General features: G+C 67.9%; 57 protein-coding genes and 1 pseudogene (1 of these 58 cut by a window edge). 23 read left to right on the forward strand and 35 right to left on the reverse strand.

Annotated elements, in window-relative coordinates:
* From flhF to AC3A6X_RS30215, 4 genes are all read right to left on the reverse strand, one after another.
* Positions 1-1,684: the 5' portion of a flagellar biosynthesis GTPase FlhF gene (flhF, locus tag AC3A6X_RS30200; protein ID WP_487845627.1), read on the reverse strand. Its footprint begins 818 nt before the window's first position; only the first 1,684 of its 2,502 coding nucleotides appear in the window; the start codon lies at positions 1,682-1,684; its stop codon lies off the left edge, out of view.
* Positions 1,681-3,777 (reverse strand): flagellar biosynthesis protein FlhA, encoded by a 2,097-nt coding sequence (gene flhA, locus AC3A6X_RS30205; protein ID WP_487845628.1) that lies wholly within the window; start codon positions 3,775-3,777, stop codon positions 1,681-1,683. Before flhA ends, flhF begins: the two co-directional genes overlap by 4 nt.
* Complete coding sequence (gene flhB, locus AC3A6X_RS30210; RefSeq protein ID WP_487845629.1) at positions 3,774-4,913, reverse strand: flagellar biosynthesis protein FlhB; 1,140 nt, start codon at positions 4,911-4,913, stop codon at positions 3,774-3,776. The genes flhA and flhB overlap by 4 nt, the downstream gene beginning before the upstream one ends.
* A 163-nt stretch (positions 4,914-5,076) precedes the next feature.
* A complete protein-coding gene (locus AC3A6X_RS30215) occupies positions 5,077-5,394 on the reverse strand; it encodes a hypothetical protein (protein ID WP_487845630.1) in 318 nt (105 codons plus the stop codon).
* Positions 5,395-5,400: 6 nt separating this feature from the next.
* Here AC3A6X_RS30215 and AC3A6X_RS30220 point away from each other — a divergent pair, with 6 nt between their 5' ends.
* Positions 5,401-5,823 (forward strand): hypothetical protein, encoded by a 423-nt coding sequence (locus AC3A6X_RS30220; RefSeq protein WP_487845631.1) that lies wholly within the window; start codon positions 5,401-5,403, stop codon positions 5,821-5,823.
* Between the two features lie 8 nt (positions 5,824-5,831).
* On the forward strand, positions 5,832-7,226 hold the full coding sequence (locus tag AC3A6X_RS30225; RefSeq protein WP_487845632.1) for a hypothetical protein: 1,395 nt from the start codon (positions 5,832-5,834) through the stop codon (positions 7,224-7,226).
* A gap of 125 nt (positions 7,227-7,351) precedes the next feature.
* On the opposite strand, the gene cheZ is transcribed toward AC3A6X_RS30225, so the two are convergent.
* The 19 genes from cheZ to fliE form a co-directional block, all read right to left on the reverse strand.
* Positions 7,352-7,990, reverse strand: a complete 639-nt coding sequence (gene cheZ, locus AC3A6X_RS30230) for a protein phosphatase CheZ (RefSeq protein ID WP_487845633.1) — start codon at positions 7,988-7,990, stop codon at positions 7,352-7,354.
* A gap of 1 nt (position 7,991) precedes the next feature.
* Positions 7,992-8,390: a chemotaxis response regulator CheY gene (cheY, locus tag AC3A6X_RS30235; RefSeq protein ID WP_487845634.1), complete on the reverse strand. Its 399-nt coding sequence runs from the start codon at positions 8,388-8,390 to the stop codon at positions 7,992-7,994.
* Positions 8,391-8,429: 39 nt separating this feature from the next.
* Entirely contained in the window at positions 8,430-9,506 is a 1,077-nt protein-coding gene (locus tag AC3A6X_RS30240) for a protein-glutamate methylesterase/protein-glutamine glutaminase (protein ID WP_487845635.1), read from the reverse strand.
* Positions 9,503-10,117, reverse strand: a complete 615-nt coding sequence (gene cheD, locus AC3A6X_RS30245) for a chemoreceptor glutamine deamidase CheD (protein WP_487845636.1) — start codon at positions 10,115-10,117, stop codon at positions 9,503-9,505. Before cheD ends, AC3A6X_RS30240 begins: the two co-directional genes overlap by 4 nt.
* 184 nt (positions 10,118-10,301) lie before the next feature.
* Positions 10,302-11,159 (reverse strand): CheR family methyltransferase, encoded by an 858-nt coding sequence (locus tag AC3A6X_RS30250; RefSeq protein ID WP_487845637.1) that lies wholly within the window; start codon positions 11,157-11,159, stop codon positions 10,302-10,304.
* Between the two features lie 60 nt (positions 11,160-11,219).
* A complete protein-coding gene (locus tag AC3A6X_RS30255) occupies positions 11,220-12,527 on the reverse strand; it encodes an EAL and HDOD domain-containing protein (RefSeq protein ID WP_487845638.1) in 1,308 nt (435 codons plus the stop codon).
* An 18-nt stretch (positions 12,528-12,545) separates the two neighbouring features.
* Positions 12,546-14,579 carry a chemotaxis protein CheA gene (cheA, locus tag AC3A6X_RS30260; RefSeq protein WP_487845639.1) on the reverse strand — a complete coding sequence of 678 codons (2,034 nt, stop codon included), beginning with the start codon at positions 14,577-14,579 and terminating at the stop codon, positions 12,546-12,548.
* A gap of 32 nt (positions 14,580-14,611) precedes the next feature.
* Positions 14,612-15,553: a flagellar motor protein MotB gene (gene motB, locus AC3A6X_RS30265; RefSeq protein WP_487845640.1), complete on the reverse strand. Its 942-nt coding sequence runs from the start codon at positions 15,551-15,553 to the stop codon at positions 14,612-14,614.
* Between the two features lie 18 nt (positions 15,554-15,571).
* Entirely contained in the window at positions 15,572-16,432 is an 861-nt protein-coding gene (gene motA, locus AC3A6X_RS30270) for a flagellar motor stator protein MotA (protein WP_487845641.1), read from the reverse strand.
* Positions 16,433-16,477: 45 nt separating this feature from the next.
* Positions 16,478-17,146, reverse strand: coding sequence for a flagellar transcriptional regulator FlhC (flhC, locus tag AC3A6X_RS30275; RefSeq protein ID WP_487845703.1), 669 nt, complete (start codon positions 17,144-17,146; stop codon positions 16,478-16,480).
* A 92-nt stretch (positions 17,147-17,238) separates the two neighbouring features.
* A complete protein-coding gene (gene flhD, locus AC3A6X_RS30280) occupies positions 17,239-17,577 on the reverse strand; it encodes a flagellar transcriptional regulator FlhD (protein ID WP_239142878.1) in 339 nt (112 codons plus the stop codon).
* Positions 17,578-17,852: 275 nt separating this feature from the next.
* Positions 17,853-18,146: an EscU/YscU/HrcU family type III secretion system export apparatus switch protein gene (locus AC3A6X_RS30285; RefSeq protein ID WP_487845642.1), complete on the reverse strand. Its 294-nt coding sequence runs from the start codon at positions 18,144-18,146 to the stop codon at positions 17,853-17,855.
* The gene (fliK, locus tag AC3A6X_RS30290; RefSeq protein ID WP_487845643.1) at positions 18,143-19,447 is read right to left on the reverse strand and encodes a flagellar hook-length control protein FliK; all 1,305 of its coding nucleotides are present in this window, start codon (positions 19,445-19,447) and stop codon (positions 18,143-18,145) included. Before fliK ends, AC3A6X_RS30285 begins: the two co-directional genes overlap by 4 nt.
* Before the next feature lie 16 nt (positions 19,448-19,463).
* Positions 19,464-19,796: a flagellar protein FliT gene (locus tag AC3A6X_RS30295; RefSeq protein WP_487845644.1), complete on the reverse strand. Its 333-nt coding sequence runs from the start codon at positions 19,794-19,796 to the stop codon at positions 19,464-19,466.
* Positions 19,797-19,816: 20 nt separating this feature from the next.
* Positions 19,817-20,239, reverse strand: coding sequence for a flagellar export chaperone FliS (fliS, locus tag AC3A6X_RS30300; protein WP_309972295.1), 423 nt, complete (start codon positions 20,237-20,239; stop codon positions 19,817-19,819).
* 26 nt (positions 20,240-20,265) lie between these two features.
* Positions 20,266-21,708: a flagellar filament capping protein FliD gene (fliD, locus tag AC3A6X_RS30305; RefSeq protein WP_487845645.1), complete on the reverse strand. Its 1,443-nt coding sequence runs from the start codon at positions 21,706-21,708 to the stop codon at positions 20,266-20,268.
* 60 nt (positions 21,709-21,768) lie between these two features.
* A complete protein-coding gene (locus AC3A6X_RS30310) occupies positions 21,769-22,113 on the reverse strand; it encodes a flagellar protein FlaG (RefSeq protein WP_487845646.1) in 345 nt (114 codons plus the stop codon).
* A gap of 119 nt (positions 22,114-22,232) precedes the next feature.
* The gene (locus AC3A6X_RS30315) at positions 22,233-23,558 is read right to left on the reverse strand and encodes a FliC/FljB family flagellin (RefSeq protein ID WP_487845647.1); all 1,326 of its coding nucleotides are present in this window, start codon (positions 23,556-23,558) and stop codon (positions 22,233-22,235) included.
* 177 nt (positions 23,559-23,735) lie between these two features.
* Positions 23,736-24,059 carry a flagellar hook-basal body complex protein FliE gene (gene fliE, locus AC3A6X_RS30320; RefSeq protein WP_309972287.1) on the reverse strand — a complete coding sequence of 108 codons (324 nt, stop codon included), beginning with the start codon at positions 24,057-24,059 and terminating at the stop codon, positions 23,736-23,738.
* A gap of 339 nt (positions 24,060-24,398) precedes the next feature.
* On the opposite strand from fliE, the gene fliF reads away from it, so the two are divergent.
* The 13 genes from fliF (at position 24,399) to fliR (ending at position 35,593) form a co-directional block, all read left to right on the forward strand.
* Positions 24,399-26,111, forward strand: coding sequence for a flagellar basal-body MS-ring/collar protein FliF (gene fliF, locus AC3A6X_RS30325; RefSeq protein ID WP_487845648.1), 1,713 nt, complete (start codon positions 24,399-24,401; stop codon positions 26,109-26,111).
* 91 nt (positions 26,112-26,202) lie between these two features.
* Positions 26,203-27,198, forward strand: coding sequence for a flagellar motor switch protein FliG (gene fliG / locus AC3A6X_RS30330; protein WP_487845649.1), 996 nt, complete (start codon positions 26,203-26,205; stop codon positions 27,196-27,198).
* A 2-nt stretch (positions 27,199-27,200) separates the two neighbouring features.
* Positions 27,201-27,971, forward strand: a complete 771-nt coding sequence (fliH, locus tag AC3A6X_RS30335) for a flagellar assembly protein FliH (RefSeq protein ID WP_487845650.1) — start codon at positions 27,201-27,203, stop codon at positions 27,969-27,971.
* The gene (fliI, locus tag AC3A6X_RS30340) at positions 27,971-29,377 is read left to right on the forward strand and encodes a flagellar protein export ATPase FliI (protein WP_487845651.1); all 1,407 of its coding nucleotides are present in this window, start codon (positions 27,971-27,973) and stop codon (positions 29,375-29,377) included. Before fliH ends, fliI begins: the two co-directional genes overlap by 1 nt.
* Before the next feature lie 20 nt (positions 29,378-29,397).
* Positions 29,398-29,853, forward strand: a complete 456-nt coding sequence (fliJ, locus tag AC3A6X_RS30345; protein ID WP_487845652.1) for a flagellar export protein FliJ — start codon at positions 29,398-29,400, stop codon at positions 29,851-29,853.
* Positions 29,854-29,873: 20 nt separating this feature from the next.
* A complete protein-coding gene (locus AC3A6X_RS30350; protein WP_487845653.1) occupies positions 29,874-31,235 on the forward strand; it encodes a flagellar hook-length control protein FliK in 1,362 nt (453 codons plus the stop codon).
* Between the two features lie 100 nt (positions 31,236-31,335).
* Positions 31,336-31,827 carry a flagellar basal body-associated protein FliL gene (fliL, locus tag AC3A6X_RS30355; protein ID WP_487845654.1) on the forward strand — a complete coding sequence of 164 codons (492 nt, stop codon included), beginning with the start codon at positions 31,336-31,338 and terminating at the stop codon, positions 31,825-31,827.
* A gap of 6 nt (positions 31,828-31,833) precedes the next feature.
* A complete protein-coding gene (fliM, locus tag AC3A6X_RS30360; protein WP_487845655.1) occupies positions 31,834-32,835 on the forward strand; it encodes a flagellar motor switch protein FliM in 1,002 nt (333 codons plus the stop codon).
* Positions 32,828-33,268, forward strand: a complete 441-nt coding sequence (gene fliN / locus AC3A6X_RS30365) for a flagellar motor switch protein FliN (protein WP_487845656.1) — start codon at positions 32,828-32,830, stop codon at positions 33,266-33,268. Before fliM ends, fliN begins: the two co-directional genes overlap by 8 nt.
* Positions 33,265-33,753: a flagellar biosynthetic protein FliO gene (gene fliO, locus AC3A6X_RS30370; RefSeq protein ID WP_487845657.1), complete on the forward strand. Its 489-nt coding sequence runs from the start codon at positions 33,265-33,267 to the stop codon at positions 33,751-33,753. Before fliN ends, fliO begins: the two co-directional genes overlap by 4 nt.
* Positions 33,753-34,508, forward strand: coding sequence for a flagellar type III secretion system pore protein FliP (fliP, locus tag AC3A6X_RS30375; RefSeq protein ID WP_487845658.1), 756 nt, complete (start codon positions 33,753-33,755; stop codon positions 34,506-34,508). Before fliO ends, fliP begins: the two co-directional genes overlap by 1 nt.
* Positions 34,509-34,522: 14 nt before the next feature.
* Positions 34,523-34,792, forward strand: a complete 270-nt coding sequence (fliQ, locus tag AC3A6X_RS30380) for a flagellar biosynthesis protein FliQ (protein WP_106559857.1) — start codon at positions 34,523-34,525, stop codon at positions 34,790-34,792.
* Between the two features lie 3 nt (positions 34,793-34,795).
* Positions 34,796-35,593 (forward strand): flagellar biosynthetic protein FliR, encoded by a 798-nt coding sequence (gene fliR / locus AC3A6X_RS30385; RefSeq protein ID WP_487845659.1) that lies wholly within the window; start codon positions 34,796-34,798, stop codon positions 35,591-35,593.
* Between the two features lie 78 nt (positions 35,594-35,671).
* Here the strand turns inward: fliR and AC3A6X_RS30390 are convergent, their stop codons facing one another.
* Together AC3A6X_RS30390 and AC3A6X_RS30395 are read right to left on the reverse strand one after the other, a co-directional pair.
* Entirely contained in the window at positions 35,672-36,523 is an 852-nt protein-coding gene (locus AC3A6X_RS30390) for a hypothetical protein (protein ID WP_487845660.1), read from the reverse strand.
* A gap of 65 nt (positions 36,524-36,588) precedes the next feature.
* Entirely contained in the window at positions 36,589-37,749 is a 1,161-nt protein-coding gene (locus AC3A6X_RS30395) for a hypothetical protein (protein ID WP_487845661.1), read from the reverse strand.
* 249 nt (positions 37,750-37,998) lie between these two features.
* On the opposite strand from AC3A6X_RS30395, the gene AC3A6X_RS30400 reads away from it, so the two are divergent.
* The 4 genes from AC3A6X_RS30400 to AC3A6X_RS30415 are packed head-to-tail and all read left to right on the forward strand — an operon-like array spanning position 37,999 to position 42,781.
* Positions 37,999-38,745, forward strand: coding sequence for a protein-L-isoaspartate(D-aspartate) O-methyltransferase (locus AC3A6X_RS30400; protein ID WP_487845662.1), 747 nt, complete (start codon positions 37,999-38,001; stop codon positions 38,743-38,745).
* A gap of 7 nt (positions 38,746-38,752) precedes the next feature.
* Positions 38,753-41,158, forward strand: a complete 2,406-nt coding sequence (locus AC3A6X_RS30405) for a spermine/spermidine synthase domain-containing protein (RefSeq protein ID WP_487845663.1) — start codon at positions 38,753-38,755, stop codon at positions 41,156-41,158.
* Positions 41,159-41,188: 30 nt separating this feature from the next.
* Positions 41,189-42,130 (forward strand): aldo/keto reductase, encoded by a 942-nt coding sequence (locus AC3A6X_RS30410; protein ID WP_487845664.1) that lies wholly within the window; start codon positions 41,189-41,191, stop codon positions 42,128-42,130.
* A 3-nt stretch (positions 42,131-42,133) separates the two neighbouring features.
* A complete protein-coding gene (locus AC3A6X_RS30415; RefSeq protein ID WP_487845665.1) occupies positions 42,134-42,781 on the forward strand; it encodes a DUF6064 family protein in 648 nt (215 codons plus the stop codon).
* A 9-nt stretch (positions 42,782-42,790) separates the two neighbouring features.
* Here the strand turns inward: AC3A6X_RS30415 and AC3A6X_RS30420 are convergent, their stop codons facing one another.
* Entirely contained in the window at positions 42,791-43,591 is an 801-nt protein-coding gene (locus AC3A6X_RS30420; RefSeq protein ID WP_487845666.1) for an alpha/beta hydrolase, read from the reverse strand.
* A 220-nt stretch (positions 43,592-43,811) separates the two neighbouring features.
* Between AC3A6X_RS30420 and AC3A6X_RS30425 the strand changes: the two genes are divergently transcribed.
* From AC3A6X_RS30425 to AC3A6X_RS30440, 4 genes and pseudogenes are all read left to right on the forward strand, one after another.
* The gene (locus AC3A6X_RS30425) at positions 43,812-44,111 is read left to right on the forward strand and encodes a helix-turn-helix domain-containing protein (protein WP_487845667.1); all 300 of its coding nucleotides are present in this window, start codon (positions 43,812-43,814) and stop codon (positions 44,109-44,111) included.
* Entirely contained in the window at positions 44,108-45,475 is a 1,368-nt protein-coding gene (locus AC3A6X_RS30430) for a HipA domain-containing protein (protein WP_487845668.1), read from the forward strand. Before AC3A6X_RS30425 ends, AC3A6X_RS30430 begins: the two co-directional genes overlap by 4 nt.
* Positions 45,476-45,621: 146 nt before the next feature.
* Positions 45,622-46,980: an SDR family oxidoreductase gene (locus AC3A6X_RS30435; RefSeq protein WP_487845669.1), complete on the forward strand. Its 1,359-nt coding sequence runs from the start codon at positions 45,622-45,624 to the stop codon at positions 46,978-46,980.
* Positions 46,937-47,212: pseudogene (locus AC3A6X_RS30440) on the forward strand (JAB domain-containing protein); the annotation flags it as partial. The gene AC3A6X_RS30435 and the pseudogene AC3A6X_RS30440, both read left to right, overlap by 44 nt.
* A 7-nt stretch (positions 47,213-47,219) precedes the next feature.
* Here AC3A6X_RS30440 and AC3A6X_RS30445 read toward each other — a convergent pair.
* The 9 genes from AC3A6X_RS30445 to AC3A6X_RS30485 form a co-directional block, all read right to left on the reverse strand.
* Positions 47,220-47,567, reverse strand: coding sequence for a hypothetical protein (locus tag AC3A6X_RS30445; protein ID WP_487845670.1), 348 nt, complete (start codon positions 47,565-47,567; stop codon positions 47,220-47,222).
* Between the two features lie 97 nt (positions 47,568-47,664).
* The gene (locus AC3A6X_RS30450) at positions 47,665-47,979 is read right to left on the reverse strand and encodes a cytochrome C oxidase subunit IV family protein (RefSeq protein WP_487845671.1); all 315 of its coding nucleotides are present in this window, start codon (positions 47,977-47,979) and stop codon (positions 47,665-47,667) included.
* A gap of 12 nt (positions 47,980-47,991) precedes the next feature.
* A complete protein-coding gene (locus AC3A6X_RS30455; RefSeq protein ID WP_309972244.1) occupies positions 47,992-48,699 on the reverse strand; it encodes a heme-copper oxidase subunit III family protein in 708 nt (235 codons plus the stop codon).
* Positions 48,700-48,715: 16 nt separating this feature from the next.
* The gene (locus AC3A6X_RS30460) at positions 48,716-49,348 is read right to left on the reverse strand and encodes a cytochrome c oxidase subunit 3 family protein (RefSeq protein WP_487845672.1); all 633 of its coding nucleotides are present in this window, start codon (positions 49,346-49,348) and stop codon (positions 48,716-48,718) included.
* Positions 49,345-51,120: a cytochrome c oxidase subunit I gene (locus AC3A6X_RS30465; RefSeq protein ID WP_487845673.1), complete on the reverse strand. Its 1,776-nt coding sequence runs from the start codon at positions 51,118-51,120 to the stop codon at positions 49,345-49,347. The genes AC3A6X_RS30460 and AC3A6X_RS30465 overlap by 4 nt, the downstream gene beginning before the upstream one ends.
* Positions 51,121-51,155: 35 nt before the next feature.
* Positions 51,156-52,295 carry a c-type cytochrome gene (locus AC3A6X_RS30470; RefSeq protein ID WP_487845674.1) on the reverse strand — a complete coding sequence of 380 codons (1,140 nt, stop codon included), beginning with the start codon at positions 52,293-52,295 and terminating at the stop codon, positions 51,156-51,158.
* 38 nt (positions 52,296-52,333) lie between these two features.
* The gene (locus tag AC3A6X_RS30475) at positions 52,334-52,849 is read right to left on the reverse strand and encodes a DUF1269 domain-containing protein (RefSeq protein WP_487845675.1); all 516 of its coding nucleotides are present in this window, start codon (positions 52,847-52,849) and stop codon (positions 52,334-52,336) included.
* A gap of 179 nt (positions 52,850-53,028) precedes the next feature.
* Positions 53,029-53,514: a SixA phosphatase family protein gene (locus AC3A6X_RS30480; protein WP_487845676.1), complete on the reverse strand. Its 486-nt coding sequence runs from the start codon at positions 53,512-53,514 to the stop codon at positions 53,029-53,031.
* A gap of 154 nt (positions 53,515-53,668) precedes the next feature.
* Positions 53,669-54,277 (reverse strand): DUF4337 domain-containing protein, encoded by a 609-nt coding sequence (locus AC3A6X_RS30485; protein ID WP_487845677.1) that lies wholly within the window; start codon positions 54,275-54,277, stop codon positions 53,669-53,671.
* Positions 54,278-54,348: the final 71 nt, after the last annotated feature.

Raw genomic sequence — 54,348 nt, forward strand, 5'->3', positions numbered from 1 at the left:
TTTCGCAGGCGTAGGCATCGCCGCCCTCGTTCGACTTGAGGCCGAGCTGCCCGCCGAGCGCCAGCACATGGCGGTCGCAGCCGGTGGCGATCTCGCTCCAGGCATGGGCCTTCAAGGACTGCAGCACGGACTTGTGCAGCACGTTCTCGTCAGCCGCCATGCGCCACAGCTCGCGTGCCGCGTCGAAGCCCAGGTCGGCATCGGCCAGCGCCTTGGCGGCCCAGGCCACCTCCTGCGCGTCGTGGGCCATGGCATGGATCAGCTGCTGGTACTTCAGCCGCAGGCGCTCGGTCTCGGCCTGCGCCTCGGCCACCTGCGATGCACCCTCGGCCGGAGCCGGCCGGTCCTGCAGGTCGCTCTCGCCGGGCACGAAGAGCGCGCTCGGCGCCTTGGCCTGGAACACGCTATCGACCAGCGCGGCGCGATCGGCCGGCGCCAGGTTCTCCGGCACCTTCTGGCCGCTGGAGACGTAGTGCACCGGCAGCCGGTGACGGATCACGGTGTCGATGAGCGCGCCCGGGTGCGTGGCCTCGTCGACCTTGGTGAAGATGCAGCCGGCCAGCGCGTTGTCGCTGCCGCCGTGGCGGTAGGCATGCACCACCTCGTTGAGGGTGTCGCCGTGGCTCGCGGCGTTGAGCAGCAGCAGCCGCTTCACCGGCCGCGGGCTGCTGCCGAGCATGGCGATCTGCTCGGAGACGGCGCGGTCGCGCTGGCTCATGCCCACGGTGTCGATCAGCACCATGTGCTTGTTGCGCAGGTCGTTGAGCACCAGCTGCAGGTCGGTTGCATCCTTCACCGCGTAGACCGGCACGTTGAGGATCTGGCCGTAGATGCGCAGCTGCTCGTAGGCGCCGATCCGGTAGCTGTCGGTGGTCACCAGCGCGAGCTTGTCCGCGCCGAAGCGCATCACGCAGCGCGCGGCGAGCTTGGCGGTGGTGGTGGTCTTGCCGACGCCGGTGGGGCCCATCAGGGCGTAGACGCCGCCCTGGGCCAGCAGCGCATCCTCGTCCTCCATCACGGGCAGGGTGCGGATCAGCTCCGAGCGCACGAAGGCCATGCCCTGGGCGTAGCTCTGGTTGGCCGGTAGGTGCTCCAGCATGGCCTTGGCCAGGCGGGCGCTGAAGCCGGCGCCCAGCAGCGTGCGCAGCAGCCGCCCGCGCATCGGGTCGCGGCGCTGGCGGTCGTTCCAGACCACGGTGGCCAGCTGTTCCTCGATCATGCCGCGCATGGAGTGAAGCTCGCTGAGCACGGGGTCGGCGTGCGGCGCCGCCGCAGCGGGTGCTTCACCCGCCGGCGCGAAGGTCATCGCGGGCGCAGCGGGCATGGCCTGCTGCAGCAAGGGCGTGACGGGCACCGCCGGCCGGTAGGGCACGGACGGCATGAAGGGCATCGGCGGCATCGAGGGCACCGGCATCGGCGCGGGCATCGCGGCGGTGGCCATCGGCAAAGGCGTCGCAGCAGCAGGCGCGGGCGCGGGCAGTGCAACAGCAGGCGCCGCGTACTCCGCGACCTGCTCCATTTCCTCCGGCGCCATGGCGACGATCTCCACGCCCTCGGCGACGACGCGGTTGGTCAGCACCATCGCCTCCGAGCCCAGGGCTTCGCGGGCCAGCCGCAGGGCTTCGCGGCTGGTGGCGGCGACGAACTTGCGTGCGGCGCTGCGCACGTCGGTGATGATGTTCAAACTCTTCCTCCAATGGTGGCGGTGATCTTGATGTGACGGGAATCAGGGATCTCGGCATGCGAGAGCACCTTGAGCTGCGGCAGGCTGCGCCGCAGGAATCGGGAGAGCAGCACGCGCAGCGGGTGCTGCACGACCAGCACCGGCGCCAGGCCCATCTGCTCCTGGCGCGTGATCGCGGCCTGGGTCTGGGTGAGCAGGTTGTCGGCCAGGCCGGGCTCGATGCCGCTGTTGCTGGTCATGGCCTGCTGCAGCATGCCGTCGAGCGTGGCGTCGAGGCCGAGCACCTGCAGTTCCGAGTCGCCCGGGAACAGCTGCTGCACGATGGCACGGCCCAGCGCGAGGCGGGTGAGCGTGGTCAGCTCGGTCGCGTCCTTCACGGTCGGCGCCTGCTCGGCCATCACGTCGAGGATGGTGCGCATGTCGCGGATCGGCACTTCTTCCGCGAGCAGGTTCTGCAGCACCTTGTGCAGCGTGCTGAGCGTGATCACCTTGGGCACCAGGTCCTCGGTGAGCTTGGGCGCGGTCTTGCCGACCTGGTCGAGCAGCTGCTGCACTTCCTGGCGGCCCAGCAGCTCGGCGGCGTGGGTCTGGATCAGGTGGTTGAGGTGCGTGGCCATCACCGTGCAGGCGTCGACCACCGTGTAGCCGAAGGCCTGCGCCTGCTGGCGCTGGCTGGCGTCGATCCACACCGCGGGCAGGCCGAAGGCCGGGTCCTGCGTGGGCGTGCCGGGGAGCGTGCCGGTCACCTGGCCGGGATTGATCGCCATCCACTGGTTGGGGTAGGCCTCGCCGCGGCCGATCGCCACGCCCTTCAGGCTGATGACGTAGCTGTTGGGCTGGATCTCGAGGTTGTCGCGGATGTGGACCACCGGCACCAGGAAGCCCAGCTCCTGCGCGATCTTCTTGCGGATGCTCTTGATGCGGCCCAGCAGCTCGCCCTGCTGCGACTGGTCCACCAGCGGGATCAGGCGGTAGCCGACCTCCATGCCCAGCGGGTCGACCAGGGCCACGTCGTCCCAGGTGGCCTCGGCCGCTTCGGGGGCGGGCACCGCAGCCAGGGCCTTGGCCGCGGCGGCCTGCGCGGCCGCCTTCTGCGGCGCGCGCAGCAGCAGCCGGCGGCCGAACCAGACCAGGCCGCCCGCGATCAGCAGGAAGGCCAGGTTCGGCATGCCGGGGATCATGCCCATCAGGCCGATGATCGCGGCCGTGAGGAAGAGCACCTGCGGGTTGGAGAAGAGCTGGCCGGTGAGCTGGCGCCCCACGTCCTCGTCGGTGGTCACGCGCGAGACGATCACGCCGGCCGCGGTCGAGATCACCAGCGCCGGGATCTGCGCCACCAGGCCGTCGCCGATGGCCAGCAGCGTGTAGGTCTTGCCGGCGGTGGAGAAGTCCAGCCCGTGCTGCACCACGCCCACCACCAGGCCGCCGATGATGTTGATCACCATGATCAGCAGGCCGGCGACGGCATCGCCGCGCACGAACTTGCTGGCGCCGTCCATGGAGCCGTAGAAGTCGGCCTCCTGCGCCACCTCGGTACGGCGCTTGCGCGCCACGTCCTCGCCGATCAGGCCGGCGTTGAGGTCGGCATCGATCGCCATCTGCTTGCCGGGCATGGCGTCGAGCATGAAGCGCGCGCCGACCTCGGCGATGCGGCCCGCGCCCTTGGTGATGACCATGAAGTTGATCAGCACCAGGATGATGAAGACCATCACGCCCACCGCGAAGTTGCCGCCCACCAGGAAGTGGCCGAAGGCCTCGATCACCTTGCCGGCGGCGTCGGGGCCGGTGTGCCCGTGCATCAGCACCACGCGGGTGGAGGCCACGTTCAGCGACAGGCGCAGAAGCGTGGAGAACAGCAGCACCGCCGGGAAGGCCGCGAAGTCCAGCGCCTTCATGGTGTACATGCTGACCAGCAGCACCATCACCGACACCGCGATGTTGAAGGTGAACAGCAGGTCCAGCAGGAAGGGCGGCAGCGGCAGCACCATCATGCTCAGGATCATGATGATGAGGATGGGGCCGGCCAGGCCCTTCATGTTGCCTCCGGAGAGGCTCTGCGGCGGCAGTCGCAGGAAGGTGGCAATCGCGTTCATGCGCTCTGCAGGTTGTATTCAAGGTCCTGGGGAATGGGCAGATCGCCCGGCGTGCGCGGCGCCTCGCCGCCCTCGGTCTGCCAGCGCTTGAGCTGGTAGACCCAGGCCAGCACCTCGGCCACCGCGGTGTAGAGGCCGGCGGGGATCTCGTCGCCCAGGCGGGTGTACTTGTAGAGCGAGCGCGTGAGCGGCGGCGCCTCGAGGATCGCGACCTTGTTCTCTTTCGCGATCTCGCGGATGCGCTCGGCCACGGCGTCGGTGCCCTTGGCCACCACACGCGGCGCGCGCATGCTGTCGACGTACTTCAGGGCCACCGCGAAGTGCGTGGGGTTGGTGACCACGATGTCGGCCTTGGGCACTTCGGACATCATGCGGCGCCTCGCCATCTGCTGCTGCTGGCGGCGGATCTGCGCCTTGATGTGCGGGTCGCCTTCGCTCTCCTTGTGCTCCTGGCGCAGGTCCTCGCGCGACATGCGCAGCTTGCGGTAGTAGCTCCACAGCTGCCAGGGCACGTCCACCAGCGCGATCAACAGCAGCGCGGAGGTGATGAGCGCGCAGTTGCGCGCCACCAGCAGGATCATCTGCGGCAGCGCGGCGCGCTCGGACTGGGCCATCAGCGCGTTGACCTCGTCCATGCCGTCCATGATCACCACCCAGGCCACGCCGCCGATCAGCAGCGACTTGGCCAACGCCTTGAACAGCTCGGCCAGCGACTGGGTGGAGAACAGGCGCTTGATGCCCGCGATGGGGTCGAGCTTGTCGAACTTGGGGCCGATGGCCTGGGTCGAGAACAACCAGCCGCCCAGCATCAGCGGCGCCACCAGCGCGGCCAGCACGAGCATGCCCATCAGCGGCGCCATCGCGACCAGCGCCTGCATCGTCAGCAGGCCGGCCTGCGTCAGCATGAAGGAGGTGTCGAAGGCCGCGGCGCGCTCGAAGCGCAGGCCATGCCCGAGCGATGCACGAAAGTGGCTGCCCAGCGGCCCGGCCATGGCCCACAGGCCGGCGACCGCCGTGCCGAGCAGAACGAAGGTGACCAGCTCGCGCGAGCGGGCCACGTTGCCTTCTTCGCGCGCCTTCTCGAGGCGCCGCGGCGAGGCGGGTTCTGTCTTTTCGAGATCGCTTTCTTCAGCCATTCATGCTCCGGGAGAGCATCGGCGAACATCGCCGAGTCGTGGCTGATTATTGGATTCGGGGGCGCTGGACAATCCCTCGATCAGGGGGCGGATTGCCCTCCAACTCGCGCGTTAGGCCGCGCACACCGTGCGATACGCCCCCGGAGGGAACGCCCAAGAGGAATCAGAAGGAAAACGGTAGGCGCTTGTGGTCCTTGGCCCCCTTCAAGGCGTCGTCGATCGAGGTGCGCTCGACCTCGATCGTTGTCAAAGCCCCCCTTATATCCAACGCGGAAAGCACCTTTTGACAATGCTCACCGGGAAGCAAAAGCGCACCCAAAACAATGGCATTGGCTGATTCTTTTTCAACCAATTGCGTTACCAGAACTCTATGAAGCAATAGGGCGCACCCCACACGTGGATCCGACATGAGCTGCGGAAGCAGGTGCGCCTCATTAAATGCAATCAGAACTGCCGCGCGCTCTTGGTCATCAGCATTCAAAGCGCCATGCGTGCCGTCGCTGCCCGAGCGGAACAAGAACTCGGCGAGATCTGCGGCAAGCTAGTCATGAGCGGTGAGTTGAAACTGTCAAACGACAACATAGCGTCACTCTCCGCAGACCTTGTGGACATGCTGGTCACCAACTTGCCGGGGCTCTCCCAGCAAAACCCTGAGGCCGCACTCGCGCTGTTCAGCCGATGCTCCACCCGCACCCAAGTCGCGATTCTTGCCCAGCAGAAGAGCGACACGTTCGTGCAAGCGATTGCGTCGATTCCCAAACTGAGCAACCGCTGCGCAGCTCAGCTGGTGGCTGCGGCTCGGCAGGCGACGCAACGAGGCAATGTGCAGCTTCTCAAGAAAATCCTGACCTTCTGCCCTCTATTCGCGCGAGATCGCGTCCTGAGGACATTCGAAAGAGCAGGATCGTGAAGCTATGCATGGCCGACAGCATCGACGACGACACCACGGGCGCAGACAACCTGAAGGACGTATTGCTGGCAGTGCTTCCGTCGACGCCCGACTGCCTCGGCGCCGCGGCAGGACTGGGGATCCGGCTGATCCATTTGCCGCGCCCCCCCCGGTCGAGCCAGGATGACGGCATTGGCGACTCGCCGCGCAAGAAGGCCCTCCGCGATCGACTCGAGCAGGGTGGATGGCTGAAGGTGAAGCCCTCCGGCATGCTGGAGCTCGACAATGTGCCTACGCGGTGGGACATCCCGGTCAGGGACATCATCGAGCTCATGACGATGGAGTCCGCGGACAATGCCATGCGGCTCGCGCACCATTTTTTGGCGGGTTTCGTGGGCCCCGTCAAGCGCAGCTTGCACGCCGATTGGACCACTCCGCACGCGATCCAAGCGTTGTGCAAACTCCAGTCACACGTCCGCGACCTCAATGAGACTGGCAATCCAACCGCTGAGCTCGCGAAGGAGTTCAGCGACAAGTTTCAGATGCGGCTAGTGACGGCCTGGGAGCGGCTGAGTCCCGCTGCGCGCGCCGAGTCCGTCTCCACGTTGATCCCCGTCCTTAACGACCGCGAACTGGCCGACTTCAAGGCGCTGCAGCCCGCACCGAACATGTGGATCGCTGACGACATGCTGCATTCGATGTATTCCAAGGATCGGCACCCTGAGACATCGAGGGGGATGTCCGAGCAGCCAACCTCGATCAACCATGAGGACATGGTCCCGCCAACGATACTGCCCTCTCCGACTGAGCAAGGCTCCTGGAAGGAGCAACTGGAAGGTGGCCTTCAAGGGTTGAAGAACGCCACAGAGAAAAAATTGGAGGCGACGAGCCACGTGCAGCAGATCGCGAGTGCCTTGGCATCTGCGCCGTCGGACTACTTTCCCCGTGAGGCAACGCTTGTCATGTACCAGTATTTCTCAGCGCTCGTCGAGGCCAAGGACTGGGCGGCCCTGGGCGCCTGTTGCAGCGCCTTTGCCCCAGCGAAGGAAGGCCATGCGGTTGGCCAGGCCCTTCTGGCAACGGCGCTGGGTGGGTTGGCTACGGATACGTGGTTCAGCGGCCGCACTGCCGAACCGGCGGCGACCATGCTCGCGAGCTTTCTGCGTACCACGCCCATTTCACCGGAGGCGATGAAGCAATTCGCTTACGCCTCGCAGCGCGTCTTCGGAACATTGACTTGCATGGTATTGCTGACCCAATGCAAAAGGCTGCTCGCCGCTGGTAATGGCGACGCTGAGCTCACTAGATGGGTGGACGCCATTGCTGCGCTCGTCAAGGCGAGCCCGGAGGCGACCGAATCGCTGAGTCGCCACCAGTCACGCTGGGAAAAATTCGGCTCCAAGAACACGCCTTTGCCCCAATAAGGTCTGTGCGCATCGAGCAAAGCTCATGCGTGTCCCGCATAGCTCCTTCCATCCGAAGGTCCCTTCCTTGGGGTGGTTGGTGCGGGGCACCGGCCTGTCCACGGAGTCGGCCGATTGACTGCCGCCTAAAACCCCAGGCTCTCCAACAAATCATCCACCTGCGCCTGATCCGTCACCGCCTCCGGATTGTCCGCCTTGATCTGCGGCCCATTCATCAGGCTGTTGACCTGCACGACGGCGAGCTCCGGCCGCTTCTCCATCGGCGAGTTGTCGATCAGCACCTGCAGCAGCTGCGTCTCGACCTCGTTGACCACGTCCATCATCTTCTTGATGACCTGGCCCGTGAGGTCCTGGAAGTCCTGCGCCATCATGATTTCCATCAACTGCGAGTTGATGGCGCTGGCACGCTCGGGCACCTGCTGCAGGTAGCCGCGCGTGTCCATCACCAGTTCGCGCGCCTGGTCCAGCTCGATGGGGTTGGCGAACCATTGATCCCAGCGCCCGCTCAAGCTCTTGGCGCCGTTCGACAGTGCCTCCTGCATCGGCTGCGCAACGTCGATGGCATTGAGCGCGCGGTGCGCCGCCCGCTCGGTCATGGTGGCCACGTAGCTGAGGCGGTCGCGCGCATCGGGGATGGCCTGCGCGGCGCGCTCGACCTGCTTGTCCAGGCCCAGCTCGCGCATGCCCTCGCGCAGCTGGCGCGTGAGGTGGCCGATGCGGCCGAGGAGCTCGTCGTGCGTGTTGCCCTGTGTGTTGGAGCTCATGTCATGCGGCCTCTTTTTGCAGCTTCTCGAAGATCTTGTTGAGCTTCTCTTCGAGCGTGGCAGCCGTGAAGGGCTTGACCACGTAGCCGTTGGCGCCGGCCTGGGCCGCGGCGATGATGTTCTCCTTCTTCGCCTCGGCCGTGACCATCAGCACCGGCAGCTTGGCCAGCTCGGGATCGGCGCGGATGGTCTTCAGCATGGTCAGGCCGTCCATGTTGGGCATGTTCCAGTCCGACACCACGAAGCCGAAGTCGCCGCCGCGCAGCTTCTCGATGCCGGCGGCACCGTCCTCGGCCTCGTCGACGTTGAGGAACTCCAGCTCCTTCAACAGGTTGCGCACGATGCGGCGCATGGTCGGGAAGTCATCCACGACCAAAATCTTGATGCTCTTGTCGATCACGGTTTCTCCAGCTTCAATGGTTCGGATTCAGATCCGGCGTCACACCCGGTTGGTGCGTTCGCCGAAGGTGCGCAGGTGCGCGAGCACGCGGCGGGTCATCTCGTTCAGGGGCGCCACCTCGTCGACGGCGCCGAGCAGCACGGCCTCGCGCGGCATGCCGTAGACCACGCAGCTCGCCTCGTCCTGCGACAGCGTGTGGGCGCCGGCCTGCTTCATGCGCAGCAGGCCCTCGGCGCCGTCGCGGCCCATGCCGGTGAGGATCATCCCGATCGCGTTCTTGCCCGCATGGCGGGCCGCCGAGTCGAACAGCACGTCGATCGAGGGCCGGTGGCGGTTCACCGGCGGCTCCTGGTTGAGCTGGGCCACGTAGTTGGCGCCGCTGCGGGCGAGCGCCAGGTGATAGCCGCCGGGCGCGATGTAGGCATAGCCCGGCAGCACGCGCTCGCCCTGCTCGGCCTCCTTCACGTGGATGCGGCACAGGCCGTCCAGGCGCTGCGCGAAGGAGCGTGTGAAACCGGGCGGCATGTGCTGCGCGATCAGCACCGCCGGCGCGTCGGGCGGCAGCGGCTGCAGCACTTCGCGGATGGCCTCGGTGCCGCCGGTGGAGGCGCCGATGATGATCAGCTTCTCGGTGGACAAGAGCGGGCTGCGCAGCATCGGCTCCTGCGCGCTCTCGGCCGTCGCTCTCGCGCCGGCGGGCCGGGCGGGCAGCAGCCGCGCCTGCGCCGCCGCGCGGATCTTGCCGGCGATGAGCTCGGTGTATTGAATCAGCCCGTCGCGCACGCCCAGCTTCGGCTTGGTGACGAAGTCGATCGCGCCCAGCTCCAGCGCACGCAGCGCGATCTCGGAGCCGCGCTCGGTCAGCGACGACACCATCACCACCGGCATCGGCCGCAGGCGCATCAGCTTCTCGAGGAACTCCAGGCCGTCCATGCGCGGCATCTCGACGTCCAGCGTCAGCACGTCCGGGTTGGTCTGCTTGATGAGGTCGCGCGCCACCAGCGGGTCGGCGGCGGTGCCCACCACCGTCATGTCGCCCTGGCTGTTGATGAGCTCGGTCATCACGCTGCGGATCAGCGCCGAATCGTCCACGCACAAGACCTTGATCTTCTTCATGACAGGCACTTTCCCTTGCTCTTGTTGACGACGGCAAGCCGGCGCAGCAGTTCGCCCTCCTCGCGCTGGACCGACTGCACCTCGCCCTGGGCGCGCAGCTTGCGCACCACGGCCTTGCCGCTGTGCGGCAGCAGGCAGACGCGGCGCGCATGCGCGCCGCGCAGGTCCTGCGCGGCGACGGCGATGCGCTCGGTCTCCAGATAGCGCAGCACGAAGTCGGCGTTGCGGTCGCCGATGTTCAGCGTGGTCATGTTGGCGAGCACGGCGGCGCCGCCGAAGACCTTGGCCTGCAGCCGGTCGCGCCGCGCGCCGGCGCGCAGCAGCTCGCGGATCAGCACGTCCATCGCGTAGGCGCCGTAGCGCATCGACTCGGCCTGGCCGCGCGTGCTGCCCGGCTCGCCGTCCTCCGGCAGCATGAAATGGTTCATGCCCGCCACGCCGGCATCGCGGTCGACCAGGCAGGCCGCCACGCAGGAGCCCAGCACCGTGGTCATCACGGTGTCGGCGGCGGTGACGTAGTACTCCGACGGCAGGAGCTTGACCGCCATGCGGTCGAAGTCGCGGTCGAAGTAGTGGTGGCTGGCGACGGAGCCCGGGACGGCGGCGCTCATGGGGAAGCTTCCTGTCTTGCTCCCTCTCCCCTTGGGGAGAGGGTTGGGGTGAGGGCTTCGGCCTTGGAACAGGCGCACCGCCCTTTCAACCGCCCGGCGCCCTCACCCCAACCCTCTCCCAGAGGGAGAGGGGGCAAGTCAGGGCGCCCGCCCTTTCCCAGAGGGAGGGGGAGCAAGACGGCGCTCATGGCCTGGCCTTTCGATTCACTTCATACACCGTCTGCCCGATCGCCTTGAAGTTCGGGCTGACCAGCGACGCGTTCTCCGAATGCCCGGCGAAGAGCAGCGCGCCGGGCTTGAGCAGCGGCTCGAAGCGGTCGAGGATGCGCTTCTGCGTGGGCTTGTCGAAGTAGATCATCACGTTGCGGCAGAAGATCGCGTCCACCGGCTCCTTCACGGGCCACACCGGGTCCAGCAGGTTGAGGCGCTCGAACTTGATCATGGCCGCGATCTCGGGCCGCACGCGCACCTTGCCGGCGTTGGCGCCCGTGCCCTTGTTGAAGAAGCGCCGCAGCCGCTCGGGCGGCAGGCCCTTGACCTGCTCCAGCGTGAAGACGCCGGCCGAGGCCTTGGCCAGCACCGCCGTGTCGATGTCGGTGGCGATCACGCGGGCCGTGGAGGCGCGCTCGCCGAGGGCCTCGACCAGCGTGATGGCGATCGAGTACGGCTCTTCGCCGGTGGAAGCCGCGGCGCACCAGATGGTGACCGGCTGCTTGCTGCGCTTCGCATGCTCGGCCAGCACCGGGAAATGGTGCGCCTCGCGGAAGAAGGAGGTCAGGTTGGTGGTCAGCGAATTGATGAAGGCCTGCCACTCCTCGCCGTCGTGGCTGGATTCCAGCATCTCGAGGTAGCGCGAGAACTCGGGCATGCGCAGCTCCCGCAGGCGGCGCGACAGCCGGCTGTAGACCATCTGGCGCTTTTGCTCGCCCAGGGCGATGCCCGCGCGGCGATGGATCAGCGTGCGGATCTTCGCGAAGTCGTGGTCGGTGAAGTGGAATTCGGAGTTCACGGTCGCAGCCGATGCCTGGCTTTCAATGTACATAGCGCTCGCCTTTTCCAATGCCTCGATCAAGTGCGCAAAAGCCTTGCATCTCGTACCCCCTCAGGCGGCCTCGGCGGGGCCGAGGTCCTGCGCCCAGGCGAGGGCCGACAGGTGCGCCGCGTTGACCTGGTCGGCGCTCATGAAGAGCGCCTCCGCCAGGCTCGCGGCGCGCACGCCGTCTTCCTCGCAGCTCTCGGCCAGCGCCAGGAAAGGCCCGTAGGCACCCTCGCGCGCGAGGATGGCCTGGTGCACCGCCTCGCTGAGCTGCACCTTGCCCAGCACCTCCCGCATGGGGACGCCGAGCAGCCGGTCGATCAGCGAGAACATGCCGACCACGAAGAGGTTGTCGGCATCCGAGGCGGGCAGCATCCCCTTGCCCATCAGCTCGACGAAGCGGCCGCGCATGACCGCCTTCTTCATCATGAAGGGCGGGCTGGCCTTGGCATTGCTCATGGCCAGCAGCACGGAGAGCCAGCGGAACAGCGGCGCATAGCCGAGCATGGTCACGGCGTGGCGCATCGAATGGATCTCGACGCCGGCGCCGATGGCCGGCGAGTTGATGTAGCGCAGCAGCCGGTAGGTCAGCGCCGCGTCGCGCTTGAGCACGGCCTCGATCTCGCGCACGTCCTGGTTGCGCTGGATCATCTGCATCAGCTGCACGATCAGCATCGACGCGGGCTGCAGCGCGCCATGCTTGGGCGCATCGTCCTCGCCGGGCTGGAGCCGGGGCCCGTCGACGAACACCTCCAGATGCTGCGCGGCGGCGGCATCGAAGTCGTCCCATTCACTGATGCGCGTGACGATCAGCTGCAGCGGCGGCCGGCCCGGCTGGGCCCCGGCGCGCAGGCGCTCCACCAGCGCCCTGTCGCCCGCGCCCACGTCGAAGTGGGTCACGAGGCCGCGCAGCTCCTCGTCCTGCGGCAGCGCGTCGGCGCCGCAGAGCATGAAGTGGAAGCCCTGCTCGCGCAGGAAGAGCACGATGGCCCGCAGTTCCTCGTTCATGAGCAGGTCCAGCCCCACGCACAGCACGACGTTCTCGGCTGGCAGGAGCTGCAGCTCGCCGGTCACGATCGATTCGGCCGTGACGTCGACGAACAGCAGGGTGCGCCCCAGCGCCCATCCGGCCTTGGGGTCGTTGAGATGCTTGCCGGCGCAGCTCATGAGCGCCTTGAACTGCGCGACGGCATCCGCCGCGTTGTCCGGCGAGGCCGGGCGCCACGCGAGCCTGTAGCCCATGACGCGCTTGCGCGCATCGAGCAGCTGGGCGTAGGTCACGTAGCCGCTGGCGTCGGGTTCATGGGCGGCGGGCGCCTGGCCGGGCGCGGCGCTGCCGCTGGATTCCTGGCGACGGAAGAAGTCGAAGCGCATGCGTGGGTCTCCGTGCTCTCAGGCCGCGATGGCGTCGATCCTGGAAGCGCCCGCCAGTGCGGCGGCGCTGATCGCCTGGGCCCGCTGGATGCGCGGCATGGCGCCCACGTCGATGATGAAGGCCACGCTGCCGTCGCCCAGGATGGTCGCGGCCGAGATGCCGGGCACCTTGCGGTAGTTGGTCTCGAGGTTCTTGACCACCACCTGGTGCTGGCCGAGCAGTTCGTCCACCAGCAGCGCGAAGCGGGCGTCGTCGGCCTGCACGATCACCAGGATGCCCTGCGTCGGGTGGGTCTGCGCGCCGGCCACGTCGAACACGCGGTGCAGCTCGATCAGCGGCAGGTACTCGCCGCGCACCTTGATCACATGGCCGTCGGCGGTGATCGAGTGCAGATGCTCCGCCCGCGGCTGCAGCGACTCGATGACGTAGCTCAGCGGCAGGATGTAGGCCTCCTCGCCGACCTTGACCGACATGCCGTTGAGGATGGCGAGCGTCAGCGGCAGCACGATGCGGGTGGTGGTGCCGCGGCCTTCGCGCGAACTGATCTCGACGTGGCCGCCCATCTCCTGGATGTTGCGCTTGACCACGTCCATGCCGACGCCGCGGCCCGAGATGTCGGTGACCTGCTCGGCGGTGGAGAAGCCGGGCGCGAAGATCAGCTGCCACACCTCGTCGTCGGGCATGCTGTCGCTCACGGCCAGGCCCTGCTGGCGGGCCTTGGCGAGGATCTTGCCGCGGTGCAGGCCTGCGCCGTCGTCGCTGACCTCGATCACGATGTTGCCGCCGTGGTGCTGGGCCGACAGCAGCAGCTGGCCGGTGGCGTCCTTGCCCTTGGCCAGGCGCTGCTCGGGCGTCTCGATGCCGTGGTCCAGGCTGTTGCGCACCAGGTGCGTGAGCGGGTCCACGATGCGCTCGATCAGGCCCTTGTCGAGCTCGGTCTCCTTGCCGTAGGTGTCGAGGCGCACCTGCTTGCCGAGCTTGGCGCTGACGTCGCGGATCACGCGCGGGAAGCGGCTGAAGACGTAGTCCATCGGCATCATGCGGATGGACATCACCGACTCCTGCAGGTCGCGCGCATTGCGCTCCAGGTGGCCCAGGCCGCTCAGGAAGCGCTCGTAGGCCACGGGGTCGAGCATGGTGGCGGCCTGGGTCAGCATCGACTGCGTGATCACCAGCTCGCCCACCAGGTTGATGAGCTGGTCGACCTTCTCCACGTCGACGCGGATCGAGCTCGACTCCTTGGCGTTCGCCGCCGCCGGCGCGCCGGCGGCGGGCGCCGACTTCGGCACCGCGGCCTGCACGCTTTCCGCGGCGGCGGGCGGGGCTTCGGCGACGGGTGCCGCGGCTTCGGGCGCTGCCGCCTCGTGCGTGATCTGCGTGATCTGGATTTGCGATTCGTCGATGACGAAGCAGCACACGGCAATGATGTCGTCGGGGCTGCACGTGGTCTCGAGCATCACGGTGAGCTGGTCGCCGGCGCGCGTGCGTGACAGCAGCTTGCCCAGGTTGCCGAGCTCGTCGGCGAGCAGGTCGCACTCGCTGTCGGACAGGCGCGAGAAACGCACGCGCAGTGCGCCTGCCGGCACGGGCTCGACGGGCGCGGGCTTGGCCGCCACCGGGGCCGGTGCAGGCGCAGGCTTGTGTGCCGGCGCGCTCTCGGCAGCGCCGTTCTCCAGCGCCAGTTGTTGCAGCACGGCGCAGATGTGCGCCACCCTCTCAGGCTCCGGTTCTTTGCCCGCCTGGTAGGCCGTCAGTTGTTCTTGCAAGGCGTCCTTCGTTTCCAAAAAGGCATCGATCATCGGAGCGCTCAGGCTCAGCTGGCCATGGCGCGCCCGGTCCAAAAGGGTCTCCAGCAGGTGCGTGGTGTCGGTCAGGGCGGTGAAGCCGAAGGTGGCCGCGCCGCCCTTGATCGAGTGCGCGGCGCGGAAGATGGCGTTGAGCTGCTCGGCATCGGGCGAGGCGACGTCGAGCTCGAGCAGCAGCTGCTCCATCTCGGCCAGCAGCTCGACCGCTTCGACAAAAAATGCTTGTGTGAATTGACTGAGGTCCATGAGTGCTCCGTTTCCGGCTTCTTCGGGCCGGGTTAGTTCGCTTGCGGCGAGGCCTTGTAGGCCGTCACCTTGACGTTGTCGACCGGCAGCGGCGCGGGCCGCGGCAGGCGGCCCGCGCGGGTCGTTCCGCCGGCGCCGTCGCCGCTGTTCTCGCGCTCGATCTGCTGCTGCGTGTGGTGGTTGAGCACGATGATGCTGATGCGGCGGTTGATCGGGTTGCGCGGCTCGGCCTTGTCCAGGTGCATGCTGTCGGCCAGGCCGACCACGCGCAGCACCTTGGCCTCGGCCATGCCGCCCATCACCAGCTCGCGGCGCGAGGCGTTGGCCCGGTCGGCCGACAGTTCCCAGTTGCCGTAGGAGCGGTCGCCGTTGGTGTAGACGATGGCGTCGGTGTGGCCCGACAGCGTGATCCTGTTGGGCAGCTCGTTGAGCACCGGCCCGATCTCGCGCAGGATGCCGCGCACGTGCGGCAGCAGCCGGGCGCTGGCCAGGTCGAACATCGGGCGGTTCTCGTTGTCCACGATCTGCAGGCGCAGGCCCTCGGTCGTGATGTCGATCAGGATCTGCGAGCGGAACTGCTTGAAGACCGGGCTGCTCTCGATCAGGTCGTCCAGCCGCTTCTTCATGCTGGCCAGCCGGTCGGCGTCGGCCGTGTCCTCCATGTCGGCCTGGGCCAGGCGGACCTCGCCATCGACATGGGTCGTCGGGTCCATGCCGCCGCCGGGAATGACGCTCGTGCTGGTGCTGCTCTTCTCGCCGCCGTTGATCGCCACTTTCAGCGGCATGCGGAAATGCTCGGCGATGCCTTCGCGCTGCTTGGGCGAGGCATTGGACAGCAGCCACATCACCAGGAAGAAGGCCATCATGGCCGTCATGAAGTCGGCGTAGGCGATCTTCCAGCCGCCGCCGTGGTGCCCGCCGCCGCCCTCACCGGCGACGCGCTTGACGACGATGCGTCCCTTGTCTGCGCTCATGTCCTTGCCCTCGCGGTCTCATCGAGCCTTGACTTCGCGCACATGGCTGTCGAGCTCGGTGAAGGTGGGCCGCTCGGTCGAGAACAGCACCTTGCGGCCGAACTCCACCGCCAGCTGCGGCGCATAGCCGTTGAGGCTGGCCAGCAGCGTGACCTTGGCGCACTGGTACATCTTCATGCCCTCGGCCACCTTCTGCTCGATCAGCGAGGCCAGCGGCGCCACGAAGCCATAGGCCAGCAGCACGCCGAGGAAGGTGCCGACCATGGCGTGCGCGATCAACGCGCCCATCTCGGCAGGCGGCAGGTCGGCCGAGCCCAGCGCATGCACCACGCCCATCACCGCGGCCACGATGCCCAGCGCGGGCAGCGCGTCGGCAATGCGCGAGAGGCTGTGGCTGGGGACCTCGGCCTCGTGCTTGATGGTCTCGATCTCGTGGTCCATCAGCGCCTCGATCTCGAAGGCGTCGGTGTTGCCGCTGATCACCAGCCGCAGGTAGTCGCAGAGAAACTCCATCATGTGGGGGTCGCTCAGGATGTTGGGATAGCGCGCGAAGATCTCGCTCGAGGCCGGGGCCTCGACGTCGCCCTCCAGCTTCATCATCCCTTCCTTGCGCGCCTTGGCCAGCAGCTCGTAGAGCAGGGCCAGCAGGTCCATGTAGAGCTGCCGGTTGTGCTTGGAGGAGCGCAGCAGCAGCGGCAGCTCCTTGATGGTGGCCTTGATGGTCTTGCCGTTGTTGCCGGCAATGAAGGCGCCGAGCGCGGCGCCGCCGATCATCAGCAGTTCCACCGGCTGGAACAGCACGCCGAAGTGGCCGCCCATCAAGGCATAGCCGCCGAAGACGGCCCCCACCACCACCAGATAGCCAACCAGAACCAGCACGCGCTTCCCCTTTGCCCGTCAGGGCATCGAACTTAGTGCCTGCCTTCAGGGCAGGGCCGTCTGCAGGGCCCGTTCGATGGGCGCTACCTCCGGGTTATCGGCAGGAGAAGCCGGTTTCTGAAGGGCCGTTTCGCTCGGGGCGCCGGCGGCCGCGCGCTTCGCGCCGCGGACCTTGCCGGCGCGCGAAGGCGGGCGGCACAGCACGCACACGTAGCCGTTCTTGCTGTCATGGGCGTGCGCGACAAAGCGGCCGCCGCAGCGGCAGCAGGTGCTCAGCTGCAGCATGTCGCTGTCGAAAAAACGCACCATGGTGTAGGCACGCGTGAAATCCAGCACGATTTCGCCGCCTTGCGATTCAATTTGCTCGGAATAGAGGCGATAACTCTTGATCAAGGCCTGCAAACCGCTCTCGTCCGCGTGCGTCAACATGAATTGATACATGTTGTAAAACATCGACGAATGGATATTGGCCAGCCACGTCATGTACCAATCCGTGGAAAAAGGCAGCAATCCCTTGGGCGGCGAGACCCCCTTGAGTTCCTTGTAGAGGCGGATCAGGCGCTCGCGGCTCAGGTCCACCTCGGCTTCCAGGAACTGGAGCCGGGCACCGAGTTCGATCAGCTCGATCGCCAGCTGAACCTCGCGCACTTCGCGCAACACGCTTTTCTGGGTTCGGGCCGCGCCGGCCGTGCTCGCTGAAGTACCTTCGGCCACGTTGCGAACGCCTTCGTGCGACCGCGCGCCGGTCACTGGAATACCTTTGCCTTCGGCTGCGGTGCTATTCGCCTTGGGAGCGGCCCTGCGGCTCATGCGGTGGCGCCGGCTTCGCGCATCTGCAGCCGGCGTGCCGACATCAGGATCGACATGTGCGCCTGTTGCAGCGTGGTGTCCTTTTCCTCGCCGACGACGGCCGACATCGAGGGATGGTCGTCGATACGGAAGCTGCACAACAGGAAGTTGGAGGCTGCCAGCTTGAGGATCTGGGAAAGCGACATGCCGGCCAGCATGTCGGCCAGTTCGCGGCTCACGCCGAGCTTGAGCATCGCAGCTGCCCGGTCGTGCTTGACGAGCTTCTGGGCCAGCAGCATGTAGGCAAGATTGATGTCGCCGATTTCTCTCGAAATGTCGCCGTTTGCCCCGTTCATCACCTTATCCATTTCCACTTTGCGCTCCGTTTTATCAATGCTGGGAGTGTATGCAAGCCACTTATGATTTGTAACCTTTGTCGATTTCTGTCCCGGGAAGTGAGGAATAAATTACGGAAGATGTACGACTTGTCCTACAGGGCCTCATGAGGCTTCATTGGACGTAAGAAGAACTCATGTATTTTCATAAAGACGGTGTCGCTCAAATTCGATAGAAGAAAGTAGTAACTTTCAGAAAAATAAGCCAATCGCAGGCAGAGCAACAAAAGTATTAATTAGCACTTCGAATTGCGCGCAGCGGCGGCTTCCTCGGCCTGCTCCAGCCCATGGATCCAGGCCATCACTTCGGCCACGGCGAGGTAGAGCTCGGGCGGAATCTGCTGGTCCAGGTCGACCTGCATCAACAGACGGATCAGATCGGGCGAGGCATGGACGTAGAGCCCGTTCTCGCGGGCCTGGCGCATGATCGATTCCGCCACCACGCCGTAGCCCTTGGCCACCACGATCGGGGCGCGGTTCTTGTCCAGGTAGGACAGCGCGACCGCGCTCGGGCGATCGTCCGGGGTCATGTGCCTCCCCGCTCGCTGACCTGCAGCGCTTGCAGCCGGAGACCGGCCGCCTCGAAGCGCTGCTCGAGCGCAGCTCCCTGCGACCGCATGCGCCCCGCGGTGGCGGCTTCGCTCGCCGCAAACTGCGCCTGGACCTCGGTGCCGGCGAGCGACAGGCGCAGTTCCACCTCGCCCAGACGCGGCAGTTCCAGAGACAAGGTGGTGCTCCAGCGCCGAGGCGCCTGCTCCTGCGCGGCATCGCCCTGGCGGGCGCCCTCCTCCTGGATCGACCAGTCCATCGGGACCTCGGGCCAGGCCTGGCCGGTCCAGCGGAACATCGCGGTGGCCAGCAGGTCGAGCTGCTGGTGCACCACGGTGGCGGTCTGCGGATGGATCAGTTCGCCTCCGGCCGGCGGCGCCGCGATTGCGCCCGGCACGGCAGCGCTTGCGCCATGCCGCGTGAGCTGCGTCTCGGTGCGCTGGTCGGGCGTCGCCTCGAAGCTCGCCACCGAAGACGCCGCCTCGCCCGCACGGTAGGCCGCGCGCACGCGCTGGGCATCGGCGGCCGGCAGTGCGTCGGCGGCGCCGGGACGGGGCGGCGGCGCATCCGGCACGGCCAGGGCCGGACCGGCCTGCGCCGGACGCGGCGCCGCCGGCACGGGGCTGTCCGCCCTGCTCCCTTCCGGCGCCTGATCGGCGGGAATCGGCAGCGAGGGCGCCGGCATCGCCGCCGCCGGCACGCCCGGACGCGCGGGCTCGAGCGCCGAAGGCGCCGCCTGCGCGACGGCGGGCGGTGCCGCCGCATCGCCGCGTGCCGGCAGCGCAGGCGCCCAGCGCGCCTGCGGCTCCTGCGCCATCTGCGCCAGCGTGCGCGCACCCGCGGCGAAGTGGACCAGATGCGATTCGTAGAAGAGCCCGCTGCGATCCACGGCCTGCGCCAGCGCGCCCGCCAGTGCGGCGCCCACAGGCGGCTTCTGGGCGGCGGGCCATATCGGCAGCGCCGCGCGCACCGGCCCCGCGTCCGGCAGCTCCGCCAGCAACGCGCCGATCAGCCGTGCCGCCGCGGACAGCCGCGCCGCGCCGGGCGCCGCGGCCGCCGCCTCGCCCTGTGCCGGGGCAGCGGGCACGCCGGCCGGCAACTGCCGCTCGAGCGCGAGGTGGGAAGGCAAGCGGACATCATTGACGACTGGACTGATCTGGACCACCGGCCCGGCGGCCGCGTCGGTCGCGACCTGCCCCTGCTGCAACGCGACCAGCTCCAGCCGCGGCGCGAGCTTCGCGGCAAGCAGTGCGTTGTCGACCGGGGCGCCGAGCTTGTTCATGCCAGGAGATTGCGCCTCATCGGGATCCGTAGGCCCTGTCGAGCTCGTTGCGGTTCTGCAGGTCGGCCATCGTGGCCACCAGGTGCGCGAGCTGTGGCTTGACCAGCTCGCTCACCACCCGCTGGTCGGCGCGGATGCGCTGCAGCAGGCGCTGCGCCTCCTCGATCTGCGCCGGGTGCAGCGACTCCTGCGGCGTGACGATCCGCAGGCGCTCGATCACCGCCGCGCATTGCGCTTCGAGTTCGGGAAGCCGGTCCCACTCCTTCGCACGCGCCAGCGCCGCCATCAGCGACACGATCGAGGCGAGTTGGGCATAGCAATGGACGACTTCGCTCCTGGCTGCCATCATTTTTCTTTCGTTCTCTTCGTTCAGTGACCGGCGCCGCCGGCATCGATCTCGCGCCACGCGGACGCCACGTTCTCCAGCAGGGCCTCGGCCTCGTCGAGCGCGCGCGGGTCGTCGTGCAGGTTGGCCTGCAGCAGACGGCGGATCACGTAGTCGTACAGCGAGGCCAGCCGCTCCACAAGCTCGGTGCCCTCGGGGCCGGCCGCCTTCGCATCCAGCCCGGCCTTCAGGCCGTTGTCCACGATGGCGATCGCCTTGGAGATCGCCTTGCCCTTGGCCGCGATGTCGCCGCCCGCCATGTGGTGGCGGGCCATGCCGATGGCGGTGGCGGCGCCGTCGAACAGCATGCAGATGAGCTGGTGCGGCGAGGCGCTCATCGCCTGCGTTTCCACGCCGAGCCGCGCATAGGCGCCGGCGCCGGTCCGATGGGTGTGGGGGGTGTACATGGGTTGCTCCGTGCTAGGGCCTGGGCTTACTTGCTGTTGTTCGACAGGCTCGCGAACTGCTGCGTGAGGTAGCTGCTGGTGCTGTTCATCTGGCTGACCAGCAGGTCCAGCTGGGTGAACTGGGCGCGGTAGTACTCCACCTTCGCGTCCACGCGGGCCTGCATCGCGTCGTACTGCTCGTCGAGGTCCTTCAGCGACTGGTTCATGCCGTCGGTGGCGACCTTGAGGGCGCCGCCGGTGCCGGTGACCTTGTCTACCAGCGCACTCAACTGCTTGCCGTAGCCCGCCGTGCTGCCGGTGGCGCTCGAGAACAGGCCGGCCACGCCTTCCAGGCTGGTGGCCAGCGCGCTCTTGAGCTTGTCGGAATCGACGCTCATCGTGCCGTTTTTCTCGAAGCCCACGCCGATCTCCGACAGCGTCTCCATCGCGCCGCCGCTCTGCGGCGAGGTCAGCACCTGGCGGATGCCGACCTGGATGTTGCGCAAGGTCGAGTCGCCCATCAGGGCCGCGCCTGTCTTGCTGTCGGCATCGAAGGCGGTCAAGGTCCCGGCGGTGGTCTGCAACGCGTTGTAGGCCTTGACGAAATCGTTGACCGCGCTCTCGACGCTGCCTGTGTCACGTGCCACGTTCAGGCTGCTGGTGCCGAGCTTCAGCACATTCAGCGTCACGCCCTGGATCGATTCCTTCACCGTATTGCTCGTGCTCGTGACTGCGATGCCGTTGACGGCGAGCTCGGCGTTCTGCGCCGGGATCGTCTGCTGCAGGTTCTGCGTGCCGGCCGGGTCCTGGGCCAGCAGGTTCGACAGTGCCGCATCGCCGGCGACGGCGATGCGCATGCTCGAGATCTTGCCGGTCTCGGTCGAGGTCAGCACCAGGCGGTTGGGCGTGCCGCTGCCATCGTTCACGATGCTGGCGGTCACGCCGGCCTTGGCCGCATTGACCGCATCGCGGATGCCCTCGAGCGTGTTGTTGCTCGAATCGATGGTGATGGTCTTGGCCGTGCGGCTCGCATCCGGCGTGAAGCTCGCGCCGCTGTACTTGCCGGTCACCGCGTCGTAGGTGCCGCCGGCGATGGTCCCGAAATCGATGGTGAGGGTGCCGCTGCCGATCGCCGTCTTGGCACTGGCCTGGCCGGCCGCCACCACCGACTGCGCCTGCGCGAGCTGGGTGACGTTGATGCTGTACATGCCGGGCGAGGCCGTCGCGCCGGCGCTGGCCGAGAGCACGTCGGCGGCGCCGGCGGCGGCCTTCACGCCCTGGAAGAAGGCGGGGTCGCCGAGCTTCTTGGCCGCGGCCTGCAGGGTGTTGAGCGCGCTCTGCAACTGGCCGTAGGCCGAGAGCTTGCTCGTGTAGCTGACCTGGCGCTGCTGCAGCTGCACCAGCGGCTGGCTTTCCGCGGTCTGGAGGTTGGAAAGCAGGGTGCTCAAGTCCAGGTTGGAGCCGATGCCCAGGCTGCTGATCGATGCCATGAATGCGTTCCTTCTTGCTTTTTCAACACGGCGAGGGCGAGGCCCCTGCCGCCTTCATCCTCAGGCCGACTGGTCCATCAGCAGGCCCGGCGCCCTGCCCAGCATCTTCGCGATGCGCAGGGCTTCCTCGGACGGGATCTGGCGGATGAGCTCGCCGCTGTCGCGATCGAGCACCTTCACGATGACCTTGTCGGTGTCCTCGTCGACCTCGAACTGCAAGCCCACCGAGCGGATCTGCAGCGCGGCGTTGAGCTCGCGCACGGCCTGCTCGACCTGCACGGGTGTCGCCGCTTCCACGGCATCGGCCGGCGCCTGCGCGTCCTCGGCCGGCAGGCTCGCCCGCGCCGGAAGCATCTGCATCCACCAGGGGCTGTTGTCTGCCGCCGGGGCAACGGGGATCGCCATGGTCATCACCTTCTCGTTGATTCGCTGTCCCTTGCGGCCTGGAGGAGGCCCAGGCCGCAGGGGACAGCGCAGGCGCTGCCGGGCTTGCGCCCGAAAGGCCTGCGATGCTTTCTCTTCGATCAGCGCAGCAGCGACAGCACGCCCTGCGTGGTCTGGTTGGCCTGCGCCAGGACCGAGGTACCGGCCTGTTGCAGGATCTGCGCGCGGGTCATGTTCGACACTTCGGTCGCGTAGTCGGCGTCTTCGATGCGCGAGCGCGAGGAAGACAGGTTGGTCACCGTGGTGCCGAGGTTCGAGATGGTGGAGTCGAAACGGTTCTGCACCGCACCCAGGGAGCTGCGCAGGTCGTCGACCATCTTGAGCGCGGCGTCCAGCTTCTTCATCGGGTCGACCGTCGAGGCACCGGCGAACTCGGCGGTGGCGGTCACGGCACCGGCGGAGCTGAGCTCGATCGGCGCGCCGGCCGGCGTGCCTTGCGTCACGGTCGTGCTGTCGGCGTCGACCAGGGAGTCGTTGTTGACCGTGAAGTTCTTGCCTTGCACGGTGACGTAGGCCTGGGCGGCGCCGGCGGCGTCGGCACCGACCTTGACCAGTTGTGCCGTCAGCGTGACGGGCGAGCCGGTCACGATGCCGTTGGCCGCATCGGCGAAGTCGACGTCGACGGTGTTGATGTCGACCGCGCCGCTGGCGGAGTCCACCGACGCCGCGTAGAAGTCGTCGCCGAACTTCACCACGTACTGGTCGGTGGCGGCGCCGGCGGCGTCCTTCACGTTGTGCAGCGACAGGTCGCCGGCGCCCACGGTCTTGCCGGTAGCGGTCGACAGGGCCGTTGCGGCGGCGCTCAGGTCGGTTGCGTTGGGAGCGCCCGTGCCCGGATCGACGGTCAGCTCGGCGGCGCCGACGCTCAGGGCCTTCTTCGAGATCGAGAAGCCGCTCAGGTCGAGGGAGTTGGAATCGATCTTCTTGAGGTCGATGTCGATGGTCTCGCCGTCGTTCGCGCCGACCTGCACGGACAGCTTGTTGTTGCCGGAGAGCACCTTCACGCCGTTGAAGTCGGTCTGCGCGGAAACGCGGTCGATCTCAGAAAGACGCTGGTTGATTTCGTCCTGGATCGACTTCAGGTCGCTGGCCGAGTTGCTGCCGTTGGCCGCCTGCACCGACAGTTCGCGCACGCGCTGCAGGTTGTTGTTGACTTCCTTCAGCGCGCCTTCCGTCGTCTGCGCCAGCGAGATGCCGTCGTTGGCATTGCGCTGGGCTTGCGTCAGGCCCTTGATGTTGGCCGTGAAGCGGTTGGCGATGGCCTGGCCGGCGGCATCGTCCTTGGCGCTGTTGATGCGCAGGCCGGACGACAGACGCTGGATGGCCGTGTTCAACGACGACTGGGACGCGTTGAGGTTGTTCTGCGTGAGCAGGGAGAGACTGTTGGTGTTGATGACTTGCGCCATTTCAAACTCCTGTAGACAAAGGTTGTGGAATCCGGCCCTCCGGCCGCAACGCTGGACCCGCTCCCACCGTGAGACTCAAGCCATCGTTGTTGAAGTTATCGGCGGAGCTTTTCAAAGCTTTAGGGGCCTGCACGAAAAAGATGCGCACCCCGCCCGTTCCACAACCCGCAGGACCCGTCAGGCAGGCAGGCTCATCACTTCCTGGTAGGCGGCAACCAGCCGGTTGCGCACCTGCAGCCCGGTCTGGAAGGCCACGTTGGCCTTCTGCAGGTCGACCATGACGTCGTTGAGCGCCACGCCGGGGCGCCCGAGCTCGAAGGCCTCGGCCTGGCCGTAGGCCTTGGTCTGCGCGGTGTTGATCCCCTCGAGCGAGCGCCGGAGCTCGGCAGCGAAGCCTCCCTGCGCGGCCGGCTCGGCGGCGGCGGGGCGCGGTGCGATGCCGGTCTGGAGCGCGGTCGCCCGCATCTGCTGCAGGACGGATTCGATGGCGGAAATGGACATGAAAACCCTTTTCTTACTTTCTGGAAGATGCCGGTGTTGCCTGGCACTGCTACAGGAGCGCCGTGGCACTCCCGCGTGTTTTCAGCGTAACCGCGGGGCCCTGAAAGAGAAGCGCCCAACTGACGGCAAAAACCCCGGCTGTTCGACCAATCGAATTCGCGAGCGCTGCCGAGAATCGATCGCGAAACAAAAAGGCTGCTCGCGACTTCAACGGCATGACTCCTCCTCGACGACTTCACCCGCTCCTCCTGGCTTCGGCCGTCGCTGGGGCACACGCATGAGCGCCGCCCGGCCGCCCGAAGGCGCTCGCACCGCAGCGCGCAGCGCGGAGGTTCTTCAATGACGACGGCAGCGCCCGCAGGCGCCATGCCGGCGGCGCCGGCCGCAGTCCCGTTCATGGAACGGCTGCGCGCCCAACCCAAGCTGCCGCTGATCGTCGGCGCCGCCGCGCTGGTCGCGGCCGCCGCGGCCTTCATGCTGTGGAGCCGCGCACCCGACTACAAGGTGCTCTACACCAACGTCTCGGACCGCGACGGCGGCGCGATCATCGCCTCGCTGACGCAGATGAACGTGCCCTACAAGTTCGCCGAGGGCGGCAGCGCGATCCTGATCGCCGGCGACAAGGTGCCCGAAGTCCGCCTCAAGCTCGCGGCCCAGGGCCTGCCCAAGGGCGGCGGGGTCGGCTTCGAGCTGATGGACAACCAGAAGTTCGGCACCAGCCAGTTCGCCGAGCAGGTCAACTACCAGCGCGGCCTCGAGGGCGAGCTGGCGCGCTCGATCGAATCGATCGGCACGGTCGAGTCGGCCCGCGTCCACCTGGCGCTGCCCAAGCCTTCGCTCTTCGTGCGCGAGCAGAAGAAGCCCTCGGCCTCCGTGGTGCTGAGCCTGCACCGCGGCCGCGGCATCGACGAAGGCCAGGTCAGCGCCATCGTCCACATGATCTCCAGCAGCGTGCCGGAGCTGGACCCCAAGAGCGTGACGGTGGTCGACCAGCGCGGCAACCTGCTGTCGGCCGCCAACGCCGGCGCGCGCGGGCTGGACGTGAGCCAGCTGAAGTACGCGCAGGAGATCGAGCAGGGCTACATCCGCCGCATCGAGGCGATCCTGCAGCCCATCCTCGGCGCGAGCAATGTGCGCGCCCAGGTCGCGGCCGACATCGACTTCTCGGTGGTCGAGCGCACCGAGGAGAAGTTCGCGCCCAACCAGGACCCGCGCAACGCCGCGGTGCGCAGCGTGCAGTCCAGCGAGTCGAACCAGCTGGGCGCCACCCCGCCGGGCGGCGTGCCGGGCGCGCTGTCGAACCAGCCGCCGACGAATCCCAGCGCGCCGATCAACGCGCCGCGGCCGGCGAACGGGCCTGCCAATGGGCCCGCCAACGGCGTCACCCCCCCGAACGCCACCACCACGACGGCCACCGCCAGCACGGCCCCTACCGGCCCCAGCAGCTCGCGCAAGGACTCGACCACCAACTACGAGCTCGACCGCTCGATCCGCCATGTGCAGCAGGGCGCCGGCGCCGTCAAGCGCCTGTCGGTGGCGGTGGTGGTGAACAACCTGGCCGGCGCCGATGGCAAGTCGCGCGCGCTGGCGCCGGCCGAGGTCGAGCAGATCCGCAACCTGGTGAAAGAAGCCATGGGCTACAGCCAGGAGCGCGGCGACTCGCTCAACGTGCTCAACAGCGCCTTCGCCCGCGATGGCCAGGACGAGCCGCAGGCCGAGGTGCCGATCTGGAAGGACCGCGACACCATCGAGCTGGCCAAGAGCATCGGCCACTACCTGCTGCTCGGCGTGCTCGCCCTGTTCGCCTGGTTCGCCGTGTTCCGGCCGCTGCTGCGCAAGCACCTGGCGCCGCCGCCTTCGGCCGCGCCCGAAGCCGTACCACCGGCGGCTGCCGTCGCCGCCGACCCGGACGATGAAACGAGCGCCGCCCAGCTGAGCGCCCTGCAGCGCGAAGCCGAGCGCCGCCAGGCCGACCTCGACTACGTGCAGCAGACCGCCGAGCAGGATCCGCGGCTCGTGGCCACCTTGATCAAGCATTGGATGAACCCATGAGCACCGCACGGCCGCCCGAAGGGGCTCGCCCCCTCCTTCAGGAGGGGGCGCGCGTAGTACACGAAGTGACAAGCCTGGGGGAGGCATCCGAATGAGCGACGCTGGAACCCGCAAGGCTGCCATCCTCCTGATGTCCCTCGGCGAGGACCGCGCCGCCGCCACGCTGCACCACCTGCCCACCACCGAGGTGCAGGCCCTGGGCGCCGCGATGGCCAAGCTGACGCAGGTGTCGAAGGAAGAGCTGGCCGCCGTGCTCTCCGAGTTCCGCCTGGAGACCGAGCAGCTCTCCGCCCTGCACCTGGGCTCGGGCAGCTACATCCGCGCGGTGCTGCGCAAGGCGCTGGGCGACGACCGCGCCAGCAACCTGCTGGAGGACATCCTGCAGCCCGACGAGCCGCACGGCGGCATCGAGCGCCTCAACGACCTGGAGGCCGGCGAAGTGGTGGAGCTGATCCGCGACGAGCACCCGCAGATCCTCGCCACGCTGCTGATCCACCTGGACCGCAAGAAGGCCTCCGAGGTGCTGGAGAAGTTGCCGGTGCGCCTGCGCCACGACGTGATCATGCGCGTGGCCACCTTCGGCGGCGTGCAGCCCGCGGCGCTGGCCGAGCTGACCGACGTGCTGACCGAGATGCTGTCGGGCGAAGGCCTCAAGCGCAGCCGCCTGGGCGGGGTGCGCACCGCGGCCGAGATCGTCAACCTCATGAGCACCGCGCAGGAGGAAGAGGCGATCGCCCATGTGCGCGAGCACGACGAGGGGCTGGCGCAGCGCATCGTGGAGGAGATGTTCGTCTTCGAGAACCTGCTGGACCTGGAGGACCGCTTCATCCAGCGCCTGCTCAAGGACGTGGAGTCCGAATCGCTCATCGTCGCGCTCAAGGGCTCGACGAGCGAGCTGCGCGACAAGTTCCTCAAGAACATGTCGCAGCGCGCCGCCGAGACGCTGCGCGAGGACATCGAGCTGCGCGGCCCGGTGCGGGTGTCGCAGGTCGAAGCCGAGCAGAAGGCCATCCTGCAAGTGGTGCGCCGCCTTGCCGATGCGGGCGAAGTCGTGATCGCCGCGCCGGGCACGGACGACTTCGTCTGATCATGACCCTGTCCAAGAACGCTGCTTTCGGTTCCGGCGCGCGCCTGGCGACGGCCTATGCGCCCGCGTGCCCGCCCGCTGCGCCCAAGCCCGCCGCCAAGCCGGTGCTGTCGGCCTGGCAGCGCTGGGAGATGGGCACGCTGGAGAACGAGGATGCGCCGCGCGACAACGTGCAAGCGCTGGTCGTTCCGCGCGTGGACCCCGAGGCGCTGGCACGCGACAACGAGCTCTCGCGCCTGCGCCTCGAGGCGCGTGCCCAGGGCCGGGCCGAGGGCCAGCGCGAAGGCCTGGCCAAGGGCCGTGCGGAAGGCCACGCGGAAGGCCTGGCCTCCGGCCTTGCCGCCGCCACTGCGCATGCCGAGCAGCTGCTTGCGCTGGCCACCAGCCTGCCGGCGGCGCTGCGCCGCGCCGAAAGCGACCTGGCCGACGCCATCCTCACGCTGGCGCTCGACGTGGCGCGCCAGGTGGTGCACCGCACCCTGCGCGCGGAGCCCGAATGGGTGCTGCCGCTGGTGCAGGACCTGCTGCACGCCGAGCCCGCGCTGCAAGGCGAGCCGCGCCTGCTGCTGCACCCCGAGGACGTCGCGCTGGTGAAGAACAGCCTGGGCAACGAGCTGCAGATTGCCGGCTGGCAGGTGCGCGCGGACGACACGCTGGCGCGCGGCGGCTGCCGCGTGCAGTCGGCCAGCGGCGAGATGGATGCCAGCCTGGAAACCCGGTGGAAGAGCGTCACCGCGGCGCTCACCCGCGATATCGGCGCCGCGGAGTTCTGATGTCGACCGCCACCGCCAACCCGCATCTGCAGTCCTGGCTCGCCGCGCTCGCGCAGGCGCGCGTGGAAGTCAACCGCACCACCGCCGCCGCCACCGTCACCCACTCCGGCCGCCTCACGCGCGCCGTCGGCCTGGTGCTGGAAGCCGTCGGCCTGCAGCTGCCCGTGGGCAGCGACTGCCTGATCGAACTGCCGCCCGGCTATCCGCAGCGCCATGCCGAGGCAGAGGTGGTCGGCTTCGCAGGCGATCGCCTGTTCCTGATGCCGCAGACCGAGGTGGCCGGCCTCTTGCCCGGCGCACGCGTGTTCGCGCGCCCCGGCATGGCCGACAGCGGCGGCGACACCCACACCAAGCGCCTGCCGGTGGGCGAAGGCATGCTGGGCCGCGTGGTCGATGCCGTCGGCCGCCCGCTCGACGGGCTGGGCCCGCTGGACATCGCCCGCAAGGTGCCGCTCAGCGCCCCGCCCATCAACCCGCTGACCCGCGCCCCCATCGACTCGGTGCTCGACACCGGCGTGCGCGCGATCAACGCGATGCTCACCGTGGGCCGCGGCCAGCGCATGGGCCTGTTCGCCGGCTCCGGCGTGGGCAAGTCCGTGCTGCTCGGGATGATGGCGCGCTACACCAGCGCCGAGGTGATCGTGGTCGGCCTGATCGGCGAGCGCGGCCGCGAAGTCAAGGACTTCATCGAGAACACGCTGGGCGAGGAAGGCCTGGCGCGCGCCGTGGTGGTCGCCGCCCCGGCCGACAACTCGCCGCTGCTGCGCCTGCAGGGCGCGGCCTATGCGACCTGCCTGGCCGAGTACTTCCGCGACCAGGGCAAGGACGTGCTGCTGATCATGGATTCGCTCACCCGCTACGCGATGGCGCAGCGCGAGATCGCGCTGGCGGTGGGCGAGCCGCCCGCCACCAAGGGCTATCCGCCCTCGGTCTTCGCCAAGCTGCCGGCGCTGGTCGAGCGTGCGGGCAACGGCGCGCGCGACGCGCAGGGCCGCGGCGGCTCGATCACCGCCTTCTACACGGTGCTCTCGGAAGGCGACGACCAGCAGGACCCGATCGCCGACTCGGCGCGCGCCATCCTCGACGGCCACGTGGTGCTGTCGCGCCAGCTCGCCGAGGCCGGCCACTACCCGGCCATCGACATCGAGGCCTCGATCAGCCGCGCGATGACGGCGCTGATCCCGCCCGCGCAGTTCGACACGGTGCGCCGCTTCAAGCAGATGCTGTCGCGCTACCAGCGCAACCGCGACCTGATCAGCGTCGGCGCCTACGCCGCCGGCCACGACCTGCAGCTCGACCAGGCCATCGCCCTCTACCCCAAGCTGGAGGCCTTTCTTCAGCAGGGGATGGAGGAGCGCACCGACTACGCGGCCTCGGTGGCGCGCATGGCCGGCGTCTTCGCGTAGCCCGCCTCCAAGGAGACACCATGTCCAAGAAGCTTCCCCTCGACACCCTGCAGGAGCTGGCCCGCACGCAGAAGGAAGAGGCGGCGCGCCGCCTGGGCCTGCTGCAGAGCGCACAGGTCAGCGCGCACCAGAAGCTGGACCTGCTGCTGCAGTACCGCCACGACTATGCGCAGCAGCTGCAATCGCTGATGGCGCACGGCCTGCCCGCCTCGCAGTGGCGCAACTTCAACAACTTCCTGAGCACGCTCGACGGCGCCATCGAGCAGCAGCGCGCCATCGTCAAGCAGGCCGGGCTGCGGCTGGACCGCGGCCGCGGCGACTGGCAGCACCAGGCGCGGCGGCTCAACTCCTTCGACACCCTGGCCGATCGCCTGCGCCGCCAGGAGCTGGCCGCGCAGGCCAAGCGCGAGCAGCGCGACAGCGACGAGCGCGCGGCGCGCAAGTTCATCGACCGCGCGGCCCAACCGAATTTCTGATCCTTCCCCCAGGAACCGCCATGCCCACCTTCATTCCTTCCGCAGCCCTCACGACGAGTCCGGCGCAGCCGGCCGCCTCTTCCGGCTCGCGCGGCCGCCTTGGCGGTGACGATGGCGCGCGCAGCTTCGGCGCCGTGCTGGAGCGCTCGCGCGCCGGCGCGCGCCAGGCACAGGACGGCGCGGATGCGGCCAGCGCCGAAGAAGCCTCGGCCACGCCGCAGAAGCCGGGCCGCCACCTCGGCAGGAAGGACGAGCCGGGCTCCGAGCTGCTGACCATCGCGCTGTTCGCGCCGCAGACCTTGGTCACGGCACCGGCGGCCGCCGCGACGCCCGCGGCCGGCGGCAGCGGAACGGGCGCGACGGCGCTGCCCGCGACCGACGCGGCCGTGCTGAAGGACGCATCGCTCGCCGCAACGGCTGCCGCCGCCTCCGGCACCGGCTCGGCCGGCGCGGCCGATGCGCTGCCCGCCGCGGACCAAGGCACGGGCCAGGACGCCAAGGCACCGGCAGCCGCCCGGGCCGTGGATACGGCCGCGACGGCCGGCGCTTCTGCCGCACCCGCGGACAAGGGCTTCGTGCTGCCGACGACGCTGGCGCCCGCCGCGAGCACCGAGGCCATCGTGCAACCGGCCGCGGCCGCCGCATCGGCGGCGCCGCTGGCCGGCGCGCTGCCATCCGCCAAGACGCCGGCGGCCGGCGCCGCTACGGCTGCAGCCTCCACCGATGCGAAGGCCGCGCCTGCGAGCGGGCTCGCCGCCGACGATGCCAAGCCCGCCGAAGCGCAAGCCGCCCTCCCCGAAGCTGCGACCGACACCGAGGCCGCCTCCGCGCCCGCAACCTCCCCCACCGTCTTCGCAACGGCCACCCCGATGCAGCCCGCCCTGGACCGCGCGCAGCCCGCGGCCAGCCCTGCCCCCGCACCCACCCTCTCCCCGCCCGTGGGCAGTGCCGAATGGGGCCCCGCGCTGGGCCACCAGATGCTGCGCATGAGCGCCGGCAGCCAGCAGGTAGCCGAGCTCAACCTCAACCCGGCCGGCCTGGGCCCGCTCAAGATCACCCTCAGCGTCGGCGACAACCAGGCCCAGGCCATGTTCGTCTCCTCGCACGAGTCGGTGCGCAAGGCGGTCGAGGCAGCGCTGCCGCAGCTGCGCAGCACGCTGGCCGAGCAGGGCATCAGCCTGGGCCAGACCTCGGTCGGCGCCGAGTCGCGGCCCTGGGCCGGCGCAGGCGGCTTCGCCCAGCAGCAGGAGCAGCAGCGCCAGCCTGCGTTCGCGAACGGTGCGAGCTACCCCGGTGCCGCACGCAGCGAGTCCGCCGTCGCATCGCTGCCTGCGCGAGCACCTGCGCCATCGCGCAGCAGCGGCGTCGACACCTTCGCCTGAGCAACGAAACGCCCGATCTGAGGCCTTTTCCCCCGCTTGATCGGGGCTTCGTTTCGCCGCGCATCCACCAAAAATAAGACCAACCCAAACGTTGCTTCCCATGGCCACCAGTACCTCCCTTCCCTCCGCCGCCGCGGCGCCGCGCTCCTCGAAGCTGATGATCGGCCTGCTGGTCGCGACCAGCCTGGCCGCGTTGGCCGGCGGCGGCTATGCATTGAGCCGCAGCAGCCTGTTCGCGCAGGAAGCGCCGGCCGCCGCGTCCCCCAAGCCGGCACCCAAGCCGATCTTCGTGACCCTCGAGCCGCTGACCGTCAACGTGCAGTCCGAGGGCCGCAGCCGCTTCCTGCACATCGGCATGGCGCTCAAGGTGAACGACGAGCTGGCCAAGGCGCAGCTGGTCGAGTTCATGCCCGAGCTGCGCAGCCGCCTGTTGCTGCTGCTGTCGAACCGCCAGCCCGAGACGCTGCTGTCCACGCAGGACAAGGCCAAGCTCGCCGAGGAGATCCGCACCGAGCTCAACCGGCCGCTCTCTGCCGGCGCACAGCCGCAGGCGATCGCCAGCGTCTCCTTCAACACCTTCGTGGTGCAGTGATCAGCCATGGCCTATGAGCAGGTGCTCTCGCAGGACGAGGTCGATGCGCTGCTGTCGGGCGTCACCGGTGGTGCCGTCGACCAGCGCCGCGCCCCCGAGCCCCAGGCCGAGGGCCTGCCCGTCTACGACCTCGGCGCGCCCGACCGCGTGGTACGCGGGCGCATGCACACGCTGGAGGTCATCAACGACCGCTTCGCCCGCAACCTGCGCAGCGCCCTGCTGAACTTCATGCGCCGCAGCCCGGACATCTCGGTCGAGCCGATCCAGATCCAGCAGTACGGCGAGTTCGTGCGGCACCTGCCGGTGCCGACCAACATCAACATGCTGCACCTGAAGCCGCTGCGCGGCACGGCGCTGTTCGTGTTCGACCCGAAGCTGGTCTTCCTGGTGGTCGACAACCTGTTCGGCAGCGACGGGCGCTACCACGTGCGCGTGGAGGGCCGCGACTTCACGCGCACCGAGCAGCGCATCATCAAGCGCCTGCTCAACCTCAGCCTGCAGTGCTACGGCGATGCGTGGCAGCCGGTGTTCCCGCTGGCCTTCGACTACATCCGCGCCGAGATGCACGGCAAGCTGGCCAACATCGTGGCGCCCAACGAGGTGGTGATCACCACCACGCTGCAAATCGAGTTCGGCCCGGTGGGCGGCTTCCTGCACGTGTGCATCCCCTACTCGATGATCGAGCCGATCCGCGACCAGCTGTCCAACCCGGTGCAGGACGAGATCGAGATCGACAAGCGCTGGGTCAAGCAGATGTCGCAGCAGATGCAGAGCGCCGACGTCGCGCTCACCGCCGACTTCGTGACCATCGACACCACCCTCGGCGAGCTGATGCGCCTTTCGGTCGGCGACGTGCTGCCGATCGAGCTGCCCGACACCGTGCTCGCGCGCGTCGACGGCGTTCCCGTGATGGAGTGCGGCTACGGCGTCTCCAACGAACGCTACGCGCTGCGCGTGCAACAGATGATCTCCCACCAAGACAGCGATCCGAAGAGCGACCATGACTGACAACACTTCCTCCGGCGGCGACATGGACGACTGGGCCAGCGCCCTGGCCGAGCAGACCGCAGCCTCCGCCCCGGCGCCGCAGGCGAGCGCCCCCGCTCCCGTGGCAGCGCCGGCCGGCGCCCAGGTCTTCCAGCCGCTGCACAACACCGCCGCCGGCGCCGCCGGCTCGGTGGACATCGAGCGCATCCTCGACGTGCCGGTGCAGCTGATGGCCGAGATCGGCCGCACGCGCATCACCATCAAGAACCTGCTGCAGCTGTCGCAGGGCTCGGTGGTGGAGCTCGACGGCCTGGCCGGCCAGCCGCTGGACGTGCTGATCAACGGCTACCTGATCGCGCAGGGCGAGGTGGTGGTGGTGAACGAGAAGTACGGCATCCGCCTGACCGACATCGTCACGCCCTCCGAGCGCATGCAGAAGCTCAGCCGTTCATGAAGCTGCCCCGGCATTTCGCGCGCGGCGCGGCCGTGCTGACAGCCTGCGCGGCCACGCTCTGCGCGCATGCAGCCCTGCCCACCGTGCCCGCGCCCGCCGCCGAAGCGGCGCCGGCCGTCGGCGCCTCGGGCCTGCTGCAGGCCGGGCTCGGCATGGTGCTGGTGCTGGGCCTGATCTTCCTGTGCGCCTGGCTGGCGCGGCGCTTCGGCCTGCCGCGCTTCGGCGGCGGCTCGCTGGTCAAGGTGATGGGCAGCGCGATGGTCGGCCAGCGCGAGCGCGTGGTGGTGGTGGAGGTGGGCGAGACCTGGCTGGTGCTGGGCGTCACCGCGAGCCAGGTCAATGCGCTGCATTCGCTGCCGGCGCAGGCGCTGCCCGCGGCATCCTCGGCACCAGCAGCCGCGCTCGGCAGCAGCGCCAGGACCGTCGACCTGTTCGCGCAGAAGCTGCGCGAATCCCTCGGCATCCAGACCAAGCCGGGCGGCTGATGCAAAGCGCCTTCTGCCGTCACCTGCGCCGCGCAGGCCTGCTGCTCGCGCTGGCCCTGCCCGCCCTCGCCTTCGCGCAAGGCCTGCCGGGCCTCACCAGCACGCCCGGGCCGGGCGGCAGCCAGACCTGGTCGCTCAGCGTGCAGACGCTGGTGCTGCTGACCTCGCTCAGCTTCCTGCCGGCGCTGCTGCTGTCGATGACCAGCTTCACCCGCATCCTGATCGTGCTGGGCTTGCTGCGCACGGCGCTCGGCACGCAGTCTTCGCCACCCAACCAGATCCTGGTCGGCCTGTCGCTCTTTCTCACCTTCTTCGTGATGGCGCCGGTCTTCGACAAGGTCTACGACGAGGCCTACAAGCCTCTTTCCGAGAGCAAGATCAGCACCGAGCGCGCGCTCGAGCGCGGCATCGCGCCCTTCAAGACCTTCATGCTCAAGCAGACGCGCGAGAACGACCTCGCGCTCTTCGCCAAGCTGGCCAAGGTGCCGGCGATGGAAGGGCCGGAAGACGTGCCGCTGCGCATCCTGCTGCCCTCCTTCGTCATCAGCGAGCTGAAGACCGCCTTCCAGATCGGCTTCACCATCTTCATTCCCTTCCTGATCATCGACCTGGTGGTGGCCAGCGTGCTGATGTCGATGGGGATGATGATGGTGCCGCCCGCCTCCATCGCCCTGCCCTTCAAGCTGATGCTCTTCGTCATGGCCGACGGGTGGCAATTGCTGATCGGGGCACTGGCCCAGAGCTTTTTCGTCTAGATAGGAATCCTGGAATGACACCCGAATCGGTCATGTCCATCGGCAGCCAGGCCATCCATGTCTCGCTGCTGCTCGGCGCGCCGCTGCTGCTGGTGGCGCTGGTGGTGGGCCTGGTCATCAGCATCTTCCAGGCGGCGACGCAGATCAACGAAGCGACGCTGTCCTTCATCCCGAAGCTGCTGGCCGTGTTCGCGGTGCTGGTGATCGCCGGGCCGTGGATGCTGGGGCAGATGCTGGACTACATCCGCACCTTGTTCTCGAGCATTCCCCAGCTCGTTGCGTAGCCGATGGGCGCCAGCGTCTTTTCCGTCACCTCGGCGGAGCTGAACGCCTGGATGGTGGCCTTCCTCTGGCCCTTCGTGCGCATGCTGGCGCTGGTCGGTACGGCGCCGATCTTCGGCGAGCCCAACGTGCCGCGGCGGCTCAAGGTCGCGATCGCGGCGGTGCTCGCCATCGCGCTGGCGCCTGCGCTGCCGGCGATGCCGCAGGTGCCGGTGGTCTCGATCGGCGGCGTGTGGATCATCGTGCAGCAGGTGCTGATCGGCGCGGCCATCGGCTTCACCATGCGCCTGTTGTTCGCCGCCGTGCTGGCCGCGGGCGAGTACGTGGGCCTGCAGATGGGCCTGTCCTTCGCCTCCTTCTTCGACCCGATGAGCGGCGGCGCGACGATGGTGGTCGCACGGCTGCTGCACATGCTGGCGATGCTGATCTTTCTTGCGCTCGACGGGCACCTACTGCTGGTGGCGGCGCTGGCCGAGAGCTTCCAGGTCCTGCCGATCGCCGACGCGCCGCTCGCGGCGCAAGGCTGGCTGCTGCTGGTGCGTGGCGGTGCGCAGATCTTCGCGACCGGCTTCATGCTGGCGCTGCCGCTGGTCACAGCCTTGCTCACGCTGAACCTGGCGATGGGCATCCTGAACCGGGCCTCGCCGCAGTTCAGCATCTTCGCGGTTGGCTTTCCGCTGACGCTGCTGGCGGGGATCGGGATGCTGCAGTTGCTGATGCCGCAGATGGGGGTGTTTCTGGCTCCGCGCTTTGCGAGCGGGTTGGCGTCGGTGGTGGAGTTGATGCAGGGGCTGCGGCCTTGAGGGGCAGGGTTATGTGGAGTCCTTGCACAGCGCCACAGCGGCACCCGGCACCGCACGCTTAAAGCGTGCTACGCCGCTTCATTGCGGTTCCACTGCCTTGTCGAGCATCGCCACAGCGGAGGGAAGACCCCCTTTAAGTTGCAGCCGAACCTCCTTCACCAACGCTTGGTCGAACTCGCCTCCAGGCAACTTCAACGATTTACGCAAGGATTCAAGGTCACGATTGTTATGGCGCAAATCGAGCACGATGAATCTTGCGGACTGGGCTGTGGATACCGTGCTGTGCATTTCCTTTGAGAGAACCATGAGCGTCGGGATGTCTTCGACCGACAAGGCACCGATGTTGACCGTATGTGTTCCTATGTCCCGCCCGAGCCCGAGATGCTGAAAGAAGGTCTTCGCAAGAGTATGAAGCGGAAAACTGACATGGAGGTCGCTTTCCCAACTGCTGCTCGCAAGCGAAAAGTGCTCGAATTGAATATCGCCGGTAGGTGGGTTCTCTAAAGCCACACCCCTCAAGGTTGCGAGCTCCTGGCTGCTGCCCAGCGGCTCCTCTGATCGGACCACGATGTTGCTTAGCCTGTGAGGTTCTTGCAGCAAGCCCTCGATGGCAGCCACGAGTGAAGGCTCTTGCGAGCCGCCGGGTTCGCAATAGATGGTCAGCGAACTCAACCTCTTCCTCCCTTCTGCAGTGATGGCGCCGATCAGCTCGGCTGCGCCGTCAGGCGTCATCTCGTCAAGCAAAAGAGAACTCGGCTGCAATCCGTTGAAGAGATGCTGCAGGAAGAGGCGCTCAGCACTGCCCGCGAGCCTCCCACCTTTGAGCACCAAGGAACTGACAAGGTGGCCTGAGAAGGGTTGCGAATCTATGTCCAGGTTCATGGAAACCCCACGAATGATCGTGAAAGAGAAATGCTCGATTGGCGGCATGCGAGCGATGTCATTGAGAAGAATGCTTGTGCGATCTTGGTCGAGGTCTTCAACAACCGTCAGAGTCAGTCCGACAAGGCCCGCAGTTTATCTATCGAGTGCGTGAGATCTCCAATGGTCGCCTGATCGATGGCGAACTCCAGATGGCAGGGCACCCGGCATGTTGCAAGTAGGTCTAACGAGGCTCGGGAGGGTTCCCACACCCTGAAAGTCATGACGTAGTCCGGTGCCAGCAGGCGGACGGCGCACAGTAGTCCATCTTCGTTCCAACTGCATGCAAGGCGCACGAGGATGTCGACGAATGCATGGGGAATACGATTTCCTGTCGCAGGGCAATTTTCCATACCCAGGAACGCCGCCAGCGCCCTGCGCGCACCTCGCTTGGCCACAGCGTTGGCGTGCAAATCTTCAGCTATCAAGCGAACCTTTCTGGCAGTGCACTGGGCCGATGTCGCGCGTTCTTCATACTGCGACCTCTCGAGTCCGGTTGGAAGTGCTTCAGCCTCTTTCTGCATTACTTCAGCATGGCCGAGAAGGTCATTAGCCGCTTCTTTTTTCTCTTTAGCCAGAAACAAGGTACGCACTGCGTCGTCCTGAATTCTGTTGAGAATGCTGCTGCCCAATTGGTGCTGGATCAGAATCAACGAACGCGCCGCCCCGGACAGGTCCATGCATGCCTTGGAATTCGCCAATGCCAAGCGTACGTCGGGAGTAACGGGTCCCTCGGACTGGCCGTCTACCTCGATCTTCAGTACTTCCAGATTGGGAAGAGCATCGACGGCCGAGAGTAGACGGCCGAGCGGTTTTGCATCGCCTTTGAATGAGAGATTCAGCCAAAGCCCCGTGACCTTCACATCTGGCCTGTCCAGGAAAGCAATGAGCTCGTCCACGTTGCCCGGATTTATCTCGTGCAGGAGCTCCAACTCGACGGCAAGCCCCGGCCCGGCCATCTCGTACAGCTTGCTCGCCCGGTAGAGGTCAGACACTGGAACGGGGCCCTGAAATCCATCGGCCTGAAGCTGTTGCAGCAGCTTCTGTTGATGGTGATCAATCGCCCACTGCGCCACGGTGACGAGATCGCAAGGCTCCTGCCCGTCGAAGTAGTTGTGCACAGCCAGTGGACTGTCGGCGTTGAGCAAGCCCCGATGTTTCGGAGGGATTTGGCGTTGCTTCGCGCGCACATCGAATACCGAATGCCGGCCTGCGTTGAAGGAATGAGGGAGCATGGGAGGGCTTTCTTGTGAGGGAGGGGGTAGATGAATGTTCTTGGAGCCCTGCACTCAGGTCGTCGTGCAAGGCCCCAGTAGGTAACGCTTGCCCATGCGCAGGTTCCACCGCGCGAAATAAGCGCCCGGGCTTTCAGCAGCTCCTGGCCACCCGCGTCGCTGCCGTGGGCAACGCGCATGGGCTGGACCGCGCGCCGCGGCGCGCCCATCATGTGATATCGCGCCTTCGGGCGCCATCGAACCGTTGCGATGTCCAGCGCTGCTCTCCGCTCGATTGCCACAGCCCTCCTGCTGCCCGCGGCCTTGGCCGCCGTCCCTGCCGCGGTGCTCGAAGACCGCGCAGACGAACGCCAGCGCCTCATGCAAACCGTCGCCGCCCAGATGCGCGAGACCGGCAGCGCGACCGGCCGGCCGGCGCTGTCCGAAGGCGTGATGACGGCCCTGCGCCAGGTGCCGCGCCACGCCTTCGTTCCCGAGGACCAGCGGCTCTATGCCTACCAGAACCGCCCGCTGCCCATCGGCCACGGCCAGACCATCTCGCAGCCCTACATCGTGGCGCTGATGACCGAGCTTGCGCAGCCACAGCCCGATCACAAGGTGCTCGAGGTCGGCACCGGCTCGGGCTACCAGGCTGCTGTGATGGCGCGGCTGGTGCGCACGGTCTACAGCATGGAGATCATCCAGCCGCTGGGCCTCGCGGCACGTGAGCGGCTGCAGACGCTGGGCCATCGCAATGTCGAAGTGCGCCTCGCCGACGGCTACCACGGCTGGGAGGAACACGCGCCCTACGACGCCATCCTCGTCACCGCCGCGGCCAGCCACATCCCGCCGCCGCTGATCCGCCAGCTCAAGCCCGGCGGGCGCATGGTGATCCCGGTGGGCGCGGCCTTCCTGGTCCAGCAGCTGATGCTGGTCGAGAAGAATGCGGACGGCACGGTCTCGACGCGGCAGATCCTGCCGGTGGCCTTCGTGCCGCTGACGGGCGGCGCGCGTTAGGCCCCCCATGGCTTCGCACCGCGCTCCGGTCATTGCCGTGGCGCTGATCTCGGCCGCCGCCCTGGCCTACGAGATCCTGCTGATGCGGCTGTTCTCGATCAGCCTGTGGCATCACTTCGCCTACATGATCATCAGTCTCGCGCTGCTCGGCTACGGCGCAAGCGGCGCGCTGCTGACGCTGGTGCCGCGTGCCATCGAACGGCATTTCGTTCCGCTCTTCTGCGCCGCGGCCGCAGCCTTCGGGCTCACGGCCGCGGGCTGCTTTCTGCTCGCGCAGCAGGTGCCCTTCAATCCGCTGGAGATCCTGTGGGACCCGCGCCAACCCGCCTGGCTGCTGGCGCTCTACCTGCTGCTCCTGCTGCCCTTCCTCTGCGCGGGCGCCTGCGTGTGCCTCGCGCTGGCGCGCTTTCGCGGCATGCAGCCGCGCATCTACAGCTTCGACATCCTGGGTGCGGGCGTGGGCAGCCTGGGCGTGGTGGCTCTGCTGTTCGTGCTGTCGCCGCAGGCGGCGCTCAAGCTGATCGGGGCGCTGGGCTGGCTGGCCGCAGCCACGGCCTGGCTCGAATGCGGCGGCAGGAAGCGGTGGCCGGCGGCGCTGCTGCTGGCGGGCGCGGGTGCGTCGATGCTGATGCCGGCAGCCTGGCTGGCGCCGGCCATGTCGCCGTACAAGGAGCTCCCGCAGACGCTGCGTATCCCCGGGGCCCGCGTCGTGCTGGAACGCTCCAGCCCGCTGGGCCTGGTCAGCGTGGTCGAGAGCCCGCGCATCCCGCTGCGCCACGCGCCGGGTCTGAGCCTCAACGCAACGACCGAGCCGCCGCCGCAATGGGGCGTGTTCACCGATGGCGAGGGCCTGAACGCGCTGACCCACTTCGACGGCCGGCGCGAGAGCCTCGCGCACCTGGACCAGATCAGCTCGGCGCTGCCCTACCACCTGCTCCAGCGCCCGCGGGTGCTGGTGCTGGGTGCCGGCTCGGGCGCCGATGTGCTGCAGGCCCACTACCACGGCGCGAGTCGCATCGATGCGGTGGAGCTCAACCCGCAGGTGGTCGAGCTTGTGCGCGGGCGCTTCGGCGAAGAGGCCGGCGGGGTCTACTCGCGGATCGCGCAGGTGCAGGTGGCCGAAGCACGCGCCTTCCTGGCCGCCGGCGACGCGCGCTACGACCTGATCCAGGTCGCGCTGCTCGATGGCTTCAGCGCCTCCTCGGCCGGTCTCCATGCGCTGTCGGAGAACTACCTCTACACGGTCGAAGCGCTGCAGGAGGCGCTGCGCCGCCTGCGGCCGGGCGGCCTGCTGGCGATCACGCGCTGGGTCACGCTGCCGCCGCGCGACACGCTCAAGCTCTTCGCGGCCGCCATCGGGGCGCTGGAGCGATCCGGCGCCACCGATTCCGCGTCGCGGCTGGTCCTGGTCCGCAGCTGGAAGACCGCCACGCTGCTGGTGAAGAACGGCAGTTTCGACGCTGCAGACATCGCGGCGATCCGCGCCTTCTGCAGCGCGCGCTCCTTCGACCTCGGCTACTACCCCGGCATGCGGCCCGAGGAGGCGAACCGCTACAACGTGGTGGAGCGCCCCGACCTCTTCGACGGCGCGAGCGCGCTGCTGGGCCCGGGGCGCGACGCCTTCGTGCGCGACTACAAGTTCAACATCGCCCCGGCGACCGACGACAGGCCGCACTTCTTCCACTTCTTCAAGTGGCGCTCGCTGCCGGAGCTGCTGGCCTCGAAGGGCCGCGGCGGCCTGCCGCTGCTCGACTGGGGCTACCCAGTGCTGGCGGCCACGCTGGTGCAGGCGACGCTGGCGAGCCTGCTGCTGATCGGGCTGCCCATGGCCTGGGTGAGCCGGCGGCGCTCCCAGGCGCATGAGGCCCTACGCGGCGCAGGCGGTGCGCGCGGCCGCATGCTGGCGTACTTCCTGGCGATCGGCTTCGGCTTCATGTTCATCGAGATCGCCTTCATCCAGAAGTTCGTGCTGTTCCTGGGCCACCCGCTCTACGCGGTCGCGGTGGTGCTGTTCGCCTTCCTGCTGTTCGCGGGCATCGGCAGCCGCGTGGCCGCACGCCATCCGCCGGTGAAGGCCGTGGCCTGGGCCATCGCGGCATCGGCGGCGCTGTGCCTGCTGCTGCTCCCGCTCCTGCTGCGGCATGCGATGGGCTGGCCGGACGCGGCGAAGATCGCGCTGTCCGCGGCGCTCATCGCGCCGCTGGCCTTCTTCATGGGCATGCCCTTTCCGCTCGGCCTGGCGCGGGTGGAGGCGGTCGATGCCCGGCTGATTCCGTGGGCCTGGGGCATCAACGGCTGCGCCTCGGTGATCGCGGCGGTGCTGGCGACGCTGCTGGCGATCCACCTGGGGTTCACCGCGGTGGTGCTGGCCGCGCTGCTCCTGTACGGGCTTGCGGCGGCGGCGCGTCCTTGACAACATGCAAGTCTCCAAGGACACACCAGCATGGCTGCCCGTCTGCGAATCGCGCCGACCCGCCGCGAGTTCCTGTGCGTGCTCGCGGGGGGACTCCCGCCCCTCCTGGGCCCAGCCTGCGGCCATGCCCAGGCGCGGCCGCGCGGCCCGGCCACGCGCGCGATTCCTTCCACCGGCGAGCTGGTGCCGGCCATCGGCCTGGGCAGCTGGATCACCTTCAACGTCGGCAACGACCGCGCCGCGCGCGAGGGCTGCGCGGAGGTGATGCGCGCCTTCTTCGACGCGGGCGGCCGCATGATCGATTCGTCGCCGATGTACGGTTCCTCGCAGTCGGTCATCGGCGAAGGGCTGGCGCGCATCAGCCGCACGGCGGGCGCGTTCGCGGCCGACAAGGTCTGGATCGGCGCCGGCGCGCGCGGGCCCGGACAGATCGAGGAGTCGCGGCGGCTCTGGCGGGTGCCGCGCTTCGACCTGCTGCAGGTGCACAACCTGCTCGCCTGGGAGGCGCACCTGCCGACGCTGTTCGCGATGAAGGCGGCGGGGCAGCTGCGTTACGTGGGCATCACCACCTCCGAGGGGCGCCGGCACCGCGAGATCGAATCGATCATGGCCAGTCAGCCGATCGACTTCGTGCAGGTCAGCTACAACCTGCTCGATCGCGAGGTGGAATCGCGCATCCTGCCGCTGGCACGCGAGCGGCGCATCGCGGTGATCGCCAACCGCCCCTTCCGCGAGGGCGCGCTGCTGCGCGCGCTGCAGCGCCATCCGCTGCCGGCCTGGGCCGACGAGATCGGCTGCGACAGCTGGGCGCAGTTCGCGCTCAAGTTCATCGTGTCGCACCCGGCGCTGACCTGCGCGATCCCGGCCACCCGCAGCGTGGCGCATGTGCAGCAGAACATGGGCGCCGGACTCGGGCCCATGCCCGACGCGGCGATGCGCCAGCGCATGGCGGCGCACGTCCAGGCGCTGTGATCGATGTCGCAGTGGTGGAGCTACCGGCCTTCGGACTTCCTGCTGTTCTCGGCGCGCACCTGGCATCGGCTCTTCGAGCTCTACAACGCGGAGATCTGGCCGGCGCATTTCTTCGCGGTGGCGCTGGGGCTGGCGCTGGTGCTCGTCGCGCTGAGGGGGAGCGCGGGCCCGGCGGCGCGCGCCTGCTGCGCGATGCTCGCGGCCTGCTGGCTCTGGGTGGCCTGGGCATTTCATCTGGAACGCTATGCGGCCATCAATTGGGCGGCGACCTGGTTCGCCGCGGCCTTCGCGATCGAAGGGGTGCTGCTGCTGGCCGCCGTCGGCGCGGGGCTCGAACTGCGTGTGCGGCGTGGCGGGCGCGAAGCGCTGGGCCTCGGGCTGCTGCTCTTCGCCGTCTTCGTGCAGCCGTGGCTCGGCCTGGCGCTGTCCGGCCGGCCTTGGCGGGAAGCCGGGCTCTTCGGGCTGGCGCCTGACCCGACGGCGGTGGGTACGCTCGGCCTGCTGCTGCTTCTGCGTGCGGTGCCTGCGGCGCGCTTCGCCCGGGTGCTCGCGATCCTGCTGTGGCCGATCCCGCTGCTGTGGTGCGTGATCGGCGCGCTCACACAGTGGACGCTGCGCGCGTCTCAAGGTTGCGCCTGGCAGGCAATGTAGGGCCGCGTTTCAGGGAGCGCTGCCCAGCAGGAACTCCGTCGCCGCCTGCCACCAGCGCGCGTCGACCTGCCCGGGCCAGTCGTTGTGGCCGGCCTCCTCGATCGTCAGCAGCCGCTTGGGCGCAGGCAGCGCCTCGTGGAGCGCAACGCCCAGGCGCGAGGGCACGACGCGGTCGCGGCCCGCCACGACCACCAGCACCGGACGGCCGAAGGATGCGAGGTGGGCGGCGCTGTCGTAACGGTCGCGCAGCAGCCAGCTCACGGGCAGCCAGGGGTAGTGGTAGCTGGCGACATGCACGAGCCGGTCCCAGGGCGTGATCAGCATCAGGCCGGCGACCTGCTCGCGTGCCTGCGCGGCCGCTGCGGCCGCGACGCCCGCGCCCAAAGATTCGCCGATCACGAGCAGCGGCGCCCCGTGCGCACGATGCGCCAGCGCGAGGGTCTGCCGCGCGTCCTCGACCAAGCTGCGCTCGCCCACATCGCCGCCGCGCGGGCCGTAGCCTGGGTACTCGGCCAGCAGCACGCGAAAGCCCAGGCGCGTGAGCGCCGTGGCGTAGTAGGCGCGGTGGCCGGCATGCCCGGCGTTGCCATGGAAGACGATGACCGTGCCACGTGCGGTGCCCGCAGGCTCGGCCGCCAGGCCACGAAAGTCCTGCGCCGATGGCCAGGCCTGCAGCCCACCGGTAGCCACCTCGGCAACGGTGGCCGGCGCGGGAAAGTAGAGCAGGCGGTCCTGGAACATGGCGATGCCGGCCAGCCCGATCGCACAGGCCAGGGTGAGCTTGAGCATCGAGGAGAGGACGGCTTTCATGGGTTGCGGTGCGGGCCATTGTGGGCCGGCGGTGGCTCGGACGAGCTGAATTTCGCGCACTGACCGAGCGGCAAGCTGCGAGGGCGCCGCATCGTCAGGCGGGTGGTTTCGGAGTTTAAGGAACAAGTTTCACTTAGGGCAGCGATGTGGCATAGTTTCGGAATTTCAGAAACACAGACCTTTTACTTTGCCCAAGCTGCTCCATCCCTGGAACTCCGAAATGCCAACAAAGCAAGGCGCCTCCCCTGGACCCCTCCGCATCGCCAACGCGCTCGACCTCGGGGCGCTAGTCCGAGCGCGACGGCGCGCGCAGTTGCTGCGCATCGACGACGCATCTGCCCTGAGCGGCGTCTCGGTCGATCTCCTGTCTCGCCTGGAAAACGGCAAGGGCTCGGTCAGGTTGGACAAGCTCCTCACGGTGCTGGACGGACTGGGCCTGGCGCTCGTGGTCGGCCCCAAGGAGCACCCGTGGATGCAATCGGTCTCGCTACCAGGCGCGGCACGTGCTGACGGGCCATGACCTCGGCGACGGACTCCCCTCGCACGCTCGTCCTCTGGGCGGACGGCCAGCGCGTCGCGACGGTGGGCTACGAGCCGAAGAACGACCTCTGGTCGCTCGGCTACGACCGGGACTGGGTCGACACGCCCGAGGCCTTTGCGTTGTCGCCCGCGCTGCCGTTCGAGCCCTCCGAGGCAGGCTACGCCGCCGGGGCCGTGAAACGCTTCATCGAGAACCTGTTGCCGGAAGGGCGTGCGCTCGACATCGTCGCCAGCACCTTCCGCGTGTCCAGGTCGAACATCTTCGCGCTCATCGACGCGCTCGGCGCGGAGACTACGGGCGCGTTCAGGTTCTGGCGCCCAGGCGAGGCACCGCCGGCCGTCGCCTCCACCCCACCGCGCGAAGTGAGTCGCGCCGAACTGCATGAGCGCTTGAGCGAGCTTGACTCGGTTTCGCTGGCGGTGTGGGATGGCAGGGTCCGCATGTCCATTGCCGGCGTGCAGGACAAGCTGATGGTCTACCTCGATCAGGCGCTCGAAGACGGCGGCCGCATCTTTCTCGTCGAGCCGCCGCTGGCATCCACGCACATCCTGAAGCCGGACCCGGCCCGAACGGCGACACCCCATCTCGCGGTCAACGAGCATTTCTGCATGTCGCTAGCCAAGCGGATGGGCCTGCCGGCAGCGGACGTGAGCCTCTACAGAACGCCGAGACCGGTGCTTGTCGTCAGGCGTTTCGACCGGGCCGTGGTGGAAGCAGCCGCCGGGCAGACCGTGCAACGCCTGCACATCATCGACGCATGCCAGGCCGCAGACCTGCCGGCGACCTACAAGTACGAGCGCAATTTCGGGAGCGGCGAGCATGTTCGCAATATCCGCGAAGGCGTCAGCTTCGAGGTCCTGTCCGAACTCGTGGAAAGAACCGTGAACAAGGCCGTGGCGCGCTTGACATTGCTGCGGTGGGCCCTGTTCCAGTACCTGATCGGCAACAGCGATGCACACGGCAAGAACTTTTCGTTCTTCGTTCACCGGCAGGGCTTGGAGCCCGCGCCCTGGTACGACCTGGTCAGCGTCGTGCGCTATCCGCGCATCGACCACGAGCTGGCGATGGCCTATGGCGATGCGTTCTCGCTCGACGAAGTGGGGGCGTATCAGCTGGCGGACTTCGCGAAGCGATGCAGGATCGACCGGCGCCTGCTGAAGCGCGAGGCCACACGCCTTGCCAAGCTCGCGGCCGAGCATGCGCAGACCCAGGCACTGGCGGCAGACTACGTGGACGAAGAGCGCGCCTTCGCGGCCGGGTTGCGCGACTTCATCGCCGGCCAGGCGAAGCGGCTGGCCGCGCTGGCCGGCCAGGCATCGGGAATCAAGGACGAGTACCTGTAGCAGGGTGCAGCGCCAGCGCCCCCGTGGGCTGCGCTGGCGTAGAGCAGACAGATCACGGGCGGCCAGGGGCCACAACGAAACGTCGCCAATTGTCGCGAGATCTCCCGCAACGCTTCGGATCTTTCTAGCATCCACGCCGCGCAAAGATGCAGGCACTGGCCAGCCCGAGCGCGATCTCCATCCACTTCACCGCCCCAAGAGACATAGTGACTTCCTTCCACGAGAGCCCGCTTTCGCCGGGTGGCGACGGCCAGGCCTGGGCATTGATCACAGGCGGTTCAGGGCGCGGCGGCGCAGCCATCGCCCGTGCGCTGCATGCCCGCGGCTTGTCCGTTGTCATCCACCACACGCCTCGAGATTTCGCTGCAGAGAACTTCTCGGTGCCGGCATGGCTTGCTTCGAAAGGCGTGACAGTCGTTGTGTGCAATGCCTCGGCGTACCACGCCAGCGACGTCGGCGACATCGATCGCACGCATATCGACATCGCCATCCACATCGGCGCCCATGCCGCCATCCTTGCCACGCTGCGGCCGAGACCCGACCAGCCTAAGGCGCTTCGGTCCGTCGTCGCCGTCACCGACATCGCGGTTGACCGTGCACCCAAGGGGCACGTGTCATACACCACGGCCAAGGGTGCGCTGCAATCGATGATCCTCGCGCTCGCAAATGACTGGGCGCCGCATGTGCGCTTCAACGTCGTCCAACCCGGCACCTTGCCCCTATCCGGAGACCTGGGCCGATGCCGAGCGAGCAAAGAGGATCAACGAGTCCATACCGCTCGGCCGCATTGGCACCTTCGAGGAACTCGCCGGTGCCGTCGTGTACTTGGCTATCGATGCCACCTACGTGACCGGCCAGGTGCTGGCCGTCGACGGCGGGCGAAGTCGGCAGCTTTACTGACCGGCCGCTGCACGGTCGATTCGTGCAAGCAACACTGCAAGCGGGCGCTCTGGAAGGGAGAGAATATGTTTCGAGGAAGGCAGCTTCTGACGGTCGCGGCACTCGGTGCCCTGGCGCGATTCGCTCACTCCAAGGAGGATCGACGCGCTTTCCTGATCGTCCGCGGCAACATCCGCAAGTTCACTGACGAGAAAGCCAAGGGCTACCGCTTCAGCGAAGAAGAATTCATGTCGCTCCCGCAAAGTTCGATCACCACCTCGACCACATGGACCACGCGATCAAGGTTCGACGGCCCCCTGCTGGCGAACGTGCTCAAGCATATCGGTGCAAGTGGGTCACGCTTGGATGTGCAGGCACTGGATGACTACAGCGCCAGTATTCCCATGTCGGACCTGCAGGCCTTCAGTCCCATCTTGGCGCACAGCCGGGACGGCAAGCGCATGACCGCGCGCGATCATGGTCCGCTGTTCGTGATGTACCCGCGGGACAAGTACCCGAGCAAGCTCAACACACCACCGGCGCAGGCCAAGTTCATCTGGCAAGTAAGGCGCATATGGTCACAACCGTCTGATCGAGTACGTCGAGATGTTCCGCGGCACCATTGATCAGACTTCCGTCTACCCGCGCGAAGTAGTGAAGGAAGCGCTGCGGCTCAACACCGCCGCGGTGATCTTTTCTCACAACCATCCCGATGGGAATCCCAAGCCGAGCCGCGCAGACGAGGCCTTGACTTACACCTTGAGGGGCGCCCTGGCAACCGTCGATGTGCGCGTGCTGGATCACGTCATCGTCGCTGGCACGCTCACGTGCTCGCTCGCCGAGCATGGGCTGCTGTGAGCAGCGGTTATGGAATGTCCGGCCCGTGATCGTGCGTCTGCGAGTCCGACACCGCTTCCGCGCCCGTCCACCTGTTGGCGCGCCACCAGGCGAGCAGCCGCTCGAAGTCGCCGTCGAAGACGCGGTGCTTGAGTTCCTCGCCGACCATCGAGCAATGCGCGGCACTCGCGAGGTCGAGCCGGGTGTTGGTCGCGACGCGGTCGCATTCGAGGTAGGTGCGCTGCAGCGTCTCGACGCTGGCCGCGGCCAGGTAACGCCGGTCCGGGGCCTGCCCCTGCGCAGGCGCTGGCACCGGCGAAGCTGCCAGCAGGACGAGCGCCGCCGCGACGGCGCCAAGCAACTGTTGCGATGCCATGTTCTTTCTCCCTTCGGATGCGCGCGACTGTCGCGTGCGATTCGAGTCTAGGAGTTCGACGGCCCGTGCGAATCCCCCGCGCAGGGGAGCGCACGTCTCAGTTGAAGAAGAGCAGTCGCGTGAGCAGGGTATGCCCCGCCTCCGCCGCCATCAGCCACACCAGCACCAGCAGCGCCAGCGGCGGCAGCAGGATGGCGTACACCAGGGCCATCCGCTCCCAGGCCATGTGCATGAAGACCGCGACGATCAGCCCCGCCTTCATGATCATGAAGGTCAGGATCAGCCCCCAGCGCAGATAGCCCTGGAGGTGCAGGTAGTCCACCAGGTAGGAGAGCGTGCTGAGCACGAACAGCAGCCCCCAGATCTTGAGGTAGAGGCTGATCGGATGCTGCTGGCCGGTGCCGGGATTCATGGTCTTGTCTCCTCACCAGAGATAGAACAGCGCGAAGATGAACACCCACACCAGGTCCACGAAGTGCCAGTAGAGCCCGGCGATCTCGACGATCTGGTAGTTGCCCGTTCGCTCGTAGTCGCCCCGTATCAGCTTGAAGGCGACGGTCAGCAGGTACACCACCCCACAGGACACATGCAGCCCGTGGAAGCCGGTGATCATGAAGAAGGCCGAGCCGAACTGCGCCGCCCCCATCGGGTTGCCCCAGGGCCGCACGCCCTCCTCGATGATCAGCTTGGACCACTCGAAGGCCTGCATGCCGACGAAGATCTCGCCGCACATGGCAGTCACCAGGATCAGCGCGGCGGCGTTGGCGCGGTCGCCGCGGTAGGCGAAGTTCACCGCCATCGCCATCGTCCCACTGCTGCTGATGAGCACGAAGGTCATGATCGCGATCAGCAGCAGCGGCACGTCGGCGCCGGCCACATGGAGCGCGAACACCTCGCTGGGGTTGGGCCAGGGCACGGTGGTGGAGACCCGCACCGTCATGTAGCCGACGAGGAAGCAGCTGAAGATGAAGGTGTCGCTCAGCAGGAAGATCCACATCATCGCCTTGCCCCAGGAGACGTGGAAGGCTTCGCGGTCGGAGGACCAGTCGGCGATCAGCCCGCGCCAGCCGGCGACGGCGCTGGCCGGCGCCAGGATGGGTGGCGCGATCGGGGGGACGGCGGCGGTGTTCATCGCAGGAGCTCCTCGGTCAGGCGGTGCCGCAGATGAAGCGCGCCACCTCGGGCGTCAGCCATCCCAGCATGGCGAAGAGCACCACCCACACCGCCAGCAGGAAGTGCCAGTAGCGCGCGCACAGCCCGATACGCCAGCCCAGCCCGACCAGGTCCGCGGCAGGGTGCCAGGCGGCGCGCGCTGTCCAGGCCCAAGCCGCGAGGCCGCCCGCCACATGCAGCCCGTGTACCGCCGTCAGCAGGTAGAAGAAGCTGCCGCCCGGATTGCCCGCGGGCATGACCTGCGCCGACAACAGCGCCGACCAGGCCCACAGCTGCACCAGCAGGAAGGCCAGCGCGCACAGGCCGCCGGCCAGCAGCAGCTTTCGCGTGCGGCGCATCGCCACGCCCCGCGCCGCCCTTGCGGAGGCCTGCAGCGCCGCACTGCCGCCCGCGAGCAGCGCCGTGCTCAACCCCAGCTGCCACGGCAGCGCGATCGCCACCGCGTCCTCGCCGCTCATGCGCATCACGTAGGCGGTGACGAACAGCGCGAACAGCACCGTGGCCACGCCCATGAACACCCACAGGCCGATGCTCGCCGACAGCGCGGCGGCATGCGGGTCCGGACGCCGGCCGCCATAGCCGGGGCGAAGCGCGGCGCTGGTGTTCATGTCGTGGTCCCCTTGGCCCCGCCCTTGCCGGCCTCGTCCTCGGCCTCCAGCCCGCCGGCCTCGGGCGGTGCGTTCTGCGGGATGTAGTCCTCGCGCGCGCCGGGCACGCCGTAGGCATAAGCCCCGCGGTAGACCACCGGCAGCGCCGGCCCCCAGTTGCCGTGCACCGGCGGCGTCTGCGGCGTCTGCCATTCGAGCGAGGCGGCGCGCCACGGGTTGCTGTCCGCCCGCCTCCCGTACCGCAGGCTCCACACCAGGTTGAAGATGAACAGCACCTGCACCACGCCGACCAGCAGCGCCACCACCGTGATGAAGGCGTTGAGGCTGTAGGCCGAGGGCGGGATGAACTGGTAGTGGTCGAAGTTGTAGTAGCGCCGCGGCATGCCCAGCACGCCGAGGTAGTGCATCGGGAAGTAGATGAGGTAGGTGCCGAGGAAGGTGACCCAGAAATGCAGCTGGCCCAGCCGGTCGTCCAGCATGCGGCCCGTGACCATCGGGTACCAGTGGTAGATGCCGCCGAAGACCACCAGCAGCGGCGCCACGCCCATCACCATGTGGAAGTGCGCCACCACGAAGTAGGTGCCCGACAGCGGGATGTCCACGCTCACGTTGCCGAGGAAGAGCCCCGTCAGCCCGCCGATCGCGAAGGTGCAGATGAAGGCCAGCGAGAACAGCATCGGCACCGACAGGTGGATGTCGCCGCGCCACAACGTGAGCAGCCAGTTGTAGACCTTGATGGCGGTGGGCACCGCGATGATCAGCGTGGTGGTCGCGAAGAAGAAGGCGAAGTACGGATTCATGCCCGCCACGAACATGTGGTGCGCCCACACCACCAGGCTCAGGCCGCCGATCGCCACGATGGCCCAGACCATCATGCGGTAGCCGAAGATGCGCTTGCGCGCGTGTACGCTGATGAGGTCCGACACCAGGCCGAAGGCCGGCAGCGCCACGATGTAGACCTCGGGATGGCCGAAGAACCAGAACAGGTGCTGGAACAGCAGCGGGCTGCCGCCCTTGTACTGCGTCGCCTGGCTGCCCAGCGACAGCAGGGCCGGCATGAAGAAGCTGGTGCCCACGGCGCGGTCCAGCAGCAGCATCACGCCGCTGACGAAGAGCGCCGGGAAGCCCAGCAGCGCCAGGATGGTGGCAACGAAGATGCCCCACACCGACAGCGGCATGCGCAGGAGCGTCATGCCCTGGCAGCGCGCCTGCAGCACGGTGGTCACGTAGTTGAGGCCGCCCATGGTGGTGGCGACGATGAAGATCAGCAGCGACACCAGCATCAGCACGATGCCGGCATCGCTCCCCGGCGTTCCGGGGAGGATGGACTGCGGCGGGTAGAGCGTCCAGCCCGCGCCGGTGGGCCCGCCGGTCACGAAGAAGCTCGCCATCAATACCAGCACCGACAGCAGGTAGACCCAGAAGCTCAGCATGTTGAGGTAGGGGAACACCATGTCGCGCGCCCCCACCATCAGCGGGATCAGGTAGTTGCCGAAGCCGCCGAGGAAGAGCGCGGTGAGCAGGTAGATCACCATGATCATCCCGTGCATGGTGACGAACTGGTAGTAGCGCTCGGGGGTGATGAACTCGAAGGCGCCGGGGTAGCCCAGCTGCAGCCGCATCAGGTTGGACAGCACCACGCCGATCACGCCCACGGTGATGGCCGTGCAGGCGTACTGCACGGCGATCACCTTGTGGTCCTGGCTCCAGACATAGCGGGTCCAGAAGCTTTTCGCTTCGTGGTGGGGTGCGGGGACGACGATGCTGGACATGGGGTTCCTTCACTCCTCGTGGATCGCGGCTGCGCTCATCGCTGCGCCTTCTGCTCGACTGGGGGAGCCGGGGGCGGCGTGGGGCCGAGGCTCTTGATGTAGGCCACCAGTGCCGCCACCTCCTCATCGCTCAAGGGGATCTTCGGCATCACCGGCGCGAAGCCCTTGACGCCGCGCGCCTGCGGGTCGCGGATGAAGGCGCCCAGGTAGGCGTCGTCCACCAGCGCGGTGGAGCCGTCGCGCATGTTCTCGGTCTTGCCGAAGAGGCTCTTCCAGGTCGGGCCCACGCGCGTGCTGCCGTCGATGGAGTGGCAGGCCACGCAGCCCTTGGCATTGGCCAGCGCGCGGCCCTGCGCGACCTGCCCGCCCTCGCGGGTCGGCGGCCGCTGCGTCACCGCGAAGGTTTCCTTGTCCTTCAGCCAGGCCTGGTAGTTGGCCGCATCCTCCACCACCACCACGGCGCGCATGTTCGGGTGCCCCACGCCGCACAGCTGCGAGCACATCGCCTCGAAGCGCCCGGCCTGGGTGGGCGTGAACCAGAAGGTGCTGATCTGCCCCGGCACCATGTTCATGCGGGCGCGGAAGGGCGGCACGAAGAAGTCGTGCAGCACGTCGTGCGAGCGCAGGATCACGTGCACCGGCTTGTTCAGCGGCAGGTGGACCTCCTGCTCGGCGATGAGGATGTCGTCCTGGCCCGCCGCGTCGGCCGGGTCGAGGCCGAAGGGATTGGTCGGGCTGACATGGCGCGTCTCGCTCAGGCCCAGCTTGCCGTCGGCGCCGGGCAGGCGGAAGCGCCACTGCCACTGCTGGCCCAGCACCTCCAGCACCGTCGCGTCCTGCGGCGGCTTCACGTAGCTTGCATAGACCACGAGGCCGGGCGCAAGCAGCGCCATGATGCCGACGGTGGTGATGCCGATCAGCCAGCGCTCCAGCGCCTTGCTCTCCGGCTCATGCGCCGCGCGCGGGCTGCCGGGGCGGTGGCGGTAGCGCAGCAGCGCGTAGACGACAAACAGGTTGATGCCGACGAAGAAGATGCCCGTGATCACCAGGGTGATGGTCAGGGTGTCGTCCATCGCCTTCCAGTTGGACGCCAGCGGCGTGATCCACCAGGGATTGAACAGGTGGAACAGCACCGACCCCACGACGATGAGCGCCAGCACCCAAGCCATGATCATGTGCGGGCCCTTTCGTCCATGCGCCGCTCGGGCGCGTTTCAGGGAAAGACCGGGACCTGCCGCTCCTCGCCAGCGAAGCGGGCTTCGGGATGGGCGCTCTCGAGCAGCGCCTCGATGTCCGCCACGCGCGCGCGCGGCAGGTCGACCATCAGCAGCACCTGGCCCGAGGCGATCGCGCTCTGGAAGCGCGCCAGCCGCGGGCTGGGAATGGAAATGCCGATCATGCTGGAAGACCAGGCGCCGAGCAGGCCGCCCAGCACCGCCAGCGCCACCGCCATCTCCCATTGCGGTCCGTCGCCCACGACGGGGAACAGCAGCGCGGCTGCCAGGCCGACCACCACGCCCACCACGCTGCCGATCAGCAGGCCGCTTTCGGCGGCGTGCACGAGGTCGGAGGTCTGCCAGACGTTGGCCGCATGGAGCCCGCGCATGTCTGCGCCCTCGGGTCCTGCGAAATGGATGTGCGCGGCATCGACCCGCGCCTGCACCAGGTCATGCATCACCCGCCGGGCGCTCGCCAGGTCGGGCATCAGCCAGTAAATGCGTCTTTTCATGGCGCCCTCCTTTGCCGTCTTGAGGACGTAACAAGGAAACCACGCAACCCTTATATGTCAGGGCGAAAGGGTTATCAAGAGTAGTTGGCCACCCATCGACCGAAGGCGGCGCCCAGCGCTCGGCCATGGAAGTCCACCATGCGGTCCTTCGGCGCGTCATGCGCAATCACGGCGCAGACCTATTTCTTCGGCGTGTCCAGCTTCACCTTCGCCGGGTCGAGCACCCCGATATCCGTCCAGGCGTTGGTGTCGAAGTGGAGCTCGGCGACCGCACAGGTCGGCATCTCGGTGATCTCGGGTGCAAGCCGGTGCGCGAGCTCGGTGAACTCGGGGTTGTGGCCGAAGACCATCACGCAGGCCAGTTGGCCGTCGAGCCCGCGAATGACGGCGAGCAGGCGCTCCGGACTGCTCTCGTAGATGCTGTCGTCGATCGCGATGTCCTGGCGCGGGTAGCCGATCGCGTCCGCCACGAGTTGTGCCGTCGTCAGCGCACGCAGCGCGGGGCTCGATACGAGCCGATCGGGCTTCACCCCGCTTCTGCTGAGGCGCTGGCCCATCATGGGCGCGTCATGAAGGCCGCGGTCGTTCAGCGGCCGATTCCGGTCGGGCAAGGATGGATCGTCGCGGCTCGACTTCGCATGCCGGACCAGGAACAAGATTTTCATGAGGGCCGTCCTTTCGCTGTTCGTGCGGGGTTCGGTTATCGGGCAATGCATCCGCGATCTCGTTGTGACCGATGGCGCCGGCCGCTGTCAATCGGAGAGGGTCACGCCTTGCGGCGAGCCCGTGCCGCCCCCTCAGCGGCCCCTCAGTGCCCCCTCAGATATGCAGCGCCGCCAGCGCCCCCACCACCAGCCCGCCGGCGGCCACGCCCAGCATGCCCCACTCCAGCCACTTCTTGCGCGTGAGCAGGGCCATCGCCGCCAGCGCGATCGACACCTGCAGTGCCGTGGTCGCCTGGGCCCAGCGGTGGTGCTGGTGCAACTGCACGTCGGATTGCCGGTCCCATTCGCGGGACTCTTCCTCGAGCTTCTGCGCCACCAGCAGGATCTCGCCCTTCTCTTTCTCGTAGCGCGAGATCTTGTCCTGCCAGGCCTGCCGGCGATCGTCCGGCGACGTGTCGCGCGCAAACTCGGCGAGCGACTGCTTGGTGCTCTTGGACTGGAAGTAATTCCACTGGTTGGCGGCCTCGGTCTTCTTGATGCCCGCGTTGTTCTTGTACAGCCCCGCATTGGCCTGGGTGAGCCCGCCCATGTAGGCGAAGACCGCGCCGACCGTGGCAATGACGGCGGTGCACACCGCGATCTGGTTGGTCATGCTCCTTCGGCCGCTGTCGTGCCCGGGGGCGGGATGGTGTTGCTCGTGCGAGGCGGCGTGCTCGAGTTCATGGTCGTGCGGGCCGTGCACGTGAAAGCCTTGTCCTGACATGGGGAGGTCTCCGGAATGAAAGAGAAAACGAAACGGCTGGAAGGTGCCCGGGCTGACGAAACCGGCGCCAG

Source organism: Variovorax sp. Soil_C_12, assembly GCF_057657375.1.

What these genes read in the sequence shown, in the direction of transcription:
- flhA (WP_487845628.1), bottom strand. Translation starts at nt 3,777, where the DNA reads ATGAACGCGATTGCCACCTTCCTGCGACTGCCGCCGCAGAGCCTCTCC.
- flhB (WP_487845629.1), bottom strand. Translation starts at nt 4,913, where the DNA reads ATGGCTGAAGAAAGCGATCTCGAAAAGACAGAACCCGCCTCGCCGCGG.
- AC3A6X_RS30220 (WP_487845631.1), top strand. Translation starts at nt 5,401, where the DNA reads ATGCGTGCCGTCGCTGCCCGAGCGGAACAAGAACTCGGCGAGATCTGC.
- AC3A6X_RS30225 (WP_487845632.1), top strand. Translation starts at nt 5,832, where the DNA reads ATGGCCGACAGCATCGACGACGACACCACGGGCGCAGACAACCTGAAG.
- cheZ (WP_487845633.1), bottom strand. Translation starts at nt 7,990, where the DNA reads ATGAGCTCCAACACACAGGGCAACACGCACGACGAGCTCCTCGGCCGC.
- AC3A6X_RS30240 (WP_487845635.1), bottom strand. Translation starts at nt 9,506, where the DNA reads ATGAAGAAGATCAAGGTCTTGTGCGTGGACGATTCGGCGCTGATCCGC.
- cheD (WP_487845636.1), bottom strand. Translation starts at nt 10,117, where the DNA reads ATGAGCGCCGCCGTCCCGGGCTCCGTCGCCAGCCACCACTACTTCGAC.
- AC3A6X_RS30250 (WP_487845637.1), bottom strand. Translation starts at nt 11,159, where the DNA reads ATGTACATTGAAAGCCAGGCATCGGCTGCGACCGTGAACTCCGAATTC.
- AC3A6X_RS30255 (WP_487845638.1), bottom strand. Translation starts at nt 12,527, where the DNA reads ATGCGCTTCGACTTCTTCCGTCGCCAGGAATCCAGCGGCAGCGCCGCG.
- cheA (WP_487845639.1), bottom strand. Translation starts at nt 14,579, where the DNA reads ATGGACCTCAGTCAATTCACACAAGCATTTTTTGTCGAAGCGGTCGAG.
- motB (WP_487845640.1), bottom strand. Translation starts at nt 15,553, where the DNA reads ATGAGCGCAGACAAGGGACGCATCGTCGTCAAGCGCGTCGCCGGTGAG.
- flhD (WP_239142878.1), bottom strand. Translation starts at nt 17,577, where the DNA reads ATGAACGGGGCAAACGGCGACATTTCGAGAGAAATCGGCGACATCAAT.
- AC3A6X_RS30285 (WP_487845642.1), bottom strand. Translation starts at nt 18,146, where the DNA reads ATGACCCCGGACGATCGCCCGAGCGCGGTCGCGCTGTCCTACCTGGAC.
- fliK (WP_487845643.1), bottom strand. Translation starts at nt 19,447, where the DNA reads ATGAACAAGCTCGGCGCCCCGGTCGACAACGCACTGCTTGCCGCGAAG.
- AC3A6X_RS30295 (WP_487845644.1), bottom strand. Translation starts at nt 19,796, where the DNA reads ATGATGGCAGCCAGGAGCGAAGTCGTCCATTGCTATGCCCAACTCGCC.
- fliS (WP_309972295.1), bottom strand. Translation starts at nt 20,239, where the DNA reads ATGTACACCCCCCACACCCATCGGACCGGCGCCGGCGCCTATGCGCGG.
- fliD (WP_487845645.1), bottom strand. Translation starts at nt 21,708, where the DNA reads ATGGCATCGATCAGCAGCCTGGGCATCGGCTCCAACCTGGACTTGAGC.
- AC3A6X_RS30310 (WP_487845646.1), bottom strand. Translation starts at nt 22,113, where the DNA reads ATGGCGATCCCCGTTGCCCCGGCGGCAGACAACAGCCCCTGGTGGATG.
- AC3A6X_RS30315 (WP_487845647.1), bottom strand. Translation starts at nt 23,558, where the DNA reads ATGGCGCAAGTCATCAACACCAACAGTCTCTCCCTGCTCACGCAGAAC.
- fliE (WP_309972287.1), bottom strand. Translation starts at nt 24,059, where the DNA reads ATGTCCATTTCCGCCATCGAATCCGTCCTGCAGCAGATGCGGGCGACC.
- fliF (WP_487845648.1), top strand. Translation starts at nt 24,399, where the DNA reads ATGACGACGGCAGCGCCCGCAGGCGCCATGCCGGCGGCGCCGGCCGCA.
- fliG (WP_487845649.1), top strand. Translation starts at nt 26,203, where the DNA reads ATGAGCGACGCTGGAACCCGCAAGGCTGCCATCCTCCTGATGTCCCTC.
- fliH (WP_487845650.1), top strand. Translation starts at nt 27,201, where the DNA reads ATGACCCTGTCCAAGAACGCTGCTTTCGGTTCCGGCGCGCGCCTGGCG.
- fliI (WP_487845651.1), top strand. Translation starts at nt 27,971, where the DNA reads ATGTCGACCGCCACCGCCAACCCGCATCTGCAGTCCTGGCTCGCCGCG.
- fliJ (WP_487845652.1), top strand. Translation starts at nt 29,398, where the DNA reads ATGTCCAAGAAGCTTCCCCTCGACACCCTGCAGGAGCTGGCCCGCACG.
- AC3A6X_RS30350 (WP_487845653.1), top strand. Translation starts at nt 29,874, where the DNA reads ATGCCCACCTTCATTCCTTCCGCAGCCCTCACGACGAGTCCGGCGCAG.
- fliL (WP_487845654.1), top strand. Translation starts at nt 31,336, where the DNA reads ATGGCCACCAGTACCTCCCTTCCCTCCGCCGCCGCGGCGCCGCGCTCC.
- fliM (WP_487845655.1), top strand. Translation starts at nt 31,834, where the DNA reads ATGGCCTATGAGCAGGTGCTCTCGCAGGACGAGGTCGATGCGCTGCTG.
- fliN (WP_487845656.1), top strand. Translation starts at nt 32,828, where the DNA reads ATGACTGACAACACTTCCTCCGGCGGCGACATGGACGACTGGGCCAGC.
- fliO (WP_487845657.1), top strand. Translation starts at nt 33,265, where the DNA reads ATGAAGCTGCCCCGGCATTTCGCGCGCGGCGCGGCCGTGCTGACAGCC.
- fliP (WP_487845658.1), top strand. Translation starts at nt 33,753, where the DNA reads ATGCAAAGCGCCTTCTGCCGTCACCTGCGCCGCGCAGGCCTGCTGCTC.
- fliQ (WP_106559857.1), top strand. Translation starts at nt 34,523, where the DNA reads ATGACACCCGAATCGGTCATGTCCATCGGCAGCCAGGCCATCCATGTC.
- fliR (WP_487845659.1), top strand. Translation starts at nt 34,796, where the DNA reads ATGGGCGCCAGCGTCTTTTCCGTCACCTCGGCGGAGCTGAACGCCTGG.
- AC3A6X_RS30390 (WP_487845660.1), bottom strand. Translation starts at nt 36,523, where the DNA reads ATGCCGCCAATCGAGCATTTCTCTTTCACGATCATTCGTGGGGTTTCC.
- AC3A6X_RS30395 (WP_487845661.1), bottom strand. Translation starts at nt 37,749, where the DNA reads ATGCTCCCTCATTCCTTCAACGCAGGCCGGCATTCGGTATTCGATGTG.
- AC3A6X_RS30400 (WP_487845662.1), top strand. Translation starts at nt 37,999, where the DNA reads ATGTCCAGCGCTGCTCTCCGCTCGATTGCCACAGCCCTCCTGCTGCCC.
- AC3A6X_RS30405 (WP_487845663.1), top strand. Translation starts at nt 38,753, where the DNA reads ATGGCTTCGCACCGCGCTCCGGTCATTGCCGTGGCGCTGATCTCGGCC.
- AC3A6X_RS30410 (WP_487845664.1), top strand. Translation starts at nt 41,189, where the DNA reads ATGGCTGCCCGTCTGCGAATCGCGCCGACCCGCCGCGAGTTCCTGTGC.
- AC3A6X_RS30415 (WP_487845665.1), top strand. Translation starts at nt 42,134, where the DNA reads ATGTCGCAGTGGTGGAGCTACCGGCCTTCGGACTTCCTGCTGTTCTCG.
- AC3A6X_RS30420 (WP_487845666.1), bottom strand. Translation starts at nt 43,591, where the DNA reads ATGAAAGCCGTCCTCTCCTCGATGCTCAAGCTCACCCTGGCCTGTGCG.
- AC3A6X_RS30425 (WP_487845667.1), top strand. Translation starts at nt 43,812, where the DNA reads ATGCCAACAAAGCAAGGCGCCTCCCCTGGACCCCTCCGCATCGCCAAC.
- AC3A6X_RS30430 (WP_487845668.1), top strand. Translation starts at nt 44,108, where the DNA reads ATGACCTCGGCGACGGACTCCCCTCGCACGCTCGTCCTCTGGGCGGAC.
- AC3A6X_RS30435 (WP_487845669.1), top strand. Translation starts at nt 45,622, where the DNA reads ATGCAGGCACTGGCCAGCCCGAGCGCGATCTCCATCCACTTCACCGCC.
- AC3A6X_RS30445 (WP_487845670.1), bottom strand. Translation starts at nt 47,567, where the DNA reads ATGGCATCGCAACAGTTGCTTGGCGCCGTCGCGGCGGCGCTCGTCCTG.
- AC3A6X_RS30450 (WP_487845671.1), bottom strand. Translation starts at nt 47,979, where the DNA reads ATGAATCCCGGCACCGGCCAGCAGCATCCGATCAGCCTCTACCTCAAG.
- AC3A6X_RS30455 (WP_309972244.1), bottom strand. Translation starts at nt 48,699, where the DNA reads ATGAACACCGCCGCCGTCCCCCCGATCGCGCCACCCATCCTGGCGCCG.
- AC3A6X_RS30460 (WP_487845672.1), bottom strand. Translation starts at nt 49,348, where the DNA reads ATGAACACCAGCGCCGCGCTTCGCCCCGGCTATGGCGGCCGGCGTCCG.
- AC3A6X_RS30465 (WP_487845673.1), bottom strand. Translation starts at nt 51,120, where the DNA reads ATGTCCAGCATCGTCGTCCCCGCACCCCACCACGAAGCGAAAAGCTTC.
- AC3A6X_RS30470 (WP_487845674.1), bottom strand. Translation starts at nt 52,295, where the DNA reads ATGATCATGGCTTGGGTGCTGGCGCTCATCGTCGTGGGGTCGGTGCTG.
- AC3A6X_RS30475 (WP_487845675.1), bottom strand. Translation starts at nt 52,849, where the DNA reads ATGAAAAGACGCATTTACTGGCTGATGCCCGACCTGGCGAGCGCCCGG.
- AC3A6X_RS30480 (WP_487845676.1), bottom strand. Translation starts at nt 53,514, where the DNA reads ATGAAAATCTTGTTCCTGGTCCGGCATGCGAAGTCGAGCCGCGACGAT.
- AC3A6X_RS30485 (WP_487845677.1), bottom strand. Translation starts at nt 54,277, where the DNA reads ATGTCAGGACAAGGCTTTCACGTGCACGGCCCGCACGACCATGAACTC.